The following is a 57,229-nucleotide window of genomic DNA, read 5'->3' on the forward strand; positions in this document are numbered from 1 at the left end:
CGCGGCGAGCTGGTCGACGGGGGTGGCGCGGTGGGTGGAGTTCTCGGTGATGACCACCTCGGCCAGGATCGGCTCGAAGGCCTCCAGGAAGCCGGAGGCGTCCTTGTCGCCGCTGGTGGCGATGACGCCGACCAGCTTGGAGAAGCCGAAGGACTCGCGGATCGCCTCGACGCTGGCCTGCGCGCCGTGCGGGTTGTGCGCGGCGTCCAGGATGACGGTGGGGCTGCGCCGGATGACCTCCAGGCGGCCGGGCGAGGAGACGCCGGAGAAGCCCTGGCGGACCTTGTCGATGTCGAGCCGGTCGCCGCCGGACTTGCCGCCGACGCCGAAGAAGGCCTCGACCGCGCAGAGCGCGAGCGCCGCGTTGTGGGCCTGGTAGGCGCCGTGCAGCGGAATGAAGATGTCCTCGTACTCGGCGCCGCCGATCCCACGGATCGTCACCATCTGCCCGCCGACGGCCACCTCACGGCGGATCACGCCGAACTCCATGCCCTCGCGGGCCACGGTGGCGTCCACCTCGACGGCGCGGCGCAGGATCGCCTCGGCGGCGTCCAGCGGCTGCTGGGAGACCACGGCCAGGCCGCCGGTCTTGATGATGCCGGCCTTCTGGGTGCCGATCTCGCCGGTGGTGTTGCCGAGGCGGTCGGTGTGGTCCAGGCCGATGGGGGTGATGACGGAGACGGCGGCGTCGATGACGTTGGTGGCGTCCCAGGTGCCGCCCATGCCGACCTCGACCACCGCGACGTCGATCGGGGCGTCCGCGAAGGCCGCGTAGGCCATGCCGGTGAGCACCTCGAAGAAGGACATCGCGATGGGCTGCTGCTGGTCGACCATCTCGACGTAGGGCTCGATGTCCCGGTAGGTCTCGATGAACTTGTCGACGCTGATCGGCGCGCCGTCCAGGCTGATCCGCTCGGTCACCGACTCGACGTGCGGGCTGGTGTAGCGGCCGGTGCGCAGCTCGAAGGTGTTGAGCAGCTGCTCGATCATCCGGGCGGTGGAGGTCTTGCCGTTGGTCCCGGTGATGTGGATCGCCGGATAGGCCCGCTGGGGCTGCCCGAGGATGTCCATCAGCGCCCGCATCCGGTCGAGCGAGGGCTCGATCTTGTTCTCCGGCCAGCGCTTGGAGAGGGCGGTCTCGATCTCGCGCAGCTCGCCGTGGTGGTCGGCGGCGTCCGGGTTGCCGGGGCGGATCGTGTACGGGTTCTGCGGGGCCTTGTCGCTCACGCGGACAGTGTACGGAGCCCACACGGAGCTCGGAGCGGGTGAGGCCGGTCACCTTGCAAACATTTAGCAAAGTTGATGGTTACAGTGGAAAACTATGGCGGCCAATGATGATCACCATGGATTCATAGTCGATCATCCGTTTGGAGCCCACCTTTGGACGTCCTGCGCTCCTTCTTCCTCGCCCACGAGGCCCAGGTGCTGTGGACCGCCCACCTCCTCTCCCTGGTGCTGCTGGCCTACATGGTCCTGGTCTTCGGCCGGTTCCTGCTCTACTGGGCCGGCTCCGCGCACGCCTTCCGGCGCAACCGCCCGGACGAGCCGGGCGACCCGGGGGCGTTCGCGTGGCACCTGGTGATCCCCTGCCGGGACGAGGAGGCCGTGGTCCGGCAGACCCTGGACGGGCTGCGCCGCAGCGCGCCCGAGGCGCACCTGTGGGTGGTCGACGACGACAGCGAGGACCGCACCCGGGAGCTGGTGCTGGAGGCCGCCGGGCAGGACCCGCGGATCCACCTGGTGCAGCGCCGCCGGCCGGACGCCCGGATCGGCAAGGGCGCCGCGCTGAACGCGGCCTACCGGCAGATCACCGCCTGGCTGCCGGAGGGCACCGACCACGAGCGGGTGGTGCTCGGCGTGGTGGACGCGGACGGCGAGCTGGAGCACGGGGCGCTGGCGATGGTCGCCACCGACAAGGCGATGGGCCGTCAGGACACCGGCGCGGTGCAGATCGGCGTCCGGATGCGCAACGCCGACGACGAGCGCCCGCTGCCCGGCCGCGGCCGGATCGCCAACGGCTTCGCCCGCTACCTGGTGCGGATGCAGGACGTCGAGTTCCAGGCCAGCAACGCCGGGATGCAGCTGCTGCGCCGCCGCACCGGCAGCGTCGGCCTCGGCGGGAACGGCCAGTTCGTCCGGCTCTCCGCGCTGGACGCGCTGGCCGGGGACGAGCGGGCGCCGTGGCCCGAGCGGGCACTGCTGGAGGACTACGAGTCCGGCCTCGAACTGCGGCTGGCCGGCTACCGGCTGACGCACGTCCACGAGACCCGGGTCTCCCAGGAGGGCCTGGTCTCCGGCCGGCGCTTCCTCACCCAGCGGACCCGCTGGGCGCAGGGCAACATGCAGTGCCTGCGCTACACCTGGCGGGTCCTCAGGTCGCGGCACTACGGGCCCGCCGGCAAGGCCGAGGTGCTCTACACCTTCCTGCAGCCGGTGGTCGCCGTGCTGCTGGTGCTGCTCTTCCCGGTCTCGCTGGGCATCTCGCTGGCCACCCGGGTCTTCTACCCGGCGGACGCGCTGGCCTTCGAGGAGCGGTTCGGCCCGTGGATGGCGCTGGCCTTCCTGGTCGCCGCCCTGCCGCTGGTGCTCTGGGGCCTGTCCTACCGCCGCACCGCGTACCCCGACCGCAGCCGGCTGACCGGGCTGCTCTGGGGCATCGGCCTCTGGCTGTACACGTACCACGTCTTCCTGGTGGCCACCCGGGCCGCCGTCCGGCTGCTGCTCGGCCGCAACGGCTGGGCCAAGACCCGGCGCAACGCCGAACGCACCGCCGCCGGCGCCCCCACCGCACTCGAAGCCTGACCGGCTCCATCCCGAACGGACCCCCACCGTGACCACCTGCTCTCCCTCCCCCGCCCGGATCGCCGTCGTCCTCGGCACCCGCCCCGAGCTGGTCAAGCTCGCCCCGCTGATCCACGAGCTCGGACCGACGGCCCGCCTGGTGCACACCGGGCAGCACTGGGACGAGGCCATGTCCGGCCAGTTCCTGCGCGAACTCGACCTGCCCGAGCCCGAGTTGCTCTCCGGCGTGGGCGGCCGCCCGCGGGCCGGCCAGGTGGCCGCCGCGCTGGCCCAGCTGGAGACCGCGTTCACCGCCGAGCGCCCGGGCGCCGTGGTGGTGCAGGGCGACACCAACGCCACCCTGGCCGGGGCGCTGGCCGCCAACGCGCTGGGCATCCCGCTGGTGCACGTGGAGGCCGGGCTGCGCAGCCGCGACCGCGCGATGCCGGAGGAGCACAACCGGGTGATGGTCGACCACATCGCCGACCTGCTCTGCGCGGCCACCGAGGAGAACGCCGCCAACCTGCGCGCCGAGTCGGTCACCGGCGAGGCGATCGAGCTGACCGGCAACACCGTGGTCGAGGTGGTGGAGCGTCAGCTCCCGGACGCCGCGGCGCGGGCCGCACTGCTGGCCCGGTACGGCCTGACCGAGGACGCCTACGTGCTGGCCACCGTGCACCGGCCGGAGAACACCGACACCGCCGAGGCGCTCGGCGCCGTCCTCACCGAGCTGGACCGGATCGCCGCCGCCGGCACCGCCGTGCTCCTCCCGATGCACCCGCGCACCCGGTCCGCCGTGGAGCGCTTCGGCCTGGCGGCGCTGCTGGCCCGGCTGACCGTCACCGAGCCGGTCGGATACGGGGACTTCCTCGGCCTGGCCCGGCACGCCGCGCTGCTGGTCTCCGACTCGGGCGGGGTGCAGGAGGAGTGCACCGTGCTCAAGCGGCCGCTGCTGGTGGTCCGCCGCTCCACCGAGCGCCCGGAGGCGGTGGACGCGGGCTTCGCCGCCCTGGTGCCGCCCGGCCCGGAGCTCGGCACCCTGGCCGCCGCCTGGCTGGCCGACACCCCCGAGCGGCTGGCCCGGCTGGCCTCGACCCCGAGCCCGTACGGCGACGGCCTGGCCAGCGAGCGGATCGCCCGGCTCACCCTGGCGCTGGCCGGGCCCTTGACAGCCTGAGTGGTCTACTCCACCGTGTGTCCCACGTCACTGGTCCAGACCGGTGACCACTCCCTGCACTGCTCCGCACCATCCTCACTCCCCCACACGGAGATGGCATGCGCGCAAGAAGCACGGTGAACATCCTCCTGACCGCCCTGGTCGCCACGGCGCTCGCGGTGATCGGCCTGCTGCTGAGCTCCCCGGGCGCCCGGGCGGCGGACGTGGACCTGATCGTCAACGGCGGGCTGGAGAGCGGCGACCACCTCACCCCGTGGAGCTGCTCCGCGGGGCAGGGTGCGACCGGCCAGACGCACAGCGGCAGTTACGCCCTGAAGGCCACCCCCTCGGCGGGCGACAACGCCCAGTGCACCCAACGGGTGGCGGTCAAGCCCTCCTCCACCTACGTGCTGACCGCGTGGGTGAACGGGCCGTACGTCTACCTCGGCGCCACCGGCACCGGCTCCACCGACCCCAGCACCTGGACCAACTCGACCAGTTGGACCAAGCTCAGCACCACCTTCACCACCGGTGCCTCGACCACCTCGGTCACCGTCTACCTGCACGGCTGGTACGGCCAGGGCGCCTACCTCGCCGACGACATCTCACTGGTCGGTCCGGGCACCCCCTCGCCCAGCCCGTCCACCTCGGTCAGCCAGAGCCCCAGCCCGAGTCCGAGCACCTCGGCGAGCCCCAGCACCTCGGCCAGCCCCAGCCCCAGCCCCTCGCCCAGCGGTTCGCAGCCGCCCAACAAGCACCTGCTGACCGGCTACTGGCAGAACTTCGACAACGGCGCCACCGTCCAGCGGATCAGCGACGTGCCGGCCGCGTACGACATCATCGCGGTCTCCTTCGCCGACGCCACCGGCACGCCGGGCGGCATCTCCTTCACCCTCGACCCGGCGCTGTCGAGCAAGCTCGGCGGGTACACCGCCGCGCAGTTCAAGGCCGACGTCGCCGCCAAGCGGGCGGCCGGCAAGAAGGTGATCGTCTCGGTCGGCGGCCAGAACGGCACGGTGGCGGTGAACAGTTCGTCCTCCGCGACCACCTTCGCCAACACCGCCGCCGCGGTGATCCAGGAGTACGGCTTCGACGGGATCGACATCGACCTGGAGAACGGGGTGAGCGCCACCTACATGGGCCAGGCGCTGCACTCGCTGGCCGGCAAGGTCGGCAGCGGCTTCGTGCTGACCATGGCCCCGCAGACCATCGACATGCAGTCCACCGGCGCGGAGTACTTCAAGCTGGCGCTGAACGTGAAGGACATCCTCACCATCGTCAACATGCAGTACTACAACTCCGGCGCGATGCTCGGCTGCGACGGCCAGGTGTACTCGCAGGGCACCGTCAACTTCCTCACCGCGCTGGCCTGCATCCAGCTCAAGGGCGGCCTGGCGCCGCGTCAGGTGGGCCTCGGCGTGCCGGCCTCGACCAGCGCGGCGGGCGGCGGCTACGTCAGCCCGAGCGTGGTCAACGCAGCGCTGGACTGCCTGGCCGCCGGCACCAACTGCGGCACCTTCAAGCCCGACACCAAGTGGCCCGGCATCGGCGGCGCGATGACCTGGTCGACCAACTGGGACGCCAAGGCGGGCGGCGGCATCGCCACCACCGTCGGCGGCCACCTGCACGCGATGCCGTAACCGGGGCGGCGTCAGCCCTGGCGCGGGATGCCCGTCCGGGCCCCGTGCCGGTGCCGCAGCTCGGTGACGATCTCGGTGAGCTCCCCCTCCGGCAGGAAGGGGAGCATCATCGCGACCGCCTGGAGCAGCCCGCCGAGCAGGAAGGTGGTGTCGGGAGTGGCGGCCACCAGGGCCCGGACGGTGACCACGTCCCCGGCGTCCACCGCCTCCAACAGCTCGGCCACACCGACGAGTTCCTCCTCGGTGTCGACCTCGGAGGTGTCCTCGGGGGCCCGACGGGCGAGCGCGCGGAGCACCCGGTCGGCCACCTGCGGGGCGTACGCCTTGCGGACCGCCTCGGCGGCGATCCACGCCAGCAGGGTGGTCACCTCGCCCTCGGCGTTCTCCGCGAGCAGCAGCTCCAGCTCGTGGTCGAAGGCGAGTTGGTTGCCGTGCCGGAACGCGAGCAGGAGGGTGGCCGCCCTGGCTTTCGCCTCGGTCACCTGCTCCGTCGGCAATTCGTCGGCCAACTCCCTGGTCACCACCACGCCGTGCCCTCCCGTCAGTCGACTACCTCGCCTCGGAACACCCACTTACCGTACACAGTCGAACTGCAAACACCGCTTAACCCGCGCGCAAAACAAGCAGACCCGATCGGCCTACGCCATTTAAGGAATTCACTCAAGCACTCACCGCGAAGGTGCGGCGCAGCTCCTCGATCTCCTCGACGCACTTGCCGGAACCGACCACGACGCAGTCCAGCGGATTCTCCGCGACCCGCACCGGCAGGCCGGTCTCCCGGGCGATCCGCCGGTCCAGCCCGCGCAGCAGCGCGCCGCCGCCGGTGAGCACGATGCCCTGGCCCATCACGTCCCCGGCCAGCTCCGGCGGGCAGCGGTCCAGGGTGCGCTTCACCTCGGCGACGATCTCGGCCACCGGCTCCTCCACGGCCCCGCGGACCTGAGCCGCCGTCACCAGGGCGGTGCGGGGCAGCCCGAGCACCGTGTCCCGGCCGCGCACCTCCAGCTCGGACGGGCCCTCGAAGACCTCGTCCTCCTCGGCCGAGCCGATCGCCAGCTTGACCTCCTCGGCGGTGCGCTCGCCGATCAGCAGGCCGTGGTCCTTCTTCACCTGCTTGACGATCACCTCGTCCATCCGGTCCCCGGCCACCCGGATCGAGCCGGCCGCCACCATGCCGCCCATCGAGACCACGGCCACCTCGGTGGTGCCGCCGCCGATGTCCACCACCATCGAGCCGGTGGGCTCCTGCACCGGCAGCCCGGCCCCGATCGCGGCCGCCATCGGCTCCTGGATCAGGTGCACCGAGCGGGCCCCGGCACTGCCGACCGCCTCGATCACGGCGCGCCGCTCCACCCCGGTGATGCCGCTGGGGACGCAGACCACCACCCGGGGCCTGGCCCGGAACCAGCGGCCGCCGGACCCGGTGGCCTTGGCCATCAGGTGGCGCAGCAGGTGCCGGGTGCCCTCGAAGTCGGCTATCACGCCGTCCTGGAGGGGCCGGGAGGCGACCACGTCCTCCGGGGTGCGGCCGAGGGTCCGCTTGGCCTCGGCTCCGACGCTGAGCACCTCCCCGGTCTTCCGGTCCACCGCGATCACCGAGGGCTCGTTCAGCACGATTCCCTTGCCGCGGAGGTAGACCAGGGTGTTGGCCGTTCCGAGGTCGATCCCGATGTCCTGCCCACGCCCCTGCCGGGTACCCGTCATTGGCCGCCGCCTTCCCGCATTCCGAACTCTTCGTGCACGTCCGCCGCCGACCAGCGTACGTGAGGGAATTCGGCCGAACGGGTTGCCCGGGGGGACGCAATCCGACGGGCAATCAGTTCCCCTGCGGGAAAAGGCGGAGCCCGGAAACGCCCGAGGGCCGCACCTCCGCCGGAAGCGGGGGTGCGGCCCTCGGGTGGTACGGCGTCAGCTCGCGGGCAGCGAGGCCAGCTGAGCGGTGATCCGGACGATGTCGGCCTCGGCGGCCTCCTGACGACCCTTGATCTTGGCCACCACGTCGTCCGGCGCCTTGGCGAGGAAGCCCTCGTTGCCGAGCTTGGCGGCGCACTGCGCCTTCTCCTTCTCGGCGGCGGCCAGGTCCTTGGCGAGGCGCTTGCGCTCGGCCGCCACGTCGATGGTGCCGGAGAGGTCGAGCGCCACGGTGGCTCCGGCCACCGGCAGCGAGGCGGTGGCCGAGAAGCCCTCCTCCGGAGCGGTCAGGCGGGCCAGCGAGCGGATGGCCGTCTCGTGCACGGCCAGCCGGGTGCCGACCAGGTCCAGCTGCGCCGGGACCTTCTGGGTGTCCTTCAGGCCCTGGTCGTTGCGGAACCGGCGGACCTCGGTGACCACCTGCTGGAGCAGTGCGATCTCCGACTCGGCGTCGGCGTCACGGTAGCCGGAGTCCTTCGGCCACTCGGCGACCACCACCGACTCGGCACCGGTCAGCGTGGTCCACAGGGCCTCGGTGACGAACGGGACGACCGGGTGCAGCAGACGCAGCGTCACGTCCAGCACCTCGCCGAGCACCCGGCGGGTGGCTTCGGCCGGCGCTCCGCCCTTGGCCAGCGTGCTCTTGGTGAGCTCGACGTACCAGTCGAAGACCTCGTCCCAGGCGAAGTGGAACAGGGCGTCCGAGACCTTGGCGAACTCGTAGTCGTCGTAGAGCGCGTCCACCTCGGTCACGGTGGCGTTCAGCCGGGACAGGATCCAGCGGTCCGCGGCGGTCAGCTCCTCCGGCGCGGGCAGCGGGCCTTCGACGGTGGCGCCGTTCATCAGCGCGAAGCGGGTGGCGTTCCAGACCTTGTTGCAGAAGTTCCGGGAGCCCTTGACCCAGTCCTCGCCGATCGGCACGTCCGCGCCCGGGTTGGCGCCGCGGGCCAGGGTGAAGCGGACCGCGTCGGCACCGTAGGCGTCCATCCAGTCCAGCGGGTCGACGGCGGTGCCCGAGGACTTCGACATCTTCTTGCCGAACTCGTCGCGGACCAGACCGGTCAGCGCGATGGTCTTGAACGGTGCCTGACCGTCCATCGCGTACAGGCCGAACATCATCATCCGGGCGACCCAGAAGAAGATGATGTCGTGTCCGGTCAGAAGGACGTCGGTCGGATAGAACTTCTCCAGGTCCGGGGTCTGCTCCGGCCAGCCCAGCGTGGAGAACGGCCACAGGCCGGAGGAGAACCAGGTGTCCAGGACGTCCGGGTCCTGGTACCAGCCCTCGGCGGTCGGCGGCTGCTCGTCCGGGCCGACGCAGATGACCTCGCCGTCCGGGCCGTACCAGACCGGGATGCGGTGACCCCACCAGAGCTGGCGCGAGATGCACCAGTCGTACATGTTGTCGACCCAGTCGAAGTACCGGCGCTCCAGCTCCTTCGGGTGGATCTCCACCCGGCCGTCGCGGACGGCCTCGCCGGCGGCCTGCGCCAGCGGCTCCACCTTGACCCACCACTGGAGGGACAGGCGCGGCTCGACGATGGTGTGGCAGCGGGAGCAGTGGCCGACCGAGTGGTCGTACGGCCGCTTCTCGGCGACGATCCGGCCCTGCTCGCGCAGCGCGCCGACCACGGCCGAGCGGGCCTCCAGCCGGTCCAGGCCGAGGAACGGACCGTGCACGGTGATCGCACCGTGCTCGTCCATCACGGTCAGGTTCGGCAGGCCGTGGCGCTGGCCGATGGCGAAGTCGTTCGGGTCGTGCGCCGGGGTCACCTTGACGGCGCCGGTGCCGAACTCCGGGTCGACGTGCTCGTCCGCGACGACCGGGATCTCACGGTCCGTCAGCGGCAGCTTGATGGTACGGCCGACCAGGTGGGCATAGCGCTCGTCCTCCGGGTGAACGGCCACCGCCGTGTCGCCGAGCATCGTCTCGGCCCGGGTGGTGGCGACCACGATGGAGTCGTCCCCGTCGCCGTAGCGGATCGAGACCAGCTCGCCCGGGACGTCCTCGTGCTCCACCTCGATGTCGGAGAGCGCGGTGAGGCAGCGCGGGCACCAGTTGATGATGCGCTCGGCGCGGTAGATCAGGCCGTCGTCGAAGAGCTTCTTGAAGATGGTCTGGACGGCCTTGGAGAGGCCCTCGTCCATGGTGAAGCGCTCGCGGGACCAGTCCACGCCGTCGCCGAGGCGGCGCATCTGGCCGAGGATCTTGCCGCCGTAGTTCTCCTTCCACTCCCAGACCTTCTCGACGAAGGCCTCACGGCCCAGGTCGTGGCGGGAGAGGCCGGACTCGGCGAGCTGCTGCTCGACCTTGTTCTGGGTGGCGATGCCGGCGTGGTCCATGCCCGGCAGCCAGAGCGACTCGTAGCCCTGCATGCGCTTGCGGCGGGTCAGGGCGTCCATCAGGGTGTGCTGGAAGGCGTGGCCCAGGTGCAGCGCACCGGTGACGTTCGGCGGCGGGATGACGATGGTGTAGGCGGGCTTGTCGCTCTTCGCGTCGGCGGTGAAGTAACCGCGCTCCACCCAGCGCTCGTACAGCTCGCCCTCTACCTCCGCCGGGGCGTAGGTCGTCGGGAGGGTGGCTGCGTTGTCCCCGTCGAAGGTGCCGGGGCGCTGGTTCGTGGTGTCGGTCACGACGCACAGTTTACGTAAACCGGGAGACCGCTCACGACCGCCTTTCCGCCCGGCACCCGGACGGGGGGCGCCGAACACCCATGCGGTACCGTGCCCTACTCACCGTTGGAACGCCGCCGGGGGCGGCGATAGGGGGAGTACTGATGTACGGACCACCGCAGGACCAGCCGCAGCAACCGTACGGCCAGCCTCCGCAGTTCGGCGCACCGCAGCCCCCCTACGGCCAGCCGCAGGCACAGCCGCAGCCCCCGTACGGCCAGCCCGCCCCGCCTCCGCCGCCCGGCTACGGCTACCCGCAGGCGCCCCAACAGCAGCCTCCCGCACCGCAGTTCGGCGCACCGCAGCCCCCGTACGGCCAGCCCCAGCCGCAGCCCCAGGGGTACGGCTACCCGCAGGCACCGCAGCAGCCCCAGCCCTACGGCCAGCCCGGCTACGGGCAGCCGCAGTTCGGCCAGCCGGTGCCGGCCCCGCCGAAGAACAACGCCCCCGCCATCGTGATCGGCGTGCTGGTCGGCGCGCTGGTGCTCGGCGGTGGCGGCTACGCGGCCTGGAAGGCCACCCAGGACGACACCACGACCTCCTCCTCCACCGGCGGCTCCTCGGGCGGTAGCTCGGGCAGCTCAGGCAGCTCCGGCAAGAGCTCGGCCGGCAAGTACAAGCTGGCCGCCCCGCCGACCCTGCCCGGCGGCTACGTGCTGAAGTCCAGCAAGGACGCCCCGGCCGGCTCGGCGGTGGCCGGCGCCAGCTACGAGGGCGGCCTGCTGGCCAGTTACAACAAGGGCAAGGACCTGATGGACACCATCACCATCGGTGGCTCCTGGGGCAAGGTCGACAACCCCAAGGAGATCATCAAGCAGGTCAACACCCAGATGACCACCACCGGCAAGCTCAGCTGGAAGACCCCGCTGGCGGAGGTCCCGGCCGAGGACACCAAGGACAAGGGCGGCTACCTGTCCTGCGGCGTGGCCACCGCCAGCACCGTGGACATCCCGATCTGCGTCTGGGCGAACCACTCCGGCTTCGGCTCGGTGACCTTCAGCAAGCTCAGCCTGACCGGCTCCACCAGCGCGATCAGCCCGTCCGAGGCCGCCTCGCAGAGCCGCGGCATCCGGGACGCCATGATGGCCCCCAAGTAGGCGCCCCGCGCACGGCGGAGATAAGCGGCGGCCCCCGTCCTCACCGAGGAGGACGGGGGCCGCCGTGTCGTGACCGGGCGTCAGGCGCTCTTGTCGCGCCGCTCGCGCTTGATCATGTCGCGCGGGACCAGCGTCGGGATGGCGTGCTTGGAGACCACGTCACCGGTGACCACCACGCGGGCGACGTCCTGACGGGACGGCACCTCGTACATCACCGACATCAGCACCTCCTCCATGATGGCCCGCAGGCCACGGGCGCCGGTGCCGCGCAGGATCGCCTGGTCCGCGATGGCCTCCAGCGCGTCGCGGCTGAACTCCAGCTCCACTCCGTCGAGTTCGAAGAGCTTGCGGTACTGCTTCACCAGCGCGTTCTTCGGCTCGGTGAGGATCTGCAGCAGCGCCTCGCGGTCGAGGTTGTGCACGCTGGTGATCACCGGGAGGCGGCCGATGAACTCGGGGATCATGCCGAACTTGACCAAGTCCTCCGGCATCACCTGGCGGAAGTGGTCACTGGCGTCCGACTCGCGCTTGGATCGGATCGTGGCCCCGAAGCCGATGCCCTTGGCACCGGCGCGGCCCTCGATGATCCGCTCCAGGCCGGCGAACGCACCGCCGACGATGAACAGGACGTTGGTGGTGTCGATCTGGATGAACTCCTGGTGCGGGTGCTTGCGCCCGCCCTGCGGCGGCACGCTCGCGGTGGTGCCCTCCAGGATCTTCAGCAGCGCCTGCTGCACGCCCTCGCCGGAGACGTCCCGGGTGATCGACGGGTTCTCGCTCTTGCGGGCCACCTTGTCGATCTCGTCGATGTAGATGATCCCGGTCTCGGCCTTCTTGACGTCGTAGTCGGCCGCCTGGATGAGCTTCAGCAGGATGTTCTCGACGTCCTCGCCGACGTAGCCCGCCTCGGTCAGGGCGGTGGCGTCGGCGATCGCGAACGGCACGTTCAGCATCCGGGCCAGCGTCTGCGCCAGCAGGGTCTTGCCGGAGCCCGTCGGGCCCAGCAGCAGGATGTTGGACTTGGCCAGCTCGATCGTGTCCTCGCGGCCGTTCCCACCGCTGCGCCCGGCCTCGCCGGCCTGGACGCGCTTGTAGTGGTTGTAGACCGCGACCGAGAGCGACTTCTTGGCGATGTCCTGGCCGACCACGTACTGGTCGAGGAACTCGTAGATCTCGCGGGGCTTCGGGAGCTCCTCGAAACGCACCTCGGAGGTCTCGGCGAGCTCCTCCTCGATGATCTCGTTGCACAGGTCGATGCACTCGTCGCAGATGTACACGCCTGGCCCGGCGATGAGCTTCTTCACCTGCTTCTGGGACTTGCCGCAGAACGAGCACTTGAGCAGGTCGCCACCGTCTCCGATGCGTGCCACGAGGTGCTTCCCCTTCGCCAGGGGCCCCGCGGGGGTCCGGGGCCTGGTGCTGTGAGGCGATCCTGACCGCGCAGCGGCGGCCGGTCTCGCTAATCCGACGGTACTCTGCCGAGCCGGTAATTCCGCCGTCTTCGACAGGTCTGCCGTACGCCCTGGGCGAATTGATACCGAACAGATGCCGTCGAAGGAAGGGGCGGGACACGGCGGACCGCCGTGCCCCGCCCCAGGAGCCACAGGGGGCTCAGGAGGTCAGCGAGGACTTCCGGGTGGAGATGATCTGGTCGATCAGGCCGTACTCGAGGGCCTCCTCGGCCGTCAGGATCTTGTCCCGCTCGATGTCGTCGCGGACCTGCTCGACCGGCTTGTTGGAGTGCTTGGAGAGCATCTCCTCCAGCTGCTCGCGCATCCGGAAGATCTCCTTGGCCTGGATCTCCAGGTCGGAGACCTGGCCGCGGCCGGTCTCGGTGTAGGGCTGGTGGATCAGGATGCGGGCGTTCGGCAGCGCCATCCGCTTGCCGGGGGTGCCCGCGGCCAGCAGCACGGCCGCCGCGGAGGCCGCCTGGCCCATGCAGACGGTGGTGATGTCCGGCTTCACGTACTGCATGGTGTCGTAGATCGCGGTGAGCGCCGTGAAGGAGCCGCCGGGCGAGTTGATGTACATCTGGATCTCGCGGTCCGGGTCCATCGACTCCAGGCAGAGCAGCTGCGCCATGATGTCGTTGGCCGAGACGTCGTCCACCTGGGAGCCGAGGAAGATGATGCGCTCCTCGAAGAGCTTGGCGTACGGGTCGTACTCGCGGATGCCCTGCGAGGTGCGCTCGACGAAGCGCGGAACGATGTAACGGCCCTCGGCCCGGGGGGCGGTGAGCTCGGTGCGCGCGTTGTACATGGGGGGTGTGTCCTCCGAAGCGTGACGGTCGGTTGGGTCTGGCTGCCGGTGCCGGATCAGGCGCCGGTGCCGCCGCCGCCGGGAACGTCCGCGGCGCTGTGCATGATCGAGTCGATCAGGCCGTACTCCTTGGCCTCCTCCGGGGTGAACCAGCGGTCCCGGTCGGAGTCCGCGGTGACCCGCTCGAAGGACTGGCCGCTGTGCGCGGCGATCAGCTCGGACATCCGCTTCTTGGTGCGGAGCAGCTGCTCGGCCTGGATCTTGATGTCGGTGGCGGAGCCGCCGAGGCCGGCCGAGGGCTGGTGCATCAGGATGTTGGCGTTCGGCAGCGAGAAGCGCTTGCCCTTGGCGCCGGCCGTCAGCAGGAACTGGCCCATCGAGGCGGCCATGCCCATCGCGATGGTGACCACGTCGTTCTTGATGTACTGCATGGTGTCGTAGATCGCCATGCCCGCCGTGATCGAGCCGCCCGGCGAGTTGATGTACAGGTAGATGTCCTTCTCCGGGTCCGCGGCCAGGAGGAGGAGCTGGGCGGTGATCTTGTTGGCGATGTCGTCGTCGACCTGCTGGCCGAGGAAGATGATGCGCTCGTTGAGCAGCCGGTTGTAGACCTGGTCCCCCAGGCCGCCGAGCACGTCACCAGCGGCGGCGTGCGGCGCCATCAGGCCAGGCATCTGCATCTGCGGGAACGTCACTTAGCCACCTGCTCAGTCGAATTGTCGCTGTCTATGGACCCTAACGCGCAGGCCCCTCCTCCGAATCCCCCGCGCGGAACTGTTCGCTGTGAGCGCAGGGTCCGGAAGCGGTTACGGGAACGGCCCGGACCCCCCTGACGGGGTGTCCGGGCCGTTCTCTGACCGTGGGTCAGACCGTGGTGCGGGAAGCGCCGGAGGCTCAGGCCTCGGTGGTCTCCGCCGACTCCTCGGTCTCCTCGTCGTCCTCGAAGGAGACGACCTCACCGTTGGTGTCGGTGACCTTGGCCTGCTCGACGACCAGGGCCAGCGCCTTGCCGCGGGCGACCTCGCCGACCAGCAGCGGGACCTGGTTGGCCTGGACGACCTGCTGGGCGAACTGGTCCGGGGTCATGCCGGAGCCGGCCGCGCGGCGGACCAGGTGCTCGGTGAGCTCGTCCTGGTTGACGCCCAGCTTCTCCTTGTCGACGATCTCGTCGAGCACGAACTGGGTCTTGATGCCCTTCTTGGCCTGCTCCTCGGTCTCCTTGGAGTAGTCCTCGAGGGACTTGTCCTGGGTGGCGAGGTAGGTCTCGAGGGTGAGGCCCATCGGCTCGAGCTGGTGGTGCTCGAGGTTGTGCTTGCGGGTCTCGACCTCGTCCTTGAGGAGCTTCTCCGGGTACTCCATCTCGACCAGCTTCAGCAGCTCGTCGAGGACCCGCTCCTGGGCCTGGGTGGCCTGGTCGAACTCACGCATGCGCTCCAGGCGCTTGCGGGAGTCGGCCTTCAGGTCCTCCAGGGTGTCGAACTCGCTCGCCAGCTGCGCGAACTCGTCGTCCAGCTCCGGGAGTTCCTTCTCCTGGACGGTGGTGACGGTGACGGTCACCTCGGAGCTCTTGCCGGCCTGGGTGCCGCCCTTGAGCTCGGTGGTGAAGGTCTTGGTCTCGCCGGCCGAGAGGCCGACGACGGCCTCGTCGATGCCGTCCAGCAGGCGGCCCGAGCCGATCTCGTAGCTGACGCCGGTGGCGGTGCCGTCCTCCGGCACCTCACCGTCGACCTTGGCCTCCAGGTCGACGATCACGACGTCGCCCTCGGCGGCGGCGCGCTCGACGTCCTTGACCGAGGAGAAGCGCTCGCGCAGCTGCTCCAGGGACTTCTCCACGTCGGCGTCCTCGACCACGATCGGGTCGACGGTCACCTCGATGCCGGCGAAGTCGGGCAGGGTGATCTCCGGGCGGACGTCGACCTCGGCCACGAAGGTGAGGTCACCACCGTCGGCCAGGTTCTCGACGCCCTGGATGTCGGTGATCTCGGGCTGACCGAGGACCTCGATCTTGCCCTCGTCGACGGCCTGCGTGTAGAAGCGCGGCAGCGCGTCGTTGACGGCCTCCTCCAGCACGGCGGCGCGACCGAAGCGCTGGTCGATCACCTTGGCCGGAATCTTGCCCTTGCGGAAGCCCGGGACAGAGACCTGCGAGTTGATCTTCTTGTAGGCCGCGTCGAGGCTCGGCTTGAGCTCCTCGAAAGGCACCTCGACGGTGAGTCGAACCCGGGTCGGGTTCAGAGTCTCGACGGCGCTCTTCACGGTTGGGTCTCCTATGGGCTTGCGGTCAGGTTGTCTCCGCCGTTGCCGGCCGGCGGGCCGGGCGCGGTGCGGGCGAGACGGGCGATGGGCGGTTGGAGCTGCATCTCCCGTACAAGGGGGTGGACGGTGAGCTTGACTCCTCGCCCTCGGGCGGTTGACCTGCACGGACCTGCGCAGGGACTACCGCCAGCCGCCCATCCTACCGGTAGCACGAAAGGCGGACGCCAGGGTGCTGCCACACGGATGACGGGGCCCCGCGCGAGGACCCCCGGACGGCCCCCGGGACGCCAACAGGGCCCCGCCTTCGGACGAGACCCTGCCGCACTGTCGGGGTGGCCGGATTCGAACCGACGGCCTTCCGCTCCCAAAGCGGACGCGCTACCAAACTGCGCCACACCCCGTGGTGCCGAGAGGAAGCGTACACGCCACCCCACACCCCCACGGCCGTTCCCACGGGCGGCCGTTGACGGTCCCGGCGGGCGGCCCCGACGTGCCGGAGCGCGAAAGCGGTGTGCGAGCAGCCGACCCGACCAGGTACGCTGACCCTGTCCTCGGGACCGCAGCACGCGGCCACGGGGCGTCCTGTGCGGGTGTAGCTCAATGGTAGAGCCCCAGTCTTCCAAACTGGTCACGCGAGTTCGATTCTCGTCACCCGCTCCGCGAAAGGCTCCGGCCCCCGGTCACTGACCGGGGGCCGGAGCCTTTCTGACGTCGTCTCAGTCCTCTCAGACGTTGACGCCGTGGGCGCGCAGGTACGCGACCGGGTCGACGTCGGAGCCGTAGGAGGCGCCGGTGCGGACCTCGAAGTGCAGGTGCGGGCCGGTCACGTTGCCGGTGGCACCCGAGAGGCCGATCTGCTGGCCGGCCGAGACGGTCTGGCCGGCCGAGACGCCGATCGAGGAGAGGTGGGCGTACTCGGAGTACTTGCCGTCCGCGTGGCGGATGACGACCTCGTTGCCATAGGCGCCGCCGTTGCCGGCCTTGACCACGGTGCCCGAGGTGATGGCCTTCACGCTGGTGCCGGTGGAGGCGCGGAAGTCCACACCGGTGTGGTAGCCGCTGGACCAGCTGGAGCCGGAGGCGTGGTACGCGGTGGAGGTGCCGCCGCTGACCGGGGCCACGTAGCCGCCGGAGGCGACGGTGGTGGAGGTCTCGGCCTTGGGCGCGGCGGCCTTCGGGGCGGCGGCCTTGGGGGCGGCGGCCTTCGGAGCCGCGGCCTGCGGGGCGGCGGCCTTGGGGGTCGCGGCCTTCGGGGCCGGGGTGGAGGCCTTGGAGCGCGAGGCCTTGGTGGTGTCCGCGGACTCGGTGCTCTTGGACTGCTGCTGCGGGGCCGGGGTCTGGGCCGGCGCCGGGGCGGCGGCCGCGGCCTTGCCCGCGAGCGAGAGGTTCTGGCCCGGGTAGATCAGGTCCGGGTTGCCGCCGATGACGGACCGGTTGTCCTGGTAGAGCTTCTGCCAGCCGCCGTCGACCTGCTGGGCGGAGGCGATCTTCGAGAGGGTGTCGCCGCTGACGACCTGGTAGGCCTTGGCCTCGGCGGCCGGAGCGGCGGCCGGAGCCTCGGCGGGCGCGGCCGCCGGGGCGGACTCGGCCACCACGGCGGTGACGGCGGCGGCCTCGGGGGCGGCGGCCGGGGTGTGGCTCTGGTGCGCGCTGGCGGCGCTGACCGGGACGGCGAACGCGGCACCGACCACACCGGTGGCGACCGCGATGCGGGTCAGACGGGACAGCTGGACGCGACGGTGCTTGCCCATGGGGCTTTCCTCTCCGACGCCTGTGAGGTGAGCTGTCGGGTTCGGGCTGGAGATGCCCGGCCGCTGGCGCGGCTTCACCCCTAGCCGGACCGGCGTACCGGTACGGCGACTTACCTGTGGGTCCCCCACTCCTGCCATGGCTGTGCTGGTTCGAGGCTCCGGGTGGTGGCAGGACTCGGCGTTCCACCCGGTGGGCCCGTCCGGTCGATCCGCCGGACTGGATCCGCAGCTAAGCCCATCGCCCCGGCCGCTGGCAACCCCGGGTTGAACGATCAACGACGATCGGGCGGGACCAAAGTCACTCCGGGCCGGGGACTTCGGCCCTTGGCGGCCATGATCGCTGACCCTGGGCCGATCCTCCGTGCACGCAGGGTGTCGAATGCGACGGTCCGGGTACGGCCCTGCGCGCTCCGTCGGCAGGCGCCGTGACACCGGTCACGCCAGGCCGATACGCTCGCCGTTCGAGGTTCCCGTTCGAGAACAGAGCGCCGCCGTCCGGGCGGCACCGAGGAGATCCGCCCGTGCCCCACGAGGAGCGGCTGGCCGTCATCCGACGCGGAGTGGTCCGCGAGATGGCCCGCCTGGGCCTGGAGTTCACCGTGGACGGTGCGGTGGTCCGGGGGCCCGGCACCACCGCCGTGGCGGTCCGCGACCACGCCGAGCGGGGCACCACCGGCCACGTCGACCTCGGCTACGTCCTCCAGCTCGGCCGGGGCGACGGTCCGGTGGTCTGGGACTGCGCGGCGGGCTTCGGCGGCGACGACGCCGAGCAGCTCGACAACGCGGTGATGATCTGGGCCGGCACCACCGCCACCGCCGTGCTCCAACTCCTGGACGGCGGGCACGCGTTCAGCACTCCCGAGTTCCCCGGCTGGCGGGTGGTGCAGAGCCCGGCGGCCACCTTCGGCACCGGCTCGGAGCTGCTCGCCGACTGGCTCGCGGAGCAGCACTCCTCCCCCGCGCTGGCCGCCGCCGTGCTGCCGGAGCTGGTGCCCGGCCAGGTCAACGGCGTGAAGCTGTTCTTCGGCGGCAAGGCCGGCCACGACGTGGCCGAGGTGCGGGTGAACGGCCGGGTCAGCAGCGCGGCCTCGCGGGCCCTGCGCGCACAGGACTGGCCGCGCGGCGAACGGCTCTGCTGGGCGCGGCTGTTCCTGGTGTTCGCGCCCGAGCCCGAGGCACTGCCGGAGCGCGCGGCGGCGCCCGCACCACCGCGCGGAAGATTCGCGCGCTGGTGGCGGGGACGGCGCTGACCCACCGTCAGGCGGGCCCGCGACCGGACGCCTCCCGGCCGGGCCGGCCGGGGTGGCGGCTGCTCAGCTGGCGACCGAGGAGATGGTCTGCGCGAGCTGGCTGAGGAAGTCCTGGATCGGCTTGGCCGCCGTGGACTGGCTCAGCATGAAGCCGAAGAGCGCGGCGATGATGGCATGGCTGGTCTTCAACTGCTTGTTGCGGATGAAGATCACGCAGATGATGCCGAACAGGACCAGGGCTGAGACGGAGAAGGCCACCCGGACTCACTTCCTCTTTCTACGTAGCGAGTTTCGTGGCGGGCCCAATCCCCCGAGCAATCCCCCGGACCCCCCGAGAACCGACCGTCCCACCCGGACTCAGTGTGGTCGTTCGTGCGGACTGCGTAAAGGACTTGCCGTGAGCAGGCCCCGAAGATCCTGCGATGTGAGACGAATTTCCGCCGACCGAGACGATAGCCGAGCAGGCCTGACGGTCCGTCGGCAGGGCCGCCCCAACTGGCACTTGACGGCTCCGGGCGGTCCTAGATCCACTTTCCGGACTATGCCCCAGGAATGGCCGAAGATCGGCGTCGGGACTTGACAGTCGGTCAGCCCCGCCAGAGCAGCAGGACCGCGCGGTCGTCGTTGACGTCCTTGGCCACCGACTCGATGAGCTTCACCGCCGAGCCGCGGCCGCCGAGTTGGGCGAACGGGGCGCCCCCGACCAGCCGGTCCGCCTCGCCCATCAGCCGGTCCATGCCCTCGGTGAGGTCACGGCCGGGCACCTCCACCATGCCGTCGGTGCAGAGCATCAGCACGTCGCCGCGGTCCAACCGGCCGCGCACGCCCTCGAACTTGGCGCCGTCGTACACCCCGAGCAGCCCGCCCTCGGGGGCCTCCATCACGTCCCAGCGGCCGGTGCCGGCGTGCCGCTGCATGCCGGGCAGGTGGCCGGCCGAGAGCAGCTCGTACTCGCCGGTGTCCAGGTCGAGCACCAGGTGGACGGCGGTGGCGAAGCCCTCGTCCCAGTCCTGGCGGAGCAGGTAGCCGTTGGCCGCGGGCAGGAACTCGTGCGCCGGGAGCGAGCCCAGCAGGCCGCCGAACGCACCGGAGAGCAGCAGGGCGCGCGAACCGGCGTCCATGCCCTTGCCGGAGACGTCCGCCAGCACCACCTCCAGCACCCGGCGGCCCGGCCCGGTGCGGGCCGCCACCACGAAGTCGCCCGAGAAGGACTGGCCGCCGGCCGGGCGCAGCGCCATGTCCGCCGACCAGCCCTCGGGCAGCGGGGGCACCCGGCTCTGCACCCTCAGCCGCTCGCGCAGGTCGAAGAGCATCGAGCCGCCGCCCCGCCAGGGCACCCCGACCCGGCTGCGGAACTGGGCGAGCAGCAGACCGGCCACCCCGACCGCACCGACCACCAGCGCGGCACCGGGGGTCACGCCGAAGACGTAGGTGTCCGGGTGGTCGCTGGCCACCCTCTCCCCGGTGTGGATCAGCGACTCGGTGGAGAGCCCGAGCGCGGCGGCCGCGTAGAGCAGCACCAGGGTGCCCGGCCGCAGCAGCAGCGCCCCGGCCAGGATCGGCAGCACCAGCGCGGTGGGCGGGGCCCAGGCCGGGATCAGCACGTTGAGCAGCACCAGCAGCGGGACGGCGGCGAACAGCACCCCGAAGGCCAGCCAGTCGGCGGCGTCCCCGCGGAAGTGGTCCACGGCGGTCCGGCGCAGCACTCGGCGGGCCCGGTACAGCCTGCCGCGCAACCGGGCCGTCCACGGGCCGTCGGCCGCCGCTGCGGCCTGGCCCGTGCCAGTCGTCCGGGGCTCGGAGCCCGGCGTGCTGCCAGCCATGGGCCTTGACCTTATCCACCGGCACCCGGTGCCGTCGACGGGTGGGTCGGCGCCGGGCGCGTTCACGGGTGAGGGTTCAGCGGGTTTCGGCCGTGCGGACGGTGTGGGCCCGGCGGGCGCGCGGCGGCGGCGCGGCGGCGGCGCGAAGGGGACCCCCGTCGAATGTCGGTCGCGCACGACGGATGCTCGGTGATAGCTCTTGGCATATGACCGCACACCGTACGACTTCTGACGACATGCCAGGTGACGCCCTGGACTTCCGCCCGCTCGCCGCCGAGGACTGGGACCGCTGGTACCGGAACCTGGAGGTGGCCTTCGGCGGGTCCGAGGACTTCCCCGAGGACCGGGAGCTGTGGCGGGAGCTGACCGAACTGGACCGCTCGGTCGGGGTCTGGGACGGCGACCTCCCGGTGGGCGGCGCCAGCGCGTTCAGCTTCCGGATGGCCGTCCCCGGCGGCGCCGTGGTCCCGGCCGCCGGGGTCACCATGGTCGGCGTGCTGCCCACCCACCGGCGGCGGGGCGTCCTCAGCCGGCTGATGCGCGACCAGCTCGACGAGGTCCGGCGGCGCGGCGAGGCACTGGCGGTGCTGACCGCCTCGGAGTCGCTCATCTACGGACGCTTCGGCTACGGCCTCGGCACCTGGCGGATGGGGGTCACCGTGCCCCGACGGGTCGGGCTGCGGGCCCCGGTGGACCGTTCGGTACGGCTGCGGCTGGTGGCACCGGAGTCGGTGGTGGCGGCCTGCGAGGAGCTGTACGCGGAGCTGGTCCCGCACCGGCCCGGCATGCTGGCCCGTCAGCCCGGCTGGGAGAAGCTTCCGTTGAAGGACCCCGCCGGCGGGCGGGAGGGCGCCTCGCCGCTGCAGTGCGTGGTGGCCGAGGACCGGGAGAGCGGGCAGCTGCTGGGCTACGCCCGGTACGCCGTCGCGATGGACTGGAACGTCTCGGACATCGCCGACGGCACCGTCCGGGTCCGCGACCTGGAGGCCCGGACGCCGGGGGTCCGCGCGGCGCTGGTCGAGTTCCTGCTGAGTCTGGACCTGACCGGGCGGGTGCGGTTCCGCAGCCGCCCGGTGGACGACGCGCTGCTGCACCTGGTGGACGATCCGCGGCGGCTGGAGCCGCAGTTGGTCGACTCGATGTACGTGCGGCTGGTGGAGCTCGGGGCCGCGCTGGAGCAGCGCGGGTACGCGGCGCCGGTGGACGTGGTGCTGGAGGTGTCCGACGCGTTCTGTCCGTGGAACGCCGGGCGGTGGCGGCTGCACTCGGACGGGCCCGGCAAGGGCGCGAGCTGCGTCCGCACCGAGGCGGCGGCCGACCTGGCGCTCGACGTCCGGGAGTTGGGGGCTGCCTACCTCGGCGGCGTCCGGCTCACGGCGCTGGCCGCGGCGGGCCTGGTCACCGAACTGCGGGACGGCGCCCTGACCGAGGCGACGCGGGCCTTCGCCTCGGACGTCGCCCCCTGGCTGCCGCACGGCTTCTAGCGGGCACCGGAAGGCAGCGACCCAGGGGCGCGAGGAACTGCGCGAATCGGAAGGCGGCTCACCGGCAACTGAAGCTCCGTCAGCCAGTTGCAGGTGCTGCCGTTCCCCCGCGCGCAGTTCCCCGCGCCCCCGGTGTGACCACTCTCGTCAGCCAGGTGCGCCGATCAGCCCTGCGGGTGGTGGGCCGGGATCGGGGGGAGTTCGCCGGTGGTCTCGTAGTCGGCGAGCATCTCGATGCGGCGGGTGTGGCGCTCGGCGCCGCTGTAGGGGGTGTTGAGGAAGACCTCGACGAAGCGGGTGGACTCCTCGACGGTGTGCATCCGGCCGCCGATGCTGATGACGTTGGCGTTGTTGTGCTCGCGGCCGAGCTCGGCGGTCTGCTCGCTCCAGGCGAGCGCCGCGCGCACGCCCTTCACCTTGTTGGCGGCGATCGCCTCGCCGTTGCCCGAGCCGCCGATGACGACGCCGAGCGCCTCGGGGTCGGCGGCGGTCCGCTCGGCCGCCCGGAGGCAGAACGGCGGGTAGTCGTCCTCGGCGTCGTAGACGTGCGGGCCGCAGTCGACCGGCTCGTGGCCGTTCTCCTGGAGCCACTTCACGAGGTGGTTCTTGAGGTCGTATCCGGCATGGTCGGAACCCAGGTACACGCGCATGCGTAAGAGTGTGGCATGCGCGTGTGCCCGGGCCGCCGCCGGTCCGCCGGCTCAGGAGTCGCGTCGCAGCAGCTTCCAGGCCAGCGGCAGCGCGCCCATGGCCAGCAGGACCTTCAGGCCGTCGCCCACCAGGTAGGGGTAGAGCCCGAGTTCGGCCGCGCGGGCCAGCGGGACGCCGAGCGAGAGGGCCAGGTACGGGACGCCGACGGCGTAGATGGCGAGGCTGCCGAGGACCATCGCGCCGGCGGTGCGCAGCGGGCTGCGGTCCGCGCCGCGGCGGGCCAGGGCGCCGACCAGTGCGGCGGCCAGCACGAAGCCGATCACGTAACCGAGGCTGGGCATGGCGAAGCCCGAGCTGCCCTCGGCGAACCAGGGCATGCCCGCCATGCCGGCCAGCAGGTAGAGGCCGAGCGAGGCGACGCCGCGGCGGGTGCCGAGCGCGGTGCCGACCAGCAGGGCGGCGAAGGTCTGGCCGGTGACGGGCACGGGAGAACCGGGGACCGGGACGGAGAGCTGGGCGGCCAGGCCGGTGAGGGCGGCGCCGCCGGCGACCAGGGCGAGCTCGCGGGCCTGGGCACCGAGACGGGTGGCGGCCTGCGGGAGCAGGTCGGCGAGGACCGGGGTGCGGCCGGGGAGGGTGGTGGCGGTGGCCATCGGCGGGCTCCTGTCACTGAGGTGGGGTGATCACTTAGGAACCTATGCCGACGGAACGGCGTGGACCGGCGTCGGAACCGGCCAAGGGTGGACGGTGGTGCTTGTCGGAACCGTCCTGACTACGACGATCGGTGTAGGCGTTCGCTCACTTTCGGTCAGGAAGATGTCCGGATCGCGGTCTTCGGGGCGCGCGTATTGGCATGTCCAGAAGACCTACCGAATAGTGGACGGATCGTCCCGTAATCCGTACACACGTCTGGACCCACCCTGATGCCCACCCCCTCCTCCCCGCCGACGGTGGAGCCCACCGAGTCCGGCTCGGGCGCCACGCCGACCGGCCAGCTCTCGCACGGCCTGAAGCAGCGTCACCTCTCGATGATCGCGCTCGGCGGAGTGATCGGCGCCGGGCTCTTCGTCGGCTCGGGCGCGGGCATCGCGGCCGCCGGCCCCTCCATCGTGCTGGCCTTCGCGCTCTCCGGTCTGCTGGTCATGCTGGTCATGCGGATGCTCGGCGAGATGTCCGCCGCCCGCCCGGCCAGCGGCTCCTTCTCGGTGCACGCCGAGCGGGAGATCGGCCCCTGGGCCGGCCTGACGGTCGGTTGGATGTTCTGGACGCTGCTGTGCGTCGGCGTCGCGGTCGAGGCGATCGGCGCCGCCGGGATCATGGTCAAGTGGTTCCCCGGCTCGCCCAGCTGGGTCTGGGTCGCGCTCTTCATGGCCTTCTTCTGCGCCACCAACCTGGCCGCGGTGAAGAACTTCGGCGAGTTCGAGTTCTGGTTCGCCGCCGTCAAGGTGCTGGCGATCACCGCCTTCCTGGTGATCGGCGTGCTCGCCATCTGCGGCCTGCTGCCCGGCACTTCGGCCCCGGGCACGGAGAACCTGACCGGTCAGGGCGGCTTCTTCCCGAACGGCGCCAGCGGCCTGGTCACCGGCCTGCTCGCCTCGGTCTTCGCCTACGGCGGCCTGGAAACCGTCACCATCGCCGCCGCCGAGTCCGAGGACCCCCGGCGCAGCGTGGCCACCGCGGTGCGCACCGCGATGTGGCGGATCGCCCTCTTCTACGTCGGCTCGATGGCGGTCATCGTCACGCTGGTGCCGTGGAACGACCCCGAGGTGGTCGCCAGCGGCCCGTACGTCGCGGTGCTCGACGCGATCGGCTTCCCGGCGGCCGGGCAGGTCATGAACGTGGTGGTGCTGATCGCCCTGCTGTCGGCCATGAACGCCAACATCTACGGGGCCTCGCGGATGGTGTTCTCGCTGGTGCAGCGCGGGCAGGGGCCCAAGGCGCTGGCCCGGGTGCACGGCGGGGTGCCGCGGATCGCGGTGCTGGCCTCGTCCGCGTTCGGGTTCTTCGCGGTGCTGCTCAGCTTCTGGTGGCCGGAGACGATCTTCGCCTGGCTGCTGAACATGGTCGGCGCGGCGGTGCTCGTGGTGTGGGGGTTCATCGCGGTGGCGCAGCTGCGGATGCGGCGCCGGCTCGAGCGGGAGGCCCCGGAGCTGCTCACCGTCCGGATGTGGGCCTTCCCGTACCTGACCTGGGTCGCCCTCGCGGGGGTCGTCGCGGTGCTCGGCCTGATGACGCTGGACGCCGACAACCGCACCCAGCTCTACTTCACGGCCGGCCTCGCGGTGGTCCTCTCGGTCATCGGCCTGGTGAAGCAACGGACGACCGCGCGGTAGTACGTGATGCCGGGGGCGCGGGGAACTGCGCGAACCGGGAGGCGGCCCACCTGCAACTGACTCACCGTCAGCCGGTTGCAGGTGCTGCCTTTCCAGCCCGCGCAGTTCCCCGCGCCCCTGGGGCCTTCGGCCCCGGGGCACGCGGCTCCGGGGCCGGAGGCCCCAGGGCGTGCAGCGGCTACTCGAACGAGGGGCCGGCGGTGCGGGTGCGCTTGATCTCGTAGAAGCCCGGGGTGGCGGCGACCAGGACGGTGCCGTCCCAGAGGCGGGCGGCGGCCTCGCCGCGGGGGGTGGGGGTGACCACCGGGCCGAAGAAGGCGACGCGGTCGCCGTCGGGGCCGTCGACGGCGATGACCGGGGTGCCGACGTCCTCGCCGACCAGGCCGATGCCCTCCGCGTGGGAGGCCCGCAGGGCGTCGTCGTACTCGGTGGAGTCGGCGGCGTCGGCCAGCTCGGCCGGGAGGCCGGCGGCGAGCAGGGCGGCCTCGATGGTGGCGCGCTCGTTGGGCAGGCCCTGGTTGTGGAAGCGGGTGCCCATCTCGGTGTAGAGCGGGCCGAGGACCTTGTCGCCGTGCTGCTGGGCGGCGGCGATCAGGACGCGGACCGGGCCCCAGGCCTTGTCCAGGAACTCGCGGTACTGCTCGGGGAGGTCACGGCCCTCGTTGAGGACGGCGAGGCTCATCACGTGCCAGCGGGTCTCGACCGGGCGGAGCTGCTCCACCTCGAGCATCCAGCGGGAGGTCATCCAGGCCCAGGGGCAGCCCGGGTCGAACCAGAAGTCGGCGATCTTCTTGGAGTCGGCGGTCGTCACGGAGGCATCCTTCGCGGGTTCGGGGGCAGTTCCAACCTGACGCAACACGACGGGGTACCTCACTGATTCCGCCAGTCTGTGCAATGGCACAGCGGCGCGGCCGTGAAAGGATGCCCCCGGGGACGACCCCCCACCCTCACCGTACGAGCGAGACAAAGGAGTACCGCCCGTGCCGGGCAAGAACCTGAGCCGCGAGGAAGCCCAGCAGCGGGCCGCGATCCTCTCCGTGGACGGCTACCGCGTCCACCTCGATGTCACCTCCGCCGTCGACCCGGCGGCCGCGACCTTCCGGTCCACCTCCACCATCGCCTTCCGGTGCTCCGAGCCCGGTGCGGCGAGCTTCGCCGACCTGCTCGCGCCGGCGGTCCGCTCCGTCACCCTGAACGGGACCGCGCTGGACCCGGCCGAGGTCTTCGACGGGACCAGGGTGCGGCTGGCGGGGCTGGCCGCCGAGAACCTGCTGGTGGTGGAGGCGGACTGCGCCTACAGCCGCACCGGCGAGGGCCTGCACCGCTTCGTCGACCCGGTGGACGGCGAGACGTACCTCTACACGCACTACGAGCCGGCCGACGCCCGGCGGGTGTTCGCCAACTTCGAACAGCCCGACCTGAAGGCCCCGTTCACCTTCACGGTGACCGCCCCGGCGGCCTGGGACGTGTACGCCAACGCGGTGCACACCGAGGCCGCCGAGGACGGTGCCGCGCGCACCTGGGAGTTCGCGCCGACCCAGCCGATCTCCACCTACCTGACCGCCGTGGTGGCCGGGCCGTACCACGTCGAACGGGACCACTACAGCCGGGAGTTGGAGGACGGCTCGACGCTGGAGATCCCGCTCGCGGCCACCTGCCGCAAGTCGCTGGCCAAGTACTTCGACGCGGACGAGATCTTCACCGTCACCAAGCAGGGCCTGGACTTCTTCCACACCGAGTTCGACTACCCGTACCCCTTCGGCAAGTACGACCAGTGCTTCGTGCCGGAGTACAACATCGGCGCGATGGAGAACCCGGGCTGCGTGACCTTCCGGGAGGAGTTCGTCTTCCGGTCGAAGGTCACCGAGGCCGCGTACGAGGGCCGGGCCAACGTCATCCTGCACGAGATGGCGCACATGTGGTTCGGCGACCTGGTCACCATGAAGTGGTGGGACGACCTCTGGCTGAAGGAGTCCTTCGCGGACTTCATGGGCTCCTACGGCCTGATCGGCGCGGGCACCAAGTACACCGCCGCCTGGATCACCTTCGCCAACCGGCGCAAGGCCTGGGCGTACCGGCAGGACCAGTTCCCGACCACCCACCCGATCACGGCCGACATCCGTGACCTGGAGGACGCCAAGCTCAACTTCGACGGCATCACCTACGCCAAGGGCGCCTCGGTGCTCAAGCAGCTGGTGGCGTACGTCGGCGCGGACGCCTTCTTCGAGGGCGCCCGCCAGTACTTCAAGCGGCACGCCTTCGGGAACACGGTGCTGGACGACCTGCTGGTGGCGCTGGAGGAGACCAGCGGACGGGACCTCAGGTCCTGGGCCGCCGCCTGGCTGCAGACCTCCGGGGTGAACGTCCTCACCCCGCAGCTGACCGTGGACGCCGAGGGCCGGATCACCGAGCTGGCCGTGCTCCAGGACGGCGAGCCGTCCCGCCCGCACCGGATCGCGGTCGGCCTCTACGAGCGCGACACCGACGGCGCGCTGGTGCGCACCGAGCGGGTCGAGCTGGACGTCACCGGCGCCCGCACCGTGGTGGACGGGCTGGCCGGCAAGCCGCGCCCGGCGCTGGTGCTGCTGAACGACGACGACCTGACGTACTGCAAGGTCCGCTTCGACGACCGCTCGCTGGCCACCCTGCGCGAGGGCCTGGGCGAGATCTCGGCGCCGCTGAGCCGGGCCCTGGCCTGGTCCGCGGTCTGGAACCTGACCCGGGACGGGCTGATGCCGACCCGCGACTACCTGGACCTGGTGGACCGCTTCGCCGGGACCGAGTCGGACATCGGCGTGCTGCAGTCGCTGCACCAGCAGTCCCGGGCTGCGCTCGACCTGTACGCCGCACCGGAGCACCGGGGCGAGGGCGAGCGCCTGCTGGCCGCCTGCGCGCTGCGCGAGCTGCGCGCCGCCGAGCCGGGCAGTGACCACCAGCTGGCCTGGGCCCGCTTCCTGGCGCAGACCGCCGACGGGGCCGAGCACCTGCAGCTGATCGAGGGCCTGCTGGCCGGCAGCGCCCGGATCGACGGGCTGACGGTGGACCAGGAGCTGCGCTGGTCGCTCTGGTTGGCGCTGGCCTCGGCCGGCCGGGCCACCGCGGAGCAGCTCGACGGCGAGCTGGAGCTGGACAACACCGCCAGCGGCCGCCAGCACCTGACGCACTGTCTGGCCGCGCTGCCCACCCCGGGGGCCAAGGCCACCGCGTGGGCCGCCGTGATGGACTCCGACGAGCTGCCCAACGCCCTGGTCGAGGCCCAGATCGCCGGCTTCGCGCAGGCCGGGCAGCGGGAGCTGACCGCCGGGTACGCCGCCCCGTACTTCGGGGTGATCGAGGAGGTCTGGGCGCAGCGCTCGATCGAGATCGCGATGCGGATCGTGAGCGGCTTCTTCCCGCGCTTCCAGACCGACGAGGCCACCCTGGCCGCGACCGACGCCTGGCTGGCCGGGCACCCGCAGGCCGCTCCGGCGCTGCGCCGCCTGGTGCTGGAGTGCCGGGACGACCTGGCCCGCGCCCTGCGGGCGCAGGCCGCCGACCGGTCCTAGCCCCGTACGCACGCCGAGGGGCCCGGTCCTTCCCGGACCGGGCCCCTCGGGTGTCGTTCGCGACTACTTCAGGGTGGCCGAGGTCAGACCGGCCTGCACCTGGCGCTGGAAGGAGAGGTACACCACCAGCACCGGCAGCATGGCGATCGTCATGCCGGCGAACAGCGCCGGAGCGTCGCTCTTGTAGCCGGACTGCAGGGCCAGGTTGACCAGGCCCTGGGCCAGCATCGAGTGGTCGGCCTCACCGGCGGTGGTGGGCTGCATCAGGGTGACCGGCAGGATGTACTGGTTCCACTGGCCCAGGATGTTGAAGATGCCGACGCTGATCAGGCCCGGCTTCGCCATCGGCACCATGACCTGGAAGAACGCCCGGGTGTGCGAGCAGCCGTCCAGCATCGCCGCCTCGTGCACCGCGCCCGGCAGGGTGCGGAAGAACGAGTACATGAAGAACACGGTGAACGGCAGCGAGTACGCGACGTACACCAGGATCAGGCCGGCGTAGCTGTTCAGGCCCAGGTACGGCGAGATCTCGCCGAGGTTGCGGACCATGAAGAACAGCGGCACCAGGGCCAGGTAGACCGGGAACATCGAGCCGGCCACGAACAGGTAGTAGATGACCCGGTTGCCCTTGAACTCGTACCGGGCCAGCACGTAGGCGGCCATCGAGCCGAGCAGCATGGTCAGGGTGACCGAGCCGGCCAGCACGATCAGCGTGTTCACGAAGAACCCGCCGATGCCCTTCTCCCAGGCCCGCCCGAAGGCGTCGAAGCCGAAGGACTCGGGCCAGCTCCAGGCGGAGCCGTTGATCTGGGCGTCGGTCTTGAAGGAGCCGAGCACCACCCAGCCGAGCGGCAGGACGATCAGGACCGCCCAGACCGCCAGGAAGCCGTGCGAGAAGACGTTGAGGACGCCGCCCTCCTCGCCGAAGCGCTGGCCGCGGTCCGGGGCGGCCTTGCCGCCGGTGCGGGTCTGACCGGGAACCTTCGCGGTCTTGTCGAGAGTCGCCATCACAGGTCCCCGCTCAGTACTCGATCTTGTCGCGCTTGGTGGCCCAGAGCGAGACGACGGTCAGGATCAGCGTGAAGAAGAAGATCACCACGCCCATGGCACAGGCGTAGCCCGCCTCGCCGTTGCGCAGGAAGCTGCGCATCAGGTAGGTCGAGATCAGCTCGGAGTGGTGGTCGGGGCCACCGCCGAAGTAGGCGCCGGGGGTGATCGAGGCGACCAGCGCGAAGGCGTCCATGGCGACGATCGCCAGGTAGACCCAGGCGGTCTGGACCGTCTCCCAGAGCAGCGGGAGGGTGATCCGGAAGAAGGTCTGGCCGCGCTTGGCGCCGTCCAGCAGGGCGGCCTCGTAGATGTCCTTCGGGATGGACTGCATGGAGGCCGAGAACAGCACCAGGTAGAAGCCGACGCCGGACCAGACCAGCACCGCGAGCACGCACCACATGACCATGTCCGGGTCGGACAGCCACTGCACCGGGTCGGTGGCGGTGGCCAGGCCCAGCTTGATCAGGATGCCGTTGGCCAGGCCGCTCTGGTCGGTGCGGTAGACCGCGCCCCAGAGCACCGCGAGGATCGCGATGGAGAGCACCTGCGGGAAGAAGAAGACCACCTTGTAGAAGCCGGCCCCCTTCACGCCCTGGACGCCGCCGGTGCCGCCCTTGCCACCGACGTTGAGCATGAAGGCGAAGAACAGCGCGATCAGGATCGTCACGACGGGCAGCAGCACCAGCAGCATCAGGTTGTGCCACAGGGCGTTGCCGAAGACCTCATCACCGAAGAGCTTCGTGTAGTTGTCCAGGCCGACGAAGTTCATCTCCTGGCTCGCCCCTGACCAGTCGGTCAGGGAGTATCCGAAGGTCTGCGCGTACGGCCAGAGCACGAGGCCCACGTACAGCAGGATCGGAAGAAAGAGGAACCCCACGATGAAGGGGTACTTGCCGTGACGCATGGTCACTTCTCCTGTCCGTCAGGCGGACGCCCCGGGGGCGGTTCGGGTCCCCCGGGGCGCTGTGGTGATACCGACCGGTCAGGCGGTCTTGTTCTTGGTGGCCGACTCCTTGGCGCGCTTGATCCACTCCGCCGGAGTGATGCGCTTGGCCATCAGCTCGCCCGAGGCGTTCTGCAGGTCCTCGTCGAACTTGGAGGCGGTGTTCGGGTACTGGAAGTTGAAGGTGTTGTCACCGGCCGCCTTGATGGCGACGACGGTCGAGGCGGTGCCCGGCTTGAGCTTGACCTCGGGGCCGACGCCGTCCTTGAGGCAGGTGAGGCTGTTGGCGGTCTGGGCGAAGCTCGCCGAGGCCTCCTTGGTCAGCATCTTGCGCAGGAACTCCAGGCCGCCGGCCACGTTCTTGGCCTTGGACGGGACGATGAAGGGCTCACCGGCACCGGCGCGGATGGCCTCGAAGGGCAGCTTGTCACCGGGCAGCGACGGCATCGGCAGGAACTTCATGTCGAAGTCGGCCGGGGTGGTCGGCAGCTGCTCGTTCTCCAGCCAGGAGCCGGACGGGATGAACGCGGCCTTGTACTGGTTCCACGCGGTCTGCGACTCGGTGTGGGTCATGCCGTTGGTGCCGGGGAGCAGGAAGTCCTTGTCGACGATCTGGAAGAACGCGTCGACCACGGTCTTGACCGCCGGGTCGTCCCAGGCGGCGGCGTCGAGGGCGTCGATCCGCTTCATGAGGTCCAGGCCGCCCTGCTTGGCGATCATGTCCATCATGACGACGTTGATGTAGTACGGGTACTTGCCCTGGTGGGCGACCGGGGCGATGCCCTTGGCCTTGATCTGCTCGCACAGGGTGATGAACTCGGCCCAGGTCTTCGGGGCGGTCCAGCCGTTGTCCTTGAAGAGCTTGCCGGAGTACCAGAAGCCCCAGACGGTGTAGACGTAGGACAGGTTGTAGACCTTGCCCTTGACCGTGCCGGACTCGATGGTGCCGGGCATCAGCACGTCACGGATCTTCTTCGACGGGTCGTCGATGTACGGCGCGTCCAGCAGCGGGGCCAGGTCGGTGAGCTGGTTGGACTCGGCGAGGACGTCCAGCTTGATCTGCTTGGCGCCCGAGTCGTCGATGACGTCCGGCGGGGAGCCGGCGTTGAAGCGCGGCTGCAGCTTGTCGGTGATGTTCTTGTCGGCCTGGTGGTTGATCTTGGCGCCCGGGAACTGCTTCGAGTACATCGCCTCGAAGGCCTTGGCGTACTCGTTGCCGTATCCACCGTCGAAGATGAAGACCTCGAGGCCGTCCGCCTCCTTGACGCCGAACGGGTTCTTGGCGTCGGACAGGTTGAAGCCGCCGGCCGCCTTGGCGCCCTTGTCGGCGCTGCCGCCGGTGCCACCGGCACAGGCGGTGAGCAGCGAGCCGCTGCCTGCCGCGAGCACGGCCACCGCGGCGGCGCGCTTGAACAGATCACGACGGTTGTACTCGGTTGCAGAGCCCATGAGTGCCCTAACCCCTCGGTGTCCAGAAGATGCGTGCAGGAGCTGACGGACCGTCAATTCCTGTCGGGTGAGGCGCGCCTAGCGGCCAAGGGGCCGGTCAGAGGCGGTTTCCGTGATGCGCAAAGGTATAGTCCACTGTTCATCTGGCGGCAATAGCCGGACTGCCCGATGTGACTCGTGGGAGCCAAAGCGTTGTCGGCGGTGCAGCATGTGCAATGTGCAGGGAGCCTGCATATTTGCCTGGCGGCCCCGTCGGCAAGCAGAAATCTAGCGCGCTTGTGTTCGTTTGAACATAGAAATGCGCAGCTTCGCGCATCACAGAACAGTGACGCGCGAAGCCGCGCAGATGGGCATCCGGACCCGGGATGACGCTACGTCAGTACTTCATGCCCTTGTCAAGGGCCTTCACCAGAGTGCCCTGGGCGTCGTCGTGGTCCAGCGCCCAGGCCATCACGCCGCCCAGGCCGGTGAGCCGGGAGTAGGCGGCCTTGGCGGTCAGCACCTCGGGGGTGTCGAAGGTGTAGAAGGTGTTCCCGTCGTACTTCCAGCTGACGCCCGAGCGCCAGTCGGTGTGCACGGCGCCCGGCAGGCCCTTCAGGTCCTTGTAGGCCACGTCGCCGCCGGAGGCGGTGGCGGGCTGGAACAGGCCGTCGCCCTTGGGGCCGGGCTGCACCCCGGTCCAGGTGTGCGAGTAGAACGGCACCCCGACCACCGTCTGCCGGGCCGGCAGGCCCTTGTCGATGTAGTGCCGGACGGCCTTGTCCGCGCTCCGCTGGACCGGCGCGGGGTCGCCCTTCACCGCGAACAGCGGGGCCTGGTTGTTGGTCGGCCCCTTGCCCTCCCACGGGCCGTGCAGGTCGTAGGTCATCAGGTTCAGCCAGTCCACCGACTTGGCCACCTGCGGCAGCTCCAGCCGGTCGGCCACCTTGTCGTTGGCCGCGACGGCCGCGGTGAGCAGGTAGTGCTTGCGGGACTTCTTCCCCAGCTCGTCCAGCTGGCGCCGGAACTCGGCCATCAGCAGGGTGAAGTTGCGGCCGTCCTCGGGGCGCGAGACGTTCCCCGGGTCGCCGTCGCCGCCCGGGTACTCCCAGTCGATGTCGATGCCGTCGAAGACGCCCAGGCCCGAGCCCGGGCCGCCCTCGGCGGAGCCCAGCTGCGGCAGGTTCCCCCTGACGTAGAGGTCCAGGCAGGAGGAGACGAAGGCCTTGCGCGAGGCGTCGGTCAGCGCGGCGTCCGAGAAGTACTTGGACCAGGTCCAGCCGCCGAGCGAGATCACGGCCTTCAGCTGGGGGTTCTTGGCCTTGAGCTTGCGCAGCTGGTTGAACGAGCCCTTGAGCGGCTGGGCGTCCGCGTCGGCCACCCCGTCCACCGACTCCTCGGCGCCGACCGGGCGCTGGTAGTCCGCCCAGGCGTCGCCGACGCCCGCCTCGTTGGCCTCGAAGCACTTGCCCTCGGCGCTGACGTTGCCGAAGGCGTAGTTGACGACGGTGAGCTTGCCGGCCTGGCCGGAGGTCTGGACGTTCTTGAACGAGAAGCCGGAGTAGACGCCCCACTGGGTGAAGTAGCCGACCCGCTGGCCCTTCAGCTGCGGTGTGCGGTCCGCGTCGTGGGCGTACGCGGCGGTGGGGGCGAGGACGGCGGCCGCCGTGACGGCCGCGAGCAGTGCAGAGGTTCGCCTGGGCATATGGGGGACCCAATCTCTGAAACAGCGTCAAATGGTCTGGACCAAGTGCTGCTTGAGAGGTGTAGTCCATTGCGGGCGAACGCACAAGGGGCCCGGACCGCTGGTGCGGTCCGGGCCCCTCGCGTCAGCCGTGTCAGCCGTTGCTGTGCTTGATTAACCGATCAGGCTGCGCAGCACGTACTGCAGGATGCCGCCGTTGCGGTAGTAGTCCGCCTCACCGGGGGTGTCGATGCGGACGACCGCGTCGAACTCCACGTCCCCGGCCTTGACCTTGACGGTCTTCGGGGTGCGGCCCTCGTTGAGCTCGGTCACGCCGGTGAAGGAGAAGGTCTCCTCGCCGGTGAGGCCGAGGGACTCGGCGTTCTGGCCCTCCGGGAACTGCAGCGGGAGGACGCCCATGCCGATCAGGTTCGAGCGGTGGATGCGCTCGTAGGACTCGGCGATGACGGCCTTGACGCCGAGCAGCGCGGTGCCCTTGGCGGCCCAGTCGCGGGACGAGCCCGAGCCGTACTCCTTGCCCGCCAGGACGACCAGCGGGATGCCGGCGGCCTGGTAGTTCTGCGAGGCGTCGTAGATGAACGACACCGGCGCGTCGGCCTGGGTGAAGTCGCGGGTGTAGCCGCCCTCGGTGCCCTCGGCGATCTGGTTCCGCAGGCGGATGTTGGCGAAGGTGCCGCGGATCATCACCTCGTGGTTGCCACGGCGGGAACCGTACGAGTTGAAGTCGCGCTTCTCCACGCCGTTCTCGGTGAGGTACTGCGCGGCCGGGGTGCCCGGCTTGATGTTGCCGGCCGGGGAGATGTGGTCGGTGGTGACCGAGTCGCCCAGCTTGGCCAGGACGCGGGCGCCGGCGATGTCGCTCACCGGGCTCGGGGTCTTGGCCATGCCCTCGAAGTACGGGGGCTTGCGGACGTAGGTGGACTCGGCGTCCCACTCGAAGGTGTTGCCGGTCGGGACCGGGAGCGACTGCCAGCGGTGGTCGCCGGCGAAGACGTCCTGGTAGCCGTTGGCGAACATCTCCTCGTCGATGGAGCCGGCGACGGTGTCGGCGACCTCCTGCTCGGACGGCCAGATGTCGGCGAGGAAGACGTCGTTGCCGTCGGCGTCCTGGCCCAGCGCGTCGCGGGTGATGTCGACGTTCATGTTGCCGGCGAGGGCGTAGGCGACCACCAGCGGCGGGGAGGCCAGGTAGTTCATCTTGACGTCCGGGTTGATCCGGCCCTCGAAGTTGCGGTTGCCCGAGAGCACCGAGACGACCGCGAGGTCGGACTCGTTCACCGCGGCGGAGACCTCCTCGGGCAGCGGGCCCGAGTTGCCGATGCAGGTGACGCAGCCGTAGCCGACCAGGTTGAAGCCCAGCTTCTCCATGTAGGGGAGGACGCCGGCCTTCTCGTAGTAGTCCATGACGACCTTGGACCCGGGGGCCAGGGTGGTCTTGACCCACGGCTTGACCGTGAGGCCCTTCTCGACGGCCTTCTTCGCCAGCAGGGCGGCGCCCAGCATGACGGAGGGGTTCGAGGTGTTGGTGCAGGAGGTGATCGAGGCGATCACGACCGCGCCGTTGTCGATCTGGTACTCGGACCCGTCGGGGGCGGTCACCGAGGTCGGCTTGCTGGCCTCGGCGGAGTACGCCGGGAGGGCCTCGGCGAACTTGCCCGCGGCCTCGGCCAGGATCACGCGGTCCTGCGGGCGCTTCGGGCCGGAGATCGACGGGACGACGGTGGAGACGTCCAGCTCGAGGTACTCGGAGTAGACCGGCTCGTGGGCCGGGTTGTGCCAGAGGCCCTGCTCCTTGGCGTACGCCTCGACCAGGGCGAGCTGCTGCTCGTCGCGGCCGGTGAGCTTCAGGTAGTTGATGGTCTCGGCGTCGATCGGGAAGATCGCACAGGTCGAGCCGAACTCCGGCGACATGTTGCCGATGGTGGCGCGGTTGGCCAGCGGGATGGAGCCGATGCCGTCGCCGTAGAACTCGACGAACTTGCCGACCACACCGTGCTTGCGCAGCATCTCGGTGATGGTGAGCACCAGGTCGGTGGCGGTGGTGCCGGCCGGCAGCTCGCCGGTCAGCTTGAAGCCGACCACGCGCGGGATCAGCATGGAGACCGGCTGGCCGAGCATCGCAGCCTCGGCCTCGATGCCGCCGACGCCCCAGCCCAGCACGCCCAGGCCGTTGACCATGGTGGTGTGCGAGTCGGTGCCGACGCAGGTGTCGGGGTACGCCTGGCCGCCGCGGACCATGACGGTGCGGGCCAGGTGCTCGATGTTGACCTGGTGGACGATGCCGGTGCCGGGCGGGACGACCTTGAACTCGTCGAACGCGGTCTGGCCCCAGCGCAGGAACTGGTAGCGCTCCTTGTTGCGGCCGTACTCGATCTCGACGTTCTGGACGAAGGCGTCCGGGGTGCCGAACTTGTCCGCGATGACGGAGTGGTCGATGACCAGCTCGGCCGGGGCGAGCGGGTTGATCTTCGCCGGGTCGCCGCCCAGCTCCTTCACGGCCTCGCGCATGGTGGCCAGGTCGACCACGCAGGGCACGCCGGTGAAGTCCTGCATGATCACGCGGGCCGGGGTGAACTGGATCTCCTGGCTCGGCTGGGCGTTCTCGTCCCAGTTGCCGAGCGCGCGGATGTGGTCGGCGGTGATGTTCGCGCCGTCCTCCGTGCGGAGCAGGTTCTCCAGCAGGACCTTGAGGCTGTACGGCAGCCGCTCGGAACCCTCGACGGCGGAGAGCTTGAAGATCTCGTACGACTCGTCGCCCACCTGCAGCGAGCTGCGGGCGTCGAAGCTGTTCGCGGACACGACTGACTCCTTCTGGTCCTTCTGGATCCACCCGGTGGTAAGGTGACCCTAACTTGGGCCTGGCCGCCACCTTGGGAGGCGTACGCCTCTCGGCAAGTATCTTGACGTCAAGATAGACCCTAGCGCAGAGTTATCTCGATGTCGAGATAAACCATAGTGCATGGGTGCGCCGTCTCCACGTCAGGCATGCCCCTATCTGACAGCCGTCCTTGAGCACCTGTCCAAAGTTCCGCTCGGACCGCCCTCACACAACATCAGGTCACCTTCGCCGGAGCCGTAACGCGGCCCGGGCGCTCGGGCGTCTGGGTATCGGCTGCCTCGCACCGGGCGGGGCCGGTACGGGGGAGGCGCCTTGCTCGGGAGCAGCCGGCGGTCCGAGAAGAGACTGCGGGAGTTCGAGGAGTTCGCCCAGCACAGGGGCGGCGCGCTGTTCCGCACCGCGCTGCTGCTCTGCGGCGACTGGCACCTCGCGGAGGACCTGACCCAGACCGCGCTGGCCCGCATCCACGCCTCCTGGGGACGGGTCCGCCGGGCCGACTCCCCCGAGGCGTACGCGCGCAGCGTCCTGATGCGCTGCTTCCTGTCGCACCGTCGGCTCAAGCGGTCCGGCGAACGGCCCTCGCTCGGCGAGCTGCCCGAACCGCCCGCCGCACCGGACGGTGACCCGGCCCTGCGGGTCACCCTCCTCGCCGCCCTGGCCCAACTCCCGCCGCGGGACCGGGCCGTGCTGGTGCTCCGGTACTGGGAGGACCGCAGCGTCGAGGAGACCGCCGCCGAGCTTCAGCTCCGGCCGGGCGCCGTCCGCAGCCAGTGCCTGCGGGCGCTGGGGCGGCTGCGCACCGCGCTCGGGCCGCTCGACCAGCTCTCCGCGCCGTGAACCGGGGCGTCGACCGGGACATCAGCCGGGACGTCAGCCGGGGCGGCGGCAGCCGTGTCCGTACCGCACTCGACCAGTCCGATCCGAGGGGATGTCAGATGGAACCGAAGGACGTGCAGAAGGTGTTCGGCGACGCGGTGGGGGACGCCGCGCCGGACCTGGGGCCGCTGATCGCCGGGGCGGCGCGGGAAGGGGCGGCGCTCCGGAGGCGGCGGGCCTTCGGGGTGGCCGGCGCCACGGCGGTCGTGGCGGTGTTGGCCGTCGGCGGGGCGCTGACCGTCACCCCGGGGCCGGGCGAGCCCGCCGACGGAACCCGCGTGGCGTTGACGGCGGCAAGTGGCGGTACCCCGGCGACCGCTGCCGGACAGGTCCCGCTCACCGGACAGGCGGCCGTCCTGAACCTGGCCCGGCTGGTCCCCGTCGCACTGACGCACGGCGACTACACCGGGCGGGACCTCCTGCCCGGCACGGCCCAGCCCGAGGCCCGCGGGGAGCTCACCGTCCGGACCGACGCGGGCACCGCCCGGATCGGGATGGCCCTGACCCCGGACTTCTCCCCCACCGCCGGGAAGCCGGGGGTGCCGGGTACCGACGGCGACGTCTTCGACTGCGCGAACCGCGGGCCCCAGCTCGTCTGCCGGAGCTCCACCCGGCCGGACGGCAGCCGGCTGCTGGTGTGGGAGAGCCGGGTCGGTGAGGACGTGCAGCGTGGCGCCGACCTGCTGCGCGCCGACCGCGTGCGGGTTTCCGCATCCAGCAACAGCGTGATGGACCGTCAGCGGGAGAAGCGGCTCGCGGGACCGCCGATGAGTCTGGAGCAGTTGGAGGCGGTCGTGCTCAGCCCGTCCTGGACCACCACGATCAGCGCGGAGCAGGCCGCGCGGGCGGCCGCCGAGATCAAGGTGTACACCGACGGCCGGGCGACCCTCGCCCCGAAGGCCGGCTGAGGCCCTCCCGCCCGGGGGCATCGGCGGGCCCCTCGTATCGGCGGGCCCCTCGTACGGGTGACTTCGGCGGGTCCCGGTGAGTGCCGGGCGGGGCGGAGCGGGATCAACTGGCAGCTTGGGGGCGGACGTCCGCCCCGAGAGCCGAGAGGCCCCGCCATGCCCGCCGCCCCTGCCCTGGCCGCGCTCGCGCTGCTGCCCGCCACCGTCCTGCCGTGCACCACGGTGGAGGCGGCCTTCGACCGGCCGGACGGGATCGTGCCCGCCACCGCCGTGAGCTTCGCGCCGGAGGCCGTGCCCTACGGCGCCGCCGTGCGGGTGGTGGTGGAGCGCGCCGGCGGCACCACCACCGTGTCCGTGGAGGTGGACGGACTGACGCCCGGTCACACCTACCCCGTGCACGCGCACGTGCGGGGCTGCGGCACCGCGCCCGGCGACGCGGGCCCGCACTACCAGGACCGGGCCGACCCGGTGCAGCCCTCCACCGACCCGGCCTACGCCAACGACCGCAACGAGCTCTGGCTCACCTTGCGCACCGACGAGCACGGCCGGGCGGCGGCCCGCTCCACCGTGGCCTGGGAGTTCCGCCCGGGCGGGGCCGGGTCGCTGGTGCTGCACGCCGGGCAGGACGGGCAGGGGCACTCGCTGGCGCAGCGGGTGGGCTGCGTCAACGTGGACTTCTGACGCTCCCCACCCGCCTGCGCTTCTGCCCGCCCGCCCTTCTGCCCTGCCGCCAGTCCTGCCGCCCGTCCCGAAGGGGCGTCAGGAGCCGAGGGTGGCCACCAGGACGGCCTTGATGGTGTGGAGGCGGTTCTCCGACTGGTCGAAGACCACCGAGTGGTGGGACTCGAAGACCTCGTCGGTGACCTCCAGCTCGGACATGCCGGTGGCCGCGTGGATCTGCCGGCCGACCTCGGTGCCCAGGTCGTGGAAGGCCGGGAGGCAGTGCAGGAACTTGACCTTCGGGTTCCCGGTGGCCTTGATGGTGTCCATCGAGACCTGGTACGGCTTCAGCAGCTCGACCCGCTCGGCCCAGACCTCCTTGGGCTCGCCCATCGAGACCCAGACGTCGGTGTAGAGGAAGTCGGCCCCGGCCACGCCCGACGCCACGTCCTCGGTGAGGGTGATCCGGGCCCCGCTGGCCCCGGCCAGCTCCCGGGCCGCCTGCTGCACCTCCTCGCTCGGCCAGAGCTGCTTGGGCGCGACGATCCGGATGTCCATCCCGAGCAGGGCACCGGTGACGAGCAGTGAGTTCCCCATGTTGAAGCGGGCGTCACCGAGGTAGACCAGGGTGGTCCGCTCCAGCGGCTCGGTGGTGTGCTCGGTGATGGTCAGCACGTCGGCCAGCGCCTGGGTCGGGTGCCACTCGTCGGTCAGGCCGTTCCACACCGGGACGCCGGCGAACTCGGCCAGCTCCTCGACCAGCACCTGGCCGTGGCCCCGGTACTGGATGCCGTCGAACATCCGGCCCAGCACCCGGGCGGTGTCCTTGATCGACTCCTTGTGGCCGAGCTGCGAGCCGGAGGGGTCGAGGTAGGTGGTGGTGGCGCCCTGGTCGTGGGCGGCCACCTCGAAGGCGCAGCGGGTGCGGGTGGAGGTCTTCTCGAAGACCAGCGCGATGTTCTTGCCGACCAGGCGGCGCTGCTCCGTCCCCGCGTACTTGGCGGCCTTGAGCTGGGCGGACAGGTCGATCAGGAAGCGGAACTCCTGAGCGGTGAAGTCCAGCTCCTTGAGGAAGTGCCGGTTACGGAGGTTGAAGGCCATGCCGGGCTCCTGGGTTGCTGCGGGGACAGTGAGATGGGAAGTGTATACGACTCCCTGAATTTCTATGCATCGATGGAGAGGTGAGTCCGGGCCGGGGCCACCACCCGTGACGGCGGTGGCCCCGACGGACCGTCAGAGCCGGGGGTCGACCGGCTCCGACTCCAGCGCGAGGACGGCGAAGACCGCCTCGTGCACCCGCCAGAGCGGCTCCCCCGCCGCCAGGCGGTCCAGCGCCTCCAGACCGAGCGCGTACTCGCGCAGGGCCAGCGAGCGCTTGTGGCCGAGCGAGCGCTGACGCAGCTGGTCGAGGTGCTCGGTGTAGTCCGGGCCGTAGATGATCCGCAGGTACTCCCGGCCGCGGACCTTGACGCCGGGCTGGACCAGGCGGCCGCCACCGGCGGTCTCCCCCGGGCCGGCCCCGGCGTCCTCGGTCCGCTGCCCGTCCTCGGCCCGCTGCCCGTCCTCGTCCTCGCCCGCGCGGGGGCGACCGTCGCCGCGGACCAGGGAAGCCAGCGGCTTCACCACCATGCCCTCGCCGCCGCCGGCGGTCAGCTCCTCCCACCAGGCGGTGCCGGCCGCGACCGAGGCCTCGTCGGCGGTGTCCACCAGCAGACGGCCGGTGTGCCGCAGGACCGGGGCGTCCTGGTCGTCCGCCTCGACCAGGCGGTCGATCCAGGCCAGGTGCCGGTCGTGCGGGAGGGTGGCGAGGTTGGCCCCCTCCGCCGCCAGCACCTGGAAGGGGGCCAGCCGCAGACCGGTGAGCCCCTCCGTCGGCCAGCAGTAGCGGCGGTAGGACTCGACGAAGGCCTCGGCGTCCGCCGCGCGCCGGCGCTGACGGGCGGTCAGCCCGGCCAGCGGCAGGCCACGGGCCTCCCCCGCCTCCAGGGCGGCGATCACCTGCGGCAGCGCCGAACCGGCGGCCGCGCCGACCGCCGCGTACTGACGGCGCAGCAGCTCGACGGCCTTGAGCGACCAGGGCATCAGCTCGGCGTCCAGCAGCAGCCAGTCGGTCGCCAGCTCCTCGAACAGCCCGGCCCGCTCGGCCGCCGTGCGCAGGCGGTCGAGCACCGCGCCGGTCAGCTCCTCGTCGGCCAGGAAGGCCCGGCCCGTCCTGGTCCAGATCGCGCCGGGGCCCTCGACCCCGAAGCGCTTCTCCAGCGCCGCCCCGTCCCTGGCGAGCAGCACCACGGCCCGCGAGCCCATGTGCTTCTCCTCGCAGACCACCTGCCGGACGCCGGCCGAGCGGTAGGCGGCGAAGGCCTCGTCGGGGTGCTCCAGGTAGCCCTCCCGGCGGGAGGTGGCGACCGGCGCCATGGTCGGCGGCAGGTAGGCGAGCAGCCGCGGGTCGAGCGCGAAGCGGCTCATCACCTCCAGCGCGGCGGCCGCGTTCTCCTCCCGGACCGAGACCCGGCCGTGGTGGGCGGTATCCACCACCCGACGGCCCGTCACGTCCGCCAGGTCGAGCGGGCGTCCCTCCCGAGCGCCCGGGGCGTCGGTGCGCATCGGGCGCACCGGGGCGTACCACTCCTGCTCGGCCGGGACGGAGACGACCTCCCGCTCCGGGTAGCGCAGTGCGGTGAGGCTGCCGCCGAAGACGCAGCCGGTGTCCAGGCAGATGGTGTTGTTGAGGAAGCTCGCGGTCGGCACCGGGGTGTGGCCGTAGACCACCAGGGCCTTGCCCCGGTACTCCTCCGCCCACGGGTAGCGGACCGGCAGGCCGTACTCGTCGGTCTCGCCGGTGGTGTCGCCGTACAGGGCGTGCGAGCGGACCCGGCCGGAGTTGCGGCCGTGGTACTTCTCCGGCAGACCGGCGTGGCAGACCACCAGCCGGCCCTCGTCCAGCAGGTAGTGGCTGACCAGGCCGCGCATGAAGGCCCGCGCCTCGGCGCGGAACTCCTCGGTCTCCTCCGCCAGCTGGTCGATGCTCTCCTGGAGGCCGTAGGAGACGGTGACCTTGCGGCCGTCCATCCAGCGGCCGAGCTTGTTCTCGTGGTTGCCGGGCACGCAGAGCGCGTGGCCCGCGCCGACCATGCCCATCACCAGGCGGAGCACGCCCGGGCTGTCCGGGCCGCGGTCGACCAGGTCACCGACGAAGACGGCGGTGCGGCCCTCGGGGTGGACGGCGTCCACCGGGCGGCCCTGCCCGTCCCGGGAGAGCCGGTAGCCGAGGGTGGTGAGCAGGGTCTCGAGCTCGGAGCGGCAGCCGTGGACGTCACCGATGACGTCGAACGGGCCGCTGAGGTGCCGCAGGTCGTTGTAGCGCTTCTCGGTGCGGATCTCGGCCGCCTCGACCTCCGCCTCGCCGCGCAGGACGTGCACCTTGCGGAAGCCCTCGCGCTCCAGCCCGCGCAGCGAGCGGCGCAGCTCGCGCTGCTGACGGGGGATCACGTGCGCGGGCAGCTGCCGGTCCGGGCGGGTGCGGTTGCGCTCGGCGCAGACGCCCTCCGGCACGTCCAGCACGATGGCGATCGGCAGGACGTCGTGGTCCCGGGCGATCTTGATCAGCTGGCGGCGCGCCTCGGCCTGGACGTTGGTGGCGTCCACCACGGTGCGGCGGCCGGCCGCCAGCCGCTTGCCGACGATGTAGTGGAGCACGTCGAAGGCGTCGGCCGAGGCGGACTGGTCGTTCTCGTCGTCGGCGACCAGACCCCGGCAGAAGTCCGAGGAGACCACCTCGGTCGGGCGGAAGTGGCGGCGGGCGAAGGTCGACTTGCCGGAGCCGCTGGAGCCGATCAGGACCACCAGCGAGACGTCGGTGACCGGGAGGGAGCGGACGCGCGGCTGCTCGTCATCGGGGGTGTCGGTGCGGTTCTGGGTGGTCATCAGGCAGCGCTCCTCTCGTGGGAGTCGGTGGTGGTCGGTGCGGTGTCGTCGCGGCGGAACAGGGCGAGCTGGGTCGGCGCGCCGACCTCCTCGTCCAGCGGACCCACCGGACGGACGGTGACGGTGTACCCGTAGTCGGCGGCCACCTTCCCGGCCCAGGCCAGGAACTCCGCCCTGTCCCACTCGAAGCGGTGGTCGGCGTGCCGGACGTGGCCGGCCGGCAGCGTCTCCCAGCGGACGTTGTACTCGACGTTCGGCGTGGTCACCACGACCGCGCCGGGGCGGGCCGCGCCGAACACCGCGTACTCCAGCGCGGGCAGCCGGGGCAGGTCGAGGTGCTCGATCACCTCGGAGAGGACCGCCGCGTCGTAGCCCTTCAGCCGGGCGTCGGTGTAGGTGAGCGCGCCCTGGACCAGCCCGACCCGGGCGGCCTGACGCTCCGACATCCGGTCCAGCCGGAGCTTGCGGGCCGCCGCCGACAGGGCACGGGAGGACACGTCCACCCCGAGCACCTCGGTGACCGCCGGGTCCTTGAGCAGCTCGGCCACCAACTCGCCCTGGCCGCAGCCGAGGTCGAGCACCCGGGCCGCACCGGTCTCGCGCAGGGCGGCCAGGATCGCCTCCCGGCGCAGTACCGCCAGGCCGACCGGCTTGGCGCTCTCCTCCGGCGAGCCCGGAGCCTCGGAGGCGTCCGCGGTGCCGGCCCCCTCCGGGCCGTCGTCCACCGCGTTGTCGAGCTCCTCCGCCTCTCGGTCGTCCGCCTCGGCCAACCGGGCCAGCTCCAGGCGCTCCATCGCCACCCTGGTCAGCGACCAGCGGCGGGCCAGGTACCGACGGGTGATCAGGCCGAGCTCCGGGTGGGCCCCGAGCCAGCCCTCGCCCGCCGCGAGCAGCTTGTCCACCTCGTCGGGAGCGACCCAGTAGTGCTTCGAGCCGTCCAGCACCGGCAGCAGCACGTACAGCTGCTGGAGCGCGTCGGCCAGCCGCAGCTCCGCCGTCAGCTCCACCCGGACGTAGCGGGACGCGCCCCACTCCGGGAAGGCCTCGTCCAGCGGGATCGCCTCCGCCTCGACCTGCCAGCCGAGCGGCTCGAACAGGCGGCGCACCATGGCCGGGCCACCGCCCTCGCCAGCGCCGTTGGCCGGCACGGCGGGCAGCGCGATCCGCAGCGGTCGGGGCTGCTCGGCCAGGCCGGGGCGCAGCTCGCAGACGCCCTTCATCGCCGTCCGGAAGACCGAACGCAACGCGACCGCGAGCAGCGAGGAGGCGGCGTAGGGGCGGTCGTTGACGTACTGGGCCAGGGCGAAGTCGGGCGACCCCGAGCGGCCCTTGCCGCGGCCCTTGCGGACCAGCGCGACCGGGTCGACGTCCAGCAGCATCACCGCCGTGCACGACCGCTCGCCCGCTTCTGGGTAGAAGACGTGGGCCTCGCCGTGCGACGTCGAGAACTGCTGCACCTTGTCGGGGTGCTTGTGGAGCAGAAAGCCCAGGTCGGAAGCCGGGCGTTCGGCCGTTCCTGTGGTGGAGATCGAGATGAACACCCGTCCGAGTATCGCCGAGGCCCGGCCGGGCCGACACCGGGTTTTCCCCGGGTGACCAGCGGGGACGCACGACCTGTCCGGTCGGTGAGCGTGTTCGTCAGGGCGGGGGGCGATTCGTTAACGTGCTCGATGTGACTGCTGAAACCTCCACCCTCGCAAGCGGTGCCCTCGCCGTCGGTCTGGCGACCGTCGCCGAGGACGGCACCATCCTCGACACCTGGTACCCGGCCCCGGAGCTGGCCGACGCCCCCGGCCCGTCCGGGACCGTCCGGCTGACCGCCGAGGAGGCCGACGCCGCCCTCGGCCAGGGCGCGGCCGAGGCGCTGCGCACCGACGCCCGCCGCGGCGTCGAGGTGATCGCGGTGCGCACCACCATCTCCTCGCTGGACGAGAAGCCGGTGGACGCGCACGACGCCTACCTGCGCCTGCACCTGCTGAGCCACCGTCTGGTCAAGCCGCACGGCCAGAACCTGGACGGCATCTTCGGCCTGCTGGCCAACGTCGCCTGGACCAGCATCGGCCCGGTGCCGGTGGACCTGGTCGAGCGCGCCCGGCTCGCCGTCCGCGCGCAGGGCGGGCAGCTGGCCGTGTACGGGATCGACAAGTTCCCCCGGATGACCGACTACGTGGCGCCGAGCGGCGTCCGGATCGCCCACGCGGACCGTGTCCGCCTCGGCGCGCACCTGGCCGTCGGCACCACCGTGATGCACGAGGGCTTCGTCAACTTCAACGCCGGCACCCTGGGCACCTCGATGGTGGAGGGCCGGATCAGCGCGGGCGTCGTGGTCGGCGACCACAGCGACATCGGCGGCGGCGCCTCGATCATGGGCACCCTGTCGGGCGGCGGCAAGCAGGTCGTCTCGGTCGGCGAGCGCTGCCTGCTCGGCGCCAACGCCGGCATCGGCATCTCGCTGGGCAGCGACTGCGTGGTGGAGGCCGGTCTGTACGTGACCGCCGGCACCCGCGTCACCACCCCGGACGGCAAGGTCGCCAAGGCGGTCGAGCTCTCCGGCCAGGACAACCTGCTGTTCCGTCGCAACTCGCAGACCGGTGCGGTCGAGGTGATCGCGCGGTCCGGCTCGTGGGGCGGCCTCAACGCCGAGCTGCACGCGCACAACTGACCTCCGGTCAGGATCGGCCGCCGACGGGCGCGGCACCGGGACTCCCGGTGCCGCGCCCGCGTCGTCCCCGAGCGCGTCGTTCCCGACCCCAGCTGCCGGCCCCCGGTAGCCGAGCGGCGGGCCCGGCCGCAAACCGGGATCACCCCTGGGGCTGACCGCGGGCGGGTGTTGGACCTCTACGAGTGGTCTGCGGTGACCGGGCTCCGGCCGGGTTCGTTGGACCCGCGGGGCCGCTTGCCCGAGCGGTGGCCCCGCCACCGACATCCGTCGGGTCACACCGCACTACCGAGCTGAAGGGGTCCGCTCATGTCCGAGCCCTGGTCCGAGGCACCCACCGCACCACAGCAGACCACGCCCGCCCCGGCCGCAGCGCCGATGAGCCTGCTGGAGCAGATGCAGCGGCTGCTGGCCGACCTGAACGCCGACCTCGCCGGACTGGACGCCGATCTGCAGTCCTCCGCCGACCGCGCCGAGGCCCGCCGCCGACCGGACGACCTCTCGACGGACGCCGCCGCCCGGGGCTGACCGTCGCGCGCCGCGACCGGCGGCCCCAGCGGTACGACCAAGGTCGGCACCCCCTGGCTCCCCGTCGGTCCGGCCCCGCCGTCCCCCGCCGGACCACCGATCGCCCGCACCGGGCCGGGCTCCGACTCCGACGCCGGCTCCGGCTCCGACACCGCCCCTGGCTCCGGCATCTCTCCCGGGGGCACCGCGCCCGTGGCCACCGCGTCCGCCGGACCGGCCGCACCCACCCCCGCCGGGCCCGAGGTCTCCGGCATCCGGCGACGGACCGCCCGGAGCAGCTCGGCCACCGTGTCCTTGCACTCGGCCCCGGCGTCCACCCCGTCGATGCAGCGCCAGTAGAGGCCCTCCTCGTCCGCCCCGCAGGCCAGCACCACCAGCGCCTCGGCCATCTCGTGGAGCAGCAGCGCCAGCTCGGTGAGCACCGGCCCCGCCTCGCCCAGCTCGTCCAGCCGGGAGGCCCGCCCGTTCCCTCCCCAGTCCGCCCGGTGCCACTCCTGGTCCCCTCCCGACTGGTCCCCGCCCGAACGGTCCCCGCCGGCCCGGGCACCGCCCTCGGCCGGCCCCGGCAGCTCCAGGCAGCCGACCGCGTGCGCGCCGGCATCGCAGAGCAGCTGCCCGAGCGGGGCCAGCTCGCCGTCCCCCTGGCCGGCGATGCCGGCCCCGACCGCCTCGGTGAGCAGGGCCGCCTGCCAGGCCTCCGCCAGCACGTCCGGCACGCTCCTGGCCTCCGCCAGGGCGTGCCGAGTGGTCTTGATCAATCGCAGCGCGTCCATCCCGGCCGCTCCCCTCGCTCGCGTGGGACCGCACCGCCGTGGCTGACGGTGCGTCACGCGGCAAGACTGCGACGGGCGGCGGCCGGACGGCCGGAAGTCGCCCAGCCCTGTGGACAACCGCCCCCTGTGGACAACGCGTGTCACCCGCACGGGCGACAACGGACGGCTACGGACGACCACGGGCGGCCTCGGGCCCCGCGCTCAGACCGGGAAGCGGACCTCGTTGCGCTCGATCTTCGCCGCGAGGGCGGCCGCCGGATCCACGCCGACGGCGCTGCAGAACTGGAGCAGGTAGGCGAGCACGTCGGCCACCTCGTCCCGGACCCGGTGCGCGCGCTCCGGCTCGGCCATCACCGTCTCGGCCTGTTCGGGCGTCAACCACTGGAAGATCTCCAGCAGTTCGCCCGCCTCCACGGTGAGCGCGGCGGCCAGGTTCTTCGGGGTGTGGAAGGGCCCCCAGCCCCGCGCCGCCGCGAAGTCGGCGAGCCGCTGCTGGAGCTCGTCCAGGGTGTTGTCGGTCGTCATGCGAACAGGTCTACCCCATCGCCGCCGCGTCGGCGCCGCCGCGGGCCGACTGCGCGGGCACCCGGGCCGCCTCCGGCCGGAGCACGCTGTGTCCGCTGGCCGGATCCCGCCGGCACTCGACGAGCGACACCTCCTCGCCCGCCTCCCGGGCCGGGCCCGGGTCCTGCACCGCGGCGAGCAGCCTGACGTCCTCCTTGGCACACACCTCCTTGGCCAGCCGCAGCAGCGCGACCACCTGCTCGGGCGCCAGACCCGCCGACAGGTCCTCCGCCAGCACGGTGAGCTGACGGTGCGCCGACGGCACCTCGCCCGCCGGGTCCACGTCCAGCACCCCGGCGCCGGTGAGCAGCACGGCGGCGAAGGCCAGCAGCCGCAGCATGCCGTCGGAGGCCTGGTCGGCGCTGGTCCGGCCGAGCACCCCCTCGTCGAAGACGGCCATCAGCTCCTCCCGGGAGTCCGGGCCGCGGCGGCTGACGTCCAGGCCCAGCAGCGGGTGCGGGGCGGCCTGCTGGACGGCCTTCAGCAGCCGCCCGTACCGGCGGGTGCACTCCTGCCGGATCCGCGCCAGGACGGCGGAGACGTTGGCGGCCGTGCCGAGCAGCCGTGCTTCGGGCTCGTACCCGGACCAGTCCCGCATCAGCGCGGGCACCGGGTGCATCGGGAACACCTCGCGCAGAGCGGTGAGCAGCTGCTCGGCGGCGGCCAGCACCCTGCGCTCGCCGGCCGAGGACCCGGCCACCCGGAGCGGGATCTGAGCGGTGATCAGGCTCTCGCTGGGGAACGGCGCCCGGATGTCGCCCTGCCGGGTGTCGTTGTGCCAGGTGACGTTGACCTTGCCGTGCGCCACGTCCTGCTCCCCGGTCTCCACCAGGGTCCGCCCCGCGCAGGTCAGCCACTCCCGGGCGACCCGGACCGGCCCGTCGGTGCGGACCACCAGCTCCAGGCGGATCGGGCCGTCGGCGGAGCGGACGGTGCAGCCCAGGATGATCGCGTTCCGGCCGTGCGGGACGCAGCCCAGCATGCCGCCCCTGATCGGCAGCGCGAGCGGGCCGGAGGCGCAGCCGGTGCCGTCCAGCGAGGGGCCGATCGGTTCGCCGAGGGCGAGCCGGGAGAGGGTGGCCAGCGCGTCCAGCGCGTTCGACTTGCCGACCCCGGACGGGCCGTGCAGCACCGTCAGCGGGGCGAGCGGCAGGGTGGTGCGGCGGTACGACTTGAAGGAGGTGAGGCGCAGCTCCTCCACCGTGGGGCGGAGCACGGGGCGGACGGCGGGTGTCGGGAGAACGTCGCTGGTCACCCGGGGGACGTTAGCCGTCGGCCGGCGCACAGAAACGTGCCTGCTCCGGAGGTTCATCCCAACGGGTCCGCCGCGCGGGACGGGCGTCGGTCCGTGATATGCGCAGGCCGGAGGGGGTGCCGACGGTGCCGAGGTGACAGCAGTGACAGCGGTGCCGGGCCGTCAGGAGCGGAAGCGGCGGAAGCCGTCAGCGGTAGGTGGTGAGGAGCACCGAGCCGGTCACCTCGACCGGGTCCGGCAGCCCGGCCAGGGCGGCGGCGAGCTCCTCCCGGTCGGTGTGCCAGGCGTTCGGGCCCATCGCCACCACGGCCTCCGCCTCCGCCCGCCCGAGCCGGAGGGTGAACTCGACCTCGGTGCGGTCGGTGCGGGTGAACCAGGGGCTGAGCTTCTCCTCGGTGCGGCGCTCCTTCTCCTCGTCCACCGAGAGCAGGCCCAACGCGGCCACCAGCTCCCCGAGGTGACGGGAGGTCGGGGTGACCAGCAGCAGCCGGCCGCCTGGCCGGAGCACCCGGCGCATCTCGGGGCCGTTGCGCGGCGCGAAGACGTTGAGCAGCAGCTCGGCGGACCGGTCCCGGAGCGGAAGGGGGCGCCAGGCATCGCAGACCAGCGCGCCGATCCGCGGGTGCGCCTTGGCCGCGCGCCGCAGGGCGTACTTGGAGATGTCGAGCGCCGCGCCCACCCCGCCGGCCCGCTCCAGCACGTGCGCCAGGTAGTGCCCGGTGCCCGCGCCGAGGTCGGCGATCAGGCCGTCGACCGGCCCCTCCCCGGCGGCGGCCACCGCCAGCGCGTCCGCGATCGGCCGGTAGTGCCCGGCCGACAGGAACCCGCTCCGGGCGGCGACCATCTCGGCGGTGTCGCCCGTACCGGTGTGCGCGTCACCGGCCAGCAGGCTGACGTAGCCCTGCTTGGCCTGGTCGAAGCCGTGGCCCGACGCACAGCGCAGGGTCCGCCCGTCCAGGGCGAGCGGCCGGGCGCAGTGCGGGCAGGCCAGGTACTGCTCGATGTCCTGCAGCAACGTCGGTGGTCCTCGCCGGTCCGGGGGTGGGCCACCAGCTTACTGAGGGCTCAGTCGGCTTCGCCCTCGCCGTCGTCGTCGCCGCTGACCTCTTCGTCCTCGGGGTCCTCGACGATCCAGCCGGCCAGCCGCTCGGAGACGCCGCTGACGCTCAGCTTGCCCTCCCGGATCGCCCGGGCCAGGCTGCGCACCTCGCGCGCGGTGGTGGCCACGTTGCAGCCGCTGGCCACCAGGTAGGAGTACGCGACGGCGGTCGCGAACAGTTCGTTGGTCCGCTCCAGCGCGGGGACGCGGATCAGCTGGTGCATCAGGGCCGCGGCGCGGTCCTGCGGTTCGGGGTAGACGGTGATGTCGAATATCTCGGCCTGGTGCCGGGCGACGGCGGCGAGCAGGGATCCGTAGTCGGTCACCTGGGGGTCGCCCGGGGTGTACTGCTCGGCGGTCATGAGCAGCCAGGACAGGTCTACCTCAAGTTTCAACGGCGCACGTCCTGGAGCTCGGAGCCGGCGAACTCGGCGAGGAAGGCGCTCTCGTACTCCTTCATGAACTGGGCCGCGGTGTCGACGAACAGCCGACCGGCCTCGCCCATGTCCTGGCGCACGAGCCGTTCGATGTACTGGTTCATGCTGATCCCCTGCTGCTCGGCCCGCTCGCGGGCGATCTCGGCGGTCGTGGCATCCACCCTGACGTTCAGCTGCTTCTTGGTCATGCTTCAAGCTAGCGCCGATGTGCTAGCACAACAAGGGCGCATTCCGGCCGCCTCACTCCTGTACCCGCGCGCGGGGCGCTTACCCCCTCCGACGGACCGGCCGCTCCGCTCAGGGCATCGGCAGGTCGTGTCCGCCGACCCGGCAGCACCAGACCGCCCGACGGTCCGTCAGCCCCGGGTGCAGGCCCGCCCCGTGGTCCCGGCAGACCGGCCAGACCCTCAGGTGGACGTGGGCGACGAAGGTCTGGACGGCGTCCGCGACGGTCACCTTCGCCTCCTCCAGACCCAGCGCGCGGACCTGCTCGCCGAACAGGCCGACCGAGCCGATCGGGTCGAAGTCGCACTCCGCCTCGACCTCCGGCCGCAGACCGTCGAGCCGGAGCCCGAGGTCCCGCTCGGCCGCCGCGCGCAGTGCCGCCAGGGCGGTTTCGGCCAGCGCGGCGCGGCGCTCCAGCATCAGTTCGGGCAGGTACGGCGGCGCGACCTCGCCGTGCGCGTCCCGGACGGCGCGCAGCCAGGCCAGCGCGTCGTCGGACAGCCGGGCCGGGTCCAGGTCCAGCTCGGGTTCCCCGGCGAGCACCGCGAGCCAGGTGTGGAAGGGGTCGTTCCCGCTCGTCGTCACGCCGGGCAACGCTAACGGGGGTCAGTGCGGGTCGCCCTCGATTTTCCCGGCCAGGGCCCTGGTCGTGGGCGGGAGTTCGCGCCACTGCCGGGTGAGCAGGGCGAGGGCGAGGGCCAGGTAGACGTAGCTGAGGACCAGCCGGTCGTTCTCGCCGGGGAGGACGAACTGCACCACGAACAGCGCGAACAGCAGGCCCGCCTTCCACGGCAGGAAGCGCAGGTCCAGCAGCAGGACGACGGCCAGCACGGTCTGGGCCGCCGTCAGCAGCACCTCGTCCACCTGACGCTCCACCAGCGGGAGCGCCCAGCTGCCGCCGCCCGCCGCGTAGGCGATCGGGAGGCAGGCGATCAGCAGGGTCCACTGGTTGACCTTGCTGGAGAGCAGGGCGCCGAGCCCGTCGTCGCCGCGCAGCCGCCAGGCGAAGACCACCGCGACGATCAGCTCGGGGGCCTCCGAGGCCAGCGGGGCCAGCCACTGCACCAGCAGGAAGCGGTCGATGCCGAGCGAGGCGCCGGCGTCGACCAGCGAGGTGGCGAAGGGCTCGGCGCAGGCGAAGACCACGGCGGCCGCGACCGCGAACACCAGCACCGTGGTGGGACGCCTGCGCCGGGCCGGGAGGGCGGCCAACCGGGCCGGGACGCCGATCAGTTCCTCTTCGTCCGTCTCGCTGCAGCGGCCGATCCGGTAGAGGTAGCAGGCGTACCAGACGATCAGAACGACGCCGACCAGCCAGGAGATCTCCCTGGTCAGCGGCATCAGGAAGGCGAAGACGGCGGCCGCACCGAGGAACGCGACATCGATCCGGCGGTGTTCGCGCAGGCTCACGCCGGGGCGCACGCCCGCCCGCCGGGCCGCGAAGTACGCGGCGAGCGCCACCATCGGCCACCCCACGCCGACCAGCAGCCGGTTCGCGCCGGTCATGTTGGCTGCGGCGTAGGCGGCGTACTCCGGCTTGGAGCCCGCCGTGTACGCGAACCAGAGGTCCACGGCGTACTCGGGCAGGACCGCGATGAACGCCAGCAGCGCCAGCGCCAGCGGCCCCGCGATGTCGGCCCGGGCGGTCTCCGCCGCCCACATCAGCAGCAGCGCGGCCGAGAGCACCCCGAGCCCGAACAGCACCATCCCGGGCACCGGATCCAGGTGCACCCCGGCCAGCCGCAGCACCACCGCGGGGGCGGCCCCGAGGCAGGCCGCCCCGAGCCGCAGCGCGGTGGTGCGCACCGAAGGCGGCCGCGCGGACGGCACCGAGGACGGCCCCGAGGGCTGCCCCGCGGACGGCCCCGAGGACAACGGCACCACGGGCGGCGGCTCGCCGGTCACCGTTCCATCCGCCCCGCGGACCGGGCCAGCCCGTCGGCCGCCGCGCCGCAGCGGGCGGCCAGTTCGGTGATCCGCTCCCGGAACGCCTCCGCCTGCGGGCCCTCCCAGCCCAGTGCGGCGACGGCCTTCAGCAGCCGCTCCTCGTGCTCGCGCAGGGCGGTGGCGTGCAGGCGCAGCCCGGCGACCGGCGCGGACGGCTGCGGACGGCGTGCGGCGGGGAACTCGGTCACGGTCGGCTCCAGGGGGCGAAGGCGTTGGTCACGCCGTCGAGGGCGTCGGCGAGTTCGGGGTGGTGCCGGAGCAGGACCGTCACCATGGTGCTGCGGTCGATCCAGCGCAGGCCCTCGGGGGTGTAGACCTCGGGGCGGTAGTCGGTGGTGAAGAAGCGGTCGCTCTTCAGCCGCCGGCTGGCCATCAGCACGAAGATCCGGAACAGCGAGTCGCTGAAGCCGAATCCGGCCGGGCGCGGCTCGGCGAGGTTCCCGACCAGGGTGTCCACCAGGTCCAGCCGGCCCTGGTAGACCTCCTCCAGCAGCTTGCTGTCCGCCCGGTGACCGCCCGTCAGCTCCTCGAAGGAGGTGACGGGGCGCTTGCGGAGCATCTGCCGGTAGGCGTTGTAGCGGGGAATGCCGCGCTCGCGGTCGCGGAGCACGTCCACCGTGCCGAGGTCCAGGTGCTCCCCGGTGAGCCGGGCGAGGTCGCGCAGCCCGTCGGGGTGGTTGTGGAGCACCAGGGCGCCGGGGTGGGCCGTGCCGAAGGAGTAGAAGAGGTCGCTCATCCCGTACTGGTCCACCGAGCTGCGGGTGGTGGCGCCCTGCATGTCGTCGAGGCCGATGCGGTGCCGGACGCCGCCGCCGCGGTGGTCGCGGACGGTCAGCTCGTCGGGGATCAGCGGGTGCAGCCGGTAGGCCGAGACGAACTCCTCGGTCATCGAGAACGGCGCCGCGTGGTGCTCGGTCGGTGAGCCGAGGATGCCGCTGAGCATCTCCCCCTTGCCGATCCGGCCGAACCGCCGGCTCACCCAACGGGGCAGCACGCCGTACCAGTTGGCGTTCATCGCCCGGTGCAGCACCGGGGTGTCGAGGATGCCCGGGGTCCACTCCACCGTGTGGATCTTCGCCATCAGCGCGGTGTTCACCAAGCGGGCGGTGTGGAACAGGCGTTCGTCGTCCCAGGCCGGATGGTGCGAGCGCAGGTGGTCGCAGATCGCGTTGTGCTCCTTGGCGAACAGGGTGTGCAGCAGCGACAGCCCCGCCCAGTAGTCGCCGTTCATCCCGGTGGCGTCCAGGCAGCCCATCCCCGGCCGCGGGTCGACCGGCAGCCGGCCCCCGGGCAGCGCCATCCGGCCGTCCTCACCGGTGCGCAGCGAGCGGCAGGTGGCCTCGTCGGAGCCGTAGACCTGCGAGCCGTCCCACCAGTGGGTGAGGGTGTTCTCGTAGGTGGGCGGCGCGCCGGGCGTGGTGTGCGCCAGCGAGTCCGGGCGGGTGCGCTTGACCCGCATCGGGCAGGCGGCCCAGTCGTCGTCGTCCGCCAGCGGGACGGTGAACGGCTCGGCCTCCGCGTTGTCGCCGTGGTTCGCCCAGCCGTGGTTCTCGAACTGGATCCAGGCGGCCGCCAGCAGGTTGAGGCTGCGGGCCGGGACGAAGGAGCGGCGGGCCAGCAGCTGCCGGCTGACCTCGCGCGGGCTGGGGGTCATCAACTCCCGCTCGCTGCCCGGGTGGCAGAGCTCCAGCGGGGCGTTGCGGTCCAGCCGGGTGCCGGCCCGTCCCATGTCCTCGTCGTACGGGTCGTAGCCGGAGCCGTCGTAGGAGCGGTACGGCGCCAGGGTCGCGCTCGGGCGGCGCGGCCGCTCGCCGCCTGCGCCGTAGGTGTCGTGCAGGTTGTGCCGGCGCAGCTCGTCGCGGATCACCTTGAGGTTCAACAGGCCGATGGGGGTCGGCAGTTGATGCCACTCCCGACTCCGGTTGACCCGGGCGAAGACGGCCGATCCCAGGCGCTCCAGGACGCCGGGCGGGCCGTAGGCGGGGCCTGCGGCCGAGGGTGCCCGCGGCGCGGGCGGCGGCGCGGTCGGCGGCACCTGGCGGGCCGCGGGGAGGACGGCAGCGGCGGGCTCGCTGCGGGGCGTACTGGTCTCGGTCATCGCGGTCCCTCAGCGGTCGTAGAGCGAGAAGAGGCGGTTGCCGGTCACCCGGCCCCGGTACGGGGCCAGTTCGGCGTCCACGTGGGCGGCGGCCTCCGTGGCCTCGAACTCCAGGTTGTGCGCGTAGCGCTCGGCGGCGTGGCAGAGCGGGAAGGCCCGGGTGTCGTCGACCCAGGTGTACTCGGTGAACCCGGCCGGCAGCGCGTACGGCGACAGGGCCGAACGGCCTTCCAGGCTGGGCACGATGTCGTGCTCGTTGACCAGCGAGAAGACCTTGGTCCTGGGGTCGGCCGGGCGCTTGGCGTCGATCGGGGAGCCGATCGCCACCACGTGGGTGACGGTGTAGACGGCGGTCAGGTCCCGGTTCCCGGCCAGGTTCATCGCGGTGACGCCGCCCTGGCTGTGGCCGACCAGGGCGAGTTCGGCGCCGGACGGGATGAACGAGCGCAGCGCCTTCGCCACCGCCCGCGCGTACGGCGAGTCGGGGCGGCCCACGGCGTTGAAGGCACCCACCAGGTCCTGCGGGCTGTCGGCGTTGAAGCTCCGTGCCATGCCCGCGAGTTGGACCACGTAGCGGAGCACCCCGTCGGGCCCGGTCACCCGCTGCACCAGCAGGGTGCCGCCGGTGCCGATCAGGTCGATGTTGCGCACGTAGCCGGTGATGGTGCCGGTGGTGTCCAGGCCGGCGGCCAGCGCGGCGTCCGGCACCAGCGGCTCGGCCCGGCCGGGCCCCCGGTCGAAGAACTCCCAGAAGCCGGCGCCGAGTCCGAGCAGCGGTTCGGCGGTCATCGCCTTCCCGGTCGCGACCTGCCAGCCGGCCCCGTCGTTGAGCGGGTTCTCGTCGGTGAGCGCGTTCCAGGCCAGGATGTCGGCGAAGGAGGGCGCCAGCATCGCGAAGGCGTGCTCGGCGCCGTCGCTCTCCAGCAGGGACCTGAAGATCCGGACGGCGTCGCGCTGCCGGTCCTGCTCGATCGCGGCCAGGATGCGGCTGGTGGACGGGTTCTCCAGCAGCTCCGGGTGGGTGACGGCGGCCGCCCGGATCCGCGCCTTCAGCCCGGCCACCGCCAGACTGACCGCCAGGCTCTCCCGGCTGGTGAACACCCCGGCCAGCCAGGCCGCCCGCGGCAGCGGGCCGCGCCCGCGCGGCGCCCAGCCGAGGCCGGCCGGATCGGTGAGGGTCCGCAGCAGACCGCGCCAGGCACCCCGGCGCACGGCCTCAGGCGCACGGGCGCCCAGCGTCAGCTCGGAGACGTACGCGGCGGCCTCGCCCACCGCCTCGGCGGCCTCGGCGAGTTCGCGGCACAGGTGGTGCAGGGTGGCGACGTCCGGCTCGGTGGCCAGCGTGTGGGGCATGGGGATCGGATCCTCCCGACGGAACGGGCACGTGGCCGGCCCGGGGGCGCGAGGAACTGCGCGCAGGGGTACGGCAGCACGTGCAACTGGCTGACGGTGGTTCAGTTGCAGGTGAGCCGCCTTCCGACTCGCGCAGTTCCTCGCGCCCCCGATCGCGTGACCACATACGAAGAAGCTCTAGCGCGGGACGAGGCCGAGCCGGAGAGTGGTGAGGTCGACCGAGCCGGGCAGGGGGCGGTGGGCGTCGAGGGCCGGGCGGCCACCGGTGACGCGGTGGCCGCGCAGGACCTCGGCGACCAGGGCGGTGAGCACCAGCAGCCCCAGGTCCTCCCCCGGGCAGCGCCCCCCGCCGTGGCTGAACGGGGCCATCACCGGGTCGAGTTCGGCCCCGGGCACCAGCCACCGCGCCGGGACGAACAGGTCCGCCCCCCGCACCTGCTCCGGGTCGCGCTGGTGGAAGGCCGCGGGCAGCAGCAGCGTCGTCCCGGCCGGGTGCCTGACGCCCCGCCAGGTGGTCTCGGCCCGCGTCACCCGCACCAGGTCCGGCACCAGCGGGAACAGCCGCAACGCCTCCCGCACGCAGGCCCGCACCCGCGGCAGTCCGGTCCCGGCCGGGCCCCCGGCCGGGCCGCCCGCCTCCACCTCCGCCCACGCCGCGTGCTGCTCCGCCGGGTGGGCGGCGAGCAGCAGCAGGGTGCGGGCGAGCATGGTGCCGAGCAGGTCGAGTGCCAGCAGCCAGTGGTGGGCCTGGCCGACCGGGTCGAGCTCCCCGGTCGGGTCGGGGTGCGCGCGCACCCGGCCGAGCAGCGTGTGGCCGGGGGCGTCGGCGGCGTACGCGGCCAGCCGGGCGTCGGCCCTGGCGTACCGGGCGGCGGCCTCCCGGGCCGGGCCCTTGCGCAGGCCCATCCAGTTGGCCTCGCGGCGCAGCGCGAGGAGCAGGTCGGTGAGCGGCTGGTCGTCCGCCGCGGCGTCCCCGAGCACCGTCCGCCGCCCGATCCGGCTCGCTGCCCGCTGGAGCGAAGCGGTGTCCAGCGTCCGCCCGGCGGTCAGGGTCCGGACCTCCTCCGCGACCACGGCCAGGAACGGCTCGCAGGACGGGTGCGACGGCGAACCGGCCGCCAGCACCCGGTCGTTGACCTCCCGCCGCCGCTCGCGCAGCTCGCCGTGCGAGCAGATCACGCCGGTGGGTTCGAAGACCGACAGACTGCGGTGCTTGTCCGGCGCGTCCATCGCCAGGGTCCGCACCGGCTCGGCGTAGAACTGCTCCAGCTCGGGGCGGTCGAGCAGCACCAGCACCGGTCCGGAGAGCCCCCGGACCAGTACCGGCGCGCCGCCGTGGCGGCGCTTC

At 71.9% G+C, this 57,229-nt stretch carries 46 protein-coding genes, 2 tRNA genes and 1 riboswitch (2 of these 49 cut by a window edge); of the genes, 13 read left to right on the forward strand and 35 right to left on the reverse strand.

Annotated elements, in window-relative coordinates; translation table 11 throughout:
* Positions 1-1,227 carry the 5' portion of a bifunctional tetrahydrofolate synthase/dihydrofolate synthase gene (folC, locus tag ACWCYY_RS08595; protein ID WP_380149973.1) on the reverse strand. It extends 174 nt beyond the left edge of the window, so 1,227 of the gene's 1,401 nt are visible here — the first part of the coding sequence; its start codon is at positions 1,225-1,227; the stop codon falls past the left edge of the window.
* 153 nt (positions 1,228-1,380) lie between these two features.
* Between folC and ACWCYY_RS08600 the strand changes: the two genes are divergently transcribed.
* The 3 genes from ACWCYY_RS08600 to ACWCYY_RS08610 all read left to right on the forward strand — a co-directional run bounded on the left by ACWCYY_RS08600 (position 1,381) and on the right by ACWCYY_RS08610 (position 5,577).
* Positions 1,381-2,802, forward strand: coding sequence for a glycosyltransferase family 2 protein (locus ACWCYY_RS08600; RefSeq protein ID WP_345282362.1), 1,422 nt, complete (start codon positions 1,381-1,383; stop codon positions 2,800-2,802).
* 28 nt (positions 2,803-2,830) lie between these two features.
* Positions 2,831-3,958, forward strand: coding sequence for a non-hydrolyzing UDP-N-acetylglucosamine 2-epimerase (gene wecB / locus ACWCYY_RS08605; RefSeq protein ID WP_449795518.1), 1,128 nt, complete (start codon positions 2,831-2,833; stop codon positions 3,956-3,958).
* A 98-nt stretch (positions 3,959-4,056) separates the two neighbouring features.
* Positions 4,057-5,577 carry a chitinase gene (locus tag ACWCYY_RS08610; RefSeq protein ID WP_449795519.1) on the forward strand — a complete coding sequence of 507 codons (1,521 nt, stop codon included), beginning with the start codon at positions 4,057-4,059 and terminating at the stop codon, positions 5,575-5,577.
* An 11-nt stretch (positions 5,578-5,588) separates the two neighbouring features.
* Here the strand turns inward: ACWCYY_RS08610 and ACWCYY_RS08615 are convergent, their stop codons facing one another.
* From ACWCYY_RS08615 to ACWCYY_RS08625, 3 genes are all read right to left on the reverse strand, one after another.
* Positions 5,589-6,104 (reverse strand): hypothetical protein, encoded by a 516-nt coding sequence (locus ACWCYY_RS08615; RefSeq protein WP_345282356.1) that lies wholly within the window; start codon positions 6,102-6,104, stop codon positions 5,589-5,591.
* 133 nt (positions 6,105-6,237) lie between these two features.
* Positions 6,238-7,281, reverse strand: coding sequence for a rod shape-determining protein (gene mreB, locus ACWCYY_RS08620; protein ID WP_345282355.1), 1,044 nt, complete (start codon positions 7,279-7,281; stop codon positions 6,238-6,240).
* 204 nt (positions 7,282-7,485) lie between these two features.
* Positions 7,486-10,122: a valine--tRNA ligase gene (locus tag ACWCYY_RS08625; protein ID WP_449795520.1), complete on the reverse strand. Its 2,637-nt coding sequence runs from the start codon at positions 10,120-10,122 to the stop codon at positions 7,486-7,488.
* Positions 10,123-10,265: 143 nt separating this feature from the next.
* Between ACWCYY_RS08625 and ACWCYY_RS08630 the strand changes: the two genes are divergently transcribed.
* Entirely contained in the window at positions 10,266-11,258 is a 993-nt protein-coding gene (locus ACWCYY_RS08630) for a hypothetical protein (RefSeq protein ID WP_345289181.1), read from the forward strand.
* A gap of 80 nt (positions 11,259-11,338) precedes the next feature.
* Here ACWCYY_RS08630 and clpX read toward each other — a convergent pair whose 3' ends face one another.
* The 5 genes from clpX to ACWCYY_RS08655 all read right to left on the reverse strand — a co-directional run bounded on the left by clpX (position 11,339) and on the right by ACWCYY_RS08655 (position 16,174).
* Complete coding sequence (gene clpX / locus ACWCYY_RS08635) at positions 11,339-12,628, reverse strand: ATP-dependent Clp protease ATP-binding subunit ClpX (RefSeq protein WP_449795521.1); 1,290 nt, start codon at positions 12,626-12,628, stop codon at positions 11,339-11,341.
* A 241-nt stretch (positions 12,629-12,869) separates the two neighbouring features.
* Positions 12,870-13,517 (reverse strand): ATP-dependent Clp protease proteolytic subunit, encoded by a 648-nt coding sequence (locus ACWCYY_RS08640; protein ID WP_345289179.1) that lies wholly within the window; start codon positions 13,515-13,517, stop codon positions 12,870-12,872.
* Between the two features lie 56 nt (positions 13,518-13,573).
* The gene (locus ACWCYY_RS08645) at positions 13,574-14,191 is read right to left on the reverse strand and encodes an ATP-dependent Clp protease proteolytic subunit (protein ID WP_380149994.1); all 618 of its coding nucleotides are present in this window, start codon (positions 14,189-14,191) and stop codon (positions 13,574-13,576) included.
* A 220-nt stretch (positions 14,192-14,411) separates the two neighbouring features.
* On the reverse strand, positions 14,412-15,773 hold the full coding sequence (tig, locus tag ACWCYY_RS08650; protein WP_345289178.1) for a trigger factor: 1,362 nt from the start codon (positions 15,771-15,773) through the stop codon (positions 14,412-14,414).
* Positions 15,774-16,100: 327 nt separating this feature from the next.
* A tRNA-Pro gene (locus tag ACWCYY_RS08655) sits at positions 16,101-16,174 on the reverse strand.
* 185 nt (positions 16,175-16,359) lie between these two features.
* Here ACWCYY_RS08655 and ACWCYY_RS08660 point away from each other — a divergent pair.
* Positions 16,360-16,430: transfer RNA gene (locus ACWCYY_RS08660), tRNA-Gly, on the forward strand.
* 68 nt (positions 16,431-16,498) lie between these two features.
* On the opposite strand, the gene ACWCYY_RS08665 is transcribed toward ACWCYY_RS08660, so the two are convergent.
* On the reverse strand, positions 16,499-17,524 hold the full coding sequence (locus tag ACWCYY_RS08665; RefSeq protein WP_345289177.1) for a M23 family metallopeptidase: 1,026 nt from the start codon (positions 17,522-17,524) through the stop codon (positions 16,499-16,501).
* Positions 17,525-17,526: 2 nt separating this feature from the next.
* Positions 17,527-17,676, reverse strand: a riboswitch (cyclic di-AMP (ydaO/yuaA leader).
* A gap of 369 nt (positions 17,677-18,045) precedes the next feature.
* On the opposite strand from ACWCYY_RS08665, the gene ACWCYY_RS08670 reads away from it, so the two are divergent.
* Entirely contained in the window at positions 18,046-18,774 is a 729-nt protein-coding gene (locus tag ACWCYY_RS08670; RefSeq protein WP_449795522.1) for a DUF6348 family protein, read from the forward strand.
* A gap of 63 nt (positions 18,775-18,837) precedes the next feature.
* On the opposite strand, the gene ACWCYY_RS08675 is transcribed toward ACWCYY_RS08670, so the two are convergent.
* Positions 18,838-19,032, reverse strand: a complete 195-nt coding sequence (locus ACWCYY_RS08675) for a hypothetical protein (RefSeq protein ID WP_345289174.1) — start codon at positions 19,030-19,032, stop codon at positions 18,838-18,840.
* 329 nt (positions 19,033-19,361) lie between these two features.
* Complete coding sequence (locus tag ACWCYY_RS08680; protein ID WP_380149972.1) at positions 19,362-20,597, reverse strand: PP2C family protein-serine/threonine phosphatase; 1,236 nt, start codon at positions 20,595-20,597, stop codon at positions 19,362-19,364.
* Positions 20,598-20,833: 236 nt separating this feature from the next.
* Between ACWCYY_RS08680 and ACWCYY_RS08685 the strand changes: the two genes are divergently transcribed.
* Positions 20,834-22,081, forward strand: a complete 1,248-nt coding sequence (locus ACWCYY_RS08685; protein ID WP_449795523.1) for a GNAT family N-acetyltransferase — start codon at positions 20,834-20,836, stop codon at positions 22,079-22,081.
* A gap of 164 nt (positions 22,082-22,245) precedes the next feature.
* Here the strand turns inward: ACWCYY_RS08685 and ACWCYY_RS08690 are convergent, their stop codons facing one another.
* Together ACWCYY_RS08690 and ACWCYY_RS08695 are read right to left on the reverse strand one after the other, a co-directional pair.
* The gene (locus tag ACWCYY_RS08690; protein WP_345289172.1) at positions 22,246-22,731 is read right to left on the reverse strand and encodes a ribose-5-phosphate isomerase; all 486 of its coding nucleotides are present in this window, start codon (positions 22,729-22,731) and stop codon (positions 22,246-22,248) included.
* Positions 22,732-22,782: 51 nt separating this feature from the next.
* Positions 22,783-23,385, reverse strand: a complete 603-nt coding sequence (locus ACWCYY_RS08695) for a biotin transporter BioY (RefSeq protein WP_449795524.1) — start codon at positions 23,383-23,385, stop codon at positions 22,783-22,785.
* A 270-nt stretch (positions 23,386-23,655) separates the two neighbouring features.
* On the opposite strand from ACWCYY_RS08695, the gene ACWCYY_RS08700 reads away from it, so the two are divergent.
* Entirely contained in the window at positions 23,656-25,065 is a 1,410-nt protein-coding gene (locus ACWCYY_RS08700; protein WP_345289170.1) for an amino acid permease, read from the forward strand.
* A 178-nt stretch (positions 25,066-25,243) separates the two neighbouring features.
* On the opposite strand, the gene ACWCYY_RS08705 is transcribed toward ACWCYY_RS08700, so the two are convergent.
* Complete coding sequence (locus tag ACWCYY_RS08705; protein ID WP_380149971.1) at positions 25,244-25,876, reverse strand: mycothiol-dependent nitroreductase Rv2466c family protein; 633 nt, start codon at positions 25,874-25,876, stop codon at positions 25,244-25,246.
* A gap of 169 nt (positions 25,877-26,045) precedes the next feature.
* Between ACWCYY_RS08705 and pepN the strand changes: the two genes are divergently transcribed.
* Entirely contained in the window at positions 26,046-28,610 is a 2,565-nt protein-coding gene (gene pepN / locus ACWCYY_RS08710) for an aminopeptidase N (RefSeq protein WP_449795525.1), read from the forward strand.
* Positions 28,611-28,673: 63 nt separating this feature from the next.
* Here pepN and ACWCYY_RS08715 read toward each other — a convergent pair whose 3' ends face one another.
* The 5 genes from ACWCYY_RS08715 to acnA form a co-directional block, all read right to left on the reverse strand.
* Complete coding sequence (locus tag ACWCYY_RS08715; RefSeq protein WP_449795526.1) at positions 28,674-29,618, reverse strand: carbohydrate ABC transporter permease; 945 nt, start codon at positions 29,616-29,618, stop codon at positions 28,674-28,676.
* Between the two features lie 13 nt (positions 29,619-29,631).
* Positions 29,632-30,564, reverse strand: coding sequence for a carbohydrate ABC transporter permease (locus tag ACWCYY_RS08720; protein WP_345290902.1), 933 nt, complete (start codon positions 30,562-30,564; stop codon positions 29,632-29,634).
* A gap of 78 nt (positions 30,565-30,642) precedes the next feature.
* Positions 30,643-32,052 carry an N-acetylglucosamine/diacetylchitobiose ABC transporter substrate-binding protein gene (gene ngcE / locus ACWCYY_RS08725; RefSeq protein WP_345290901.1) on the reverse strand — a complete coding sequence of 470 codons (1,410 nt, stop codon included), beginning with the start codon at positions 32,050-32,052 and terminating at the stop codon, positions 30,643-30,645.
* A 376-nt stretch (positions 32,053-32,428) separates the two neighbouring features.
* The gene (locus ACWCYY_RS08730) at positions 32,429-33,736 is read right to left on the reverse strand and encodes a glycoside hydrolase family 18 protein (RefSeq protein WP_449795527.1); all 1,308 of its coding nucleotides are present in this window, start codon (positions 33,734-33,736) and stop codon (positions 32,429-32,431) included.
* A gap of 153 nt (positions 33,737-33,889) precedes the next feature.
* Positions 33,890-36,535, reverse strand: coding sequence for an aconitate hydratase AcnA (acnA, locus tag ACWCYY_RS08735; RefSeq protein ID WP_449795528.1), 2,646 nt, complete (start codon positions 36,533-36,535; stop codon positions 33,890-33,892).
* Positions 36,536-36,887: 352 nt separating this feature from the next.
* Here acnA and ACWCYY_RS08740 point away from each other — a divergent pair, with 352 nt between their 5' ends.
* The 3 genes from ACWCYY_RS08740 to ACWCYY_RS08750 all read left to right on the forward strand — a co-directional run bounded on the left by ACWCYY_RS08740 (position 36,888) and on the right by ACWCYY_RS08750 (position 39,040).
* A complete protein-coding gene (locus tag ACWCYY_RS08740; RefSeq protein WP_345290898.1) occupies positions 36,888-37,412 on the forward strand; it encodes a SigE family RNA polymerase sigma factor in 525 nt (174 codons plus the stop codon).
* A 98-nt stretch (positions 37,413-37,510) separates the two neighbouring features.
* A complete protein-coding gene (locus ACWCYY_RS08745) occupies positions 37,511-38,359 on the forward strand; it encodes a hypothetical protein (RefSeq protein ID WP_345290897.1) in 849 nt (282 codons plus the stop codon).
* A gap of 156 nt (positions 38,360-38,515) precedes the next feature.
* Complete coding sequence (locus ACWCYY_RS08750) at positions 38,516-39,040, forward strand: superoxide dismutase family protein (RefSeq protein WP_345290896.1); 525 nt, start codon at positions 38,516-38,518, stop codon at positions 39,038-39,040.
* Positions 39,041-39,118: 78 nt separating this feature from the next.
* On the opposite strand, the gene argF is transcribed toward ACWCYY_RS08750, so the two are convergent.
* From argF to ACWCYY_RS08765, 3 genes are all read right to left on the reverse strand, one after another.
* Positions 39,119-40,120, reverse strand: a complete 1,002-nt coding sequence (gene argF, locus ACWCYY_RS08755) for an ornithine carbamoyltransferase (protein ID WP_449795529.1) — start codon at positions 40,118-40,120, stop codon at positions 39,119-39,121.
* A gap of 132 nt (positions 40,121-40,252) precedes the next feature.
* Positions 40,253-42,943, reverse strand: a complete 2,691-nt coding sequence (locus tag ACWCYY_RS08760) for a polynucleotide kinase-phosphatase (protein ID WP_449795530.1) — start codon at positions 42,941-42,943, stop codon at positions 40,253-40,255.
* Complete coding sequence (locus ACWCYY_RS08765) at positions 42,943-44,484, reverse strand: 3' terminal RNA ribose 2'-O-methyltransferase Hen1 (RefSeq protein ID WP_449795531.1); 1,542 nt, start codon at positions 44,482-44,484, stop codon at positions 42,943-42,945. The genes ACWCYY_RS08760 and ACWCYY_RS08765 overlap by 1 nt, the downstream gene beginning before the upstream one ends.
* 131 nt (positions 44,485-44,615) lie before the next feature.
* Here ACWCYY_RS08765 and dapD point away from each other — a divergent pair, with 131 nt between their 5' ends.
* Positions 44,616-45,605 (forward strand): 2,3,4,5-tetrahydropyridine-2,6-dicarboxylate N-succinyltransferase, encoded by a 990-nt coding sequence (gene dapD / locus ACWCYY_RS08770; RefSeq protein ID WP_380149970.1) that lies wholly within the window; start codon positions 44,616-44,618, stop codon positions 45,603-45,605.
* Between the two features lie 272 nt (positions 45,606-45,877).
* On the opposite strand, the gene ACWCYY_RS08775 is transcribed toward dapD, so the two are convergent.
* The 12 genes from ACWCYY_RS08775 to ACWCYY_RS08830 all read right to left on the reverse strand — a co-directional run.
* Entirely contained in the window at positions 45,878-46,903 is a 1,026-nt protein-coding gene (locus tag ACWCYY_RS08775; protein ID WP_449795532.1) for a DUF6099 family protein, read from the reverse strand.
* Between the two features lie 201 nt (positions 46,904-47,104).
* Complete coding sequence (locus ACWCYY_RS08780) at positions 47,105-47,428, reverse strand: nucleotide pyrophosphohydrolase (RefSeq protein WP_345290890.1); 324 nt, start codon at positions 47,426-47,428, stop codon at positions 47,105-47,107.
* 10 nt (positions 47,429-47,438) lie between these two features.
* Complete coding sequence (locus tag ACWCYY_RS08785; RefSeq protein WP_449795533.1) at positions 47,439-48,722, reverse strand: AAA family ATPase; 1,284 nt, start codon at positions 48,720-48,722, stop codon at positions 47,439-47,441.
* Positions 48,723-48,909: 187 nt separating this feature from the next.
* Complete coding sequence (locus ACWCYY_RS08790; RefSeq protein WP_449795534.1) at positions 48,910-49,737, reverse strand: putative RNA methyltransferase; 828 nt, start codon at positions 49,735-49,737, stop codon at positions 48,910-48,912.
* A 50-nt stretch (positions 49,738-49,787) separates the two neighbouring features.
* Positions 49,788-50,216: a fic family toxin-antitoxin system, toxin component gene (locus ACWCYY_RS08795; protein ID WP_345290887.1), complete on the reverse strand. Its 429-nt coding sequence runs from the start codon at positions 50,214-50,216 to the stop codon at positions 49,788-49,790.
* Positions 50,213-50,446 (reverse strand): toxin-antitoxin system HicB family antitoxin, encoded by a 234-nt coding sequence (locus tag ACWCYY_RS08800; RefSeq protein ID WP_345290886.1) that lies wholly within the window; start codon positions 50,444-50,446, stop codon positions 50,213-50,215. Before ACWCYY_RS08800 ends, ACWCYY_RS08795 begins: the two co-directional genes overlap by 4 nt.
* 109 nt (positions 50,447-50,555) lie before the next feature.
* Positions 50,556-51,068, reverse strand: coding sequence for a hypothetical protein (locus ACWCYY_RS08805; protein ID WP_449795535.1), 513 nt, complete (start codon positions 51,066-51,068; stop codon positions 50,556-50,558).
* A gap of 21 nt (positions 51,069-51,089) precedes the next feature.
* On the reverse strand, positions 51,090-52,388 hold the full coding sequence (locus ACWCYY_RS08810; RefSeq protein WP_449795536.1) for a hypothetical protein: 1,299 nt from the start codon (positions 52,386-52,388) through the stop codon (positions 51,090-51,092).
* Complete coding sequence (locus tag ACWCYY_RS08815; RefSeq protein ID WP_345290883.1) at positions 52,385-52,618, reverse strand: hypothetical protein; 234 nt, start codon at positions 52,616-52,618, stop codon at positions 52,385-52,387. Before ACWCYY_RS08815 ends, ACWCYY_RS08810 begins: the two co-directional genes overlap by 4 nt.
* A complete protein-coding gene (locus ACWCYY_RS08820; RefSeq protein ID WP_449795537.1) occupies positions 52,615-54,528 on the reverse strand; it encodes a peroxidase family protein in 1,914 nt (637 codons plus the stop codon). The genes ACWCYY_RS08815 and ACWCYY_RS08820 overlap by 4 nt, the downstream gene beginning before the upstream one ends.
* Before the next feature lie 9 nt (positions 54,529-54,537).
* Positions 54,538-55,881, reverse strand: coding sequence for a hypothetical protein (locus ACWCYY_RS08825; protein ID WP_449795538.1), 1,344 nt, complete (start codon positions 55,879-55,881; stop codon positions 54,538-54,540).
* Between the two features lie 177 nt (positions 55,882-56,058).
* Positions 56,059-57,229 carry the 3' portion of a cytochrome P450 gene (locus ACWCYY_RS08830; protein WP_449795539.1) on the reverse strand. Its footprint extends 215 nt past the window's final position, so the window shows 1,171 of its 1,386 coding nt (coding positions 216-1,386); the start codon falls outside the window, past its right edge; it ends in the stop codon at positions 56,059-56,061.

The organism is Kitasatospora sp. NPDC001664, assembly GCF_053596675.1.

Excerpts from the sequence above, each read along its gene's own strand:
- ACWCYY_RS08695 (WP_449795524.1), bottom strand. The coding sequence starts at position 23,385 with ATGGCCACCGCCACCACCCTCCCCGGCCGCACCCCGGTCCTCGCCGAC.
- ACWCYY_RS08780 (WP_345290890.1), bottom strand. The coding sequence starts at position 47,428 with ATGACGACCGACAACACCCTGGACGAGCTCCAGCAGCGGCTCGCCGAC.
- ACWCYY_RS08775 (WP_449795532.1), bottom strand. The coding sequence starts at position 46,903 with ATGGACGCGCTGCGATTGATCAAGACCACTCGGCACGCCCTGGCGGAG.
- ACWCYY_RS08825 (WP_449795538.1), bottom strand. The coding sequence starts at position 55,881 with ATGCCCCACACGCTGGCCACCGAGCCGGACGTCGCCACCCTGCACCAC.
- ACWCYY_RS08645 (WP_380149994.1), bottom strand. The coding sequence starts at position 14,191 with ATGCCTGGCCTGATGGCGCCGCACGCCGCCGCTGGTGACGTGCTCGGC.
- ACWCYY_RS08820 (WP_449795537.1), bottom strand. The coding sequence starts at position 54,528 with ATGACCGAGACCAGTACGCCCCGCAGCGAGCCCGCCGCTGCCGTCCTC.
- ACWCYY_RS08630 (WP_345289181.1), top strand. The coding sequence starts at position 10,266 with ATGTACGGACCACCGCAGGACCAGCCGCAGCAACCGTACGGCCAGCCT.
- ACWCYY_RS08800 (WP_345290886.1), bottom strand. The coding sequence starts at position 50,446 with ATGACCAAGAAGCAGCTGAACGTCAGGGTGGATGCCACGACCGCCGAG.
- ACWCYY_RS08750 (WP_345290896.1), top strand. The coding sequence starts at position 38,516 with ATGCCCGCCGCCCCTGCCCTGGCCGCGCTCGCGCTGCTGCCCGCCACC.
- ACWCYY_RS08680 (WP_380149972.1), bottom strand. The coding sequence starts at position 20,597 with ATGGCTGGCAGCACGCCGGGCTCCGAGCCCCGGACGACTGGCACGGGC.
- argF (WP_449795529.1), bottom strand. The coding sequence starts at position 40,120 with ATGGCCTTCAACCTCCGTAACCGGCACTTCCTCAAGGAGCTGGACTTC.
- ACWCYY_RS08665 (WP_345289177.1), bottom strand. The coding sequence starts at position 17,524 with ATGGGCAAGCACCGTCGCGTCCAGCTGTCCCGTCTGACCCGCATCGCG.
- ngcE (WP_345290901.1), bottom strand. The coding sequence starts at position 32,052 with ATGGGCTCTGCAACCGAGTACAACCGTCGTGATCTGTTCAAGCGCGCC.
- ACWCYY_RS08720 (WP_345290902.1), bottom strand. The coding sequence starts at position 30,564 with ATGCGTCACGGCAAGTACCCCTTCATCGTGGGGTTCCTCTTTCTTCCG.
- ACWCYY_RS08640 (WP_345289179.1), bottom strand. The coding sequence starts at position 13,517 with ATGTACAACGCGCGCACCGAGCTCACCGCCCCCCGGGCCGAGGGCCGT.
- ACWCYY_RS08700 (WP_345289170.1), top strand. The coding sequence starts at position 23,656 with ATGCCCACCCCCTCCTCCCCGCCGACGGTGGAGCCCACCGAGTCCGGC.
- ACWCYY_RS08760 (WP_449795530.1), bottom strand. The coding sequence starts at position 42,943 with ATGACCACCCAGAACCGCACCGACACCCCCGATGACGAGCAGCCGCGC.
- mreB (WP_345282355.1), bottom strand. The coding sequence starts at position 7,281 with ATGACGGGTACCCGGCAGGGGCGTGGGCAGGACATCGGGATCGACCTC.
- ACWCYY_RS08745 (WP_345290897.1), top strand. The coding sequence starts at position 37,511 with ATGGAACCGAAGGACGTGCAGAAGGTGTTCGGCGACGCGGTGGGGGAC.
- ACWCYY_RS08610 (WP_449795519.1), top strand. The coding sequence starts at position 4,057 with ATGCGCGCAAGAAGCACGGTGAACATCCTCCTGACCGCCCTGGTCGCC.
- ACWCYY_RS08715 (WP_449795526.1), bottom strand. The coding sequence starts at position 29,618 with ATGGCGACTCTCGACAAGACCGCGAAGGTTCCCGGTCAGACCCGCACC.
- ACWCYY_RS08690 (WP_345289172.1), bottom strand. The coding sequence starts at position 22,731 with ATGCGCGTGTACCTGGGTTCCGACCATGCCGGATACGACCTCAAGAAC.
- ACWCYY_RS08685 (WP_449795523.1), top strand. The coding sequence starts at position 20,834 with ATGCCAGGTGACGCCCTGGACTTCCGCCCGCTCGCCGCCGAGGACTGG.
- ACWCYY_RS08730 (WP_449795527.1), bottom strand. The coding sequence starts at position 33,736 with ATGCCCAGGCGAACCTCTGCACTGCTCGCGGCCGTCACGGCGGCCGCC.